Genomic DNA, 52,306 nt, shown 5'->3' on the forward strand with positions numbered 1-52,306 from the left:
GCCCCATGGGGATGCAAACGCGACCGCGTTTGCGTCACCCCAACCCGAAGGGCAAGCGCCTTCTCGGGCGGTCTGCGGCGTTGCGGCGCTTGCCCATAGCCCAAGCTATGGGCGGCGCACCGCGCCTTGCATCCCATCCCGAGAAGGTGCTTGCGCGGCCCCGTTTAGATCGTAAACAGGTTCTTAGCCCGACAGACCCAGCGCCGCCAGATCGCCACGGCCTTTGCGGACCACCACCGGTTCGCCGCCCTCGCCCATGGGCGTCAGGTCGATCACGGTGGTGGGCGCCTGGTGGCAGGCGCCCGCGTCGATCACGGCGGCCAGTTCATGCTCCAGCTGGTCGCGGATCTCACGCGCGTCGTTGAGCGGTTCGTGAGGCGGGCTGCCGGGTCCGGGAAGGATCAGCGTGGTGGCCAGCAGCGGCGCGCCGTGCAGCTCCAGCAAGGCCTGCAGCGTCTTGTGCCCGGGCACGCGCAGGCCGATGGTTTTGCGGGACGGGTGGCTGAGACGCCGTGGCACTTCCTTGCTGGCCTCCAGGATGAAGGTGTAGGGCCCGGGCGTGGCCGCCTTGAGCAGGCGGAACTGCTTGTTGTCGACCCGCGCATAGTTGGCCAGCTCGCTCAGGTCGCGGCACAGCAGCGTGAGGTGGTGCTTGTCATCCACCCCGCGAATACGGCGCAGGCTGTCGGCCGCGGCCTTGTCGTCCAGATGGCAGACCAGCGCGTAGCTGGAGTCGGTCGGTACGGCTGCGACGCCCCCGCGCGCAAGCAGGTTCACCGCCTGTTTGAGCAGCCGCGGCTGGGGATTGTCGGGATGAACTTCGAAAAACTGGGCCATGGCGGTGTTTCAGGATTCAGGGGGGGCAACGGGCAGCCGGGTCTCGCGCACAGACAGCCACGCGCCGGCTGCACCGCACACCGCAATCAGCGCTATGCCGAATATCGACCAGCGATCGGGCACATGTGAAAACGCCAGCCAGCCGCCTATCATGGCAAAGCCGATCTGGGTATAGAGAAAGGGTGTCAGGGTCGACGCCGGCGCCCGGCCATAGGCCAGGATCATCATGAAATGCCCAACGGTGCCCATGACCCCCATGAGCATCAGGCCAGCCCACAGCGTCCAGGAGTCCAGCCACGTCCAGGCAAACGGCAGCGCCAGCGATGCGATCAGTGTGCCCACCCAGCCGGTATAAAAATGCATGGTGACGGGGTCTTCAGTGCGGGCGAGGCGGCTGGTCAGGATCTGGAACCAGGCGTGGCAGGCCACCAGCGCCAGCGGCAGCAGCATCGTCCAGTCAAAGGTGTCGTCGCCCGGGCGGATGATGATCAGGGTGCCCATGAAGCCGCCGACCACCAGCGCCCAGCGCAGCACCGAGACCCGCTCGCCCAGCGTCAGCGAGGCGAGCAGGGTGATGATGAGCGGCGAGATCATCACGATGGCCGTGAATTCGCCTACCGGCATGTACTTGAGGCTGAAGAACGCCAGCATGCTCGAGGTCAGCAGCAGCACGCCACGCAGGCATTGAAAGCGGGGGTGAGCCGTGCGCAGCAGCGAGCGGCCGCGCGTCGGCAGCACGGCCACCGTGGTGGCAACCGCCTGGAAGGCATAGCGGAACCACAGGGCCATCAGCACCGGCACACTCGCGCTGATGAATTTGGTGGTGGTGTCCAGCAGGGCAAAGCAGGCCATCGCCGCCACCTGGAGCGCGATGCCGGTCAGAGCGTGGGGAGCGGTTCTTGCGGGGCCGGCCATTACTGGATCCGGTCCGCCAGCAGGTCCCATACCGGGGTGAGCTCACCCGGCAAAAAGGGCAGGGTGCCCAGGTCAGTGTGGCTCTCGTCGGGGCTGTGAAAGTCGCTGCCGCGCGAGGCCGCCAGGCCGAATTCCCGGGCGGTTTCGGCGTATTTCAGGTATTCCTGCGGGGTGTGGCTGCCCGTGACGACTTCAACCCCTTGCCCCCCATGCGCCTTGAATTCGGTGAAGAGCGCGTACTCTTCATTGGGTGTGAACTTGTAACGGCCCGGATGGGCGATCACCGCCACGCCCTGGGCCTTCGTGATCCAGCCCACAGCGTCACGCAGATTGGCCCAGCGGTGGGGCACATAACCGGGTTTGCCTTCGGTGAGGTATTTGCGAAAGACGTCGGCTGTTTCGCGGCACACGCCGGACTCCACCAGAAAGCGGGCAAAGTGCGTGCGCGAAATCAGCTCGGGGTTGCCGACAAACTTCAGGGCCCCTTCGTAAGCCCCTTTGATGCCTACCTTGGCCAGGCCGTCAGACATTTCCATGGCACGCTGCTCACGCCCGCCCCGCGTGTTGCGCAGACCTTGCTGCAAGTCTGCATCGTCGGCATCAAAACCCAGGCCCACAATGTGCACGGTCTCGCCGGCAAAGGTGACCGATATTTCCGTTCCGGTGAGGTAATACAGCCCCTGCGCACTGGCGGCGGCCGCGGCACGCTGCTGGCCGCCAATCTCGTCATGGTCTGTCAGGGCCCACAACTCCACGCCGTTGGTTTTGGCGCGCTCTGCCAGGGCCTCCGGGGTCAAGGTGCCGTCGGATACGACGGAATGGCAATGCAGGTCGGCATTGAGGATGTTTTTGAACGTCACAATCCCATTTTAGGCGCTATGACCTGCGGCTGCAGCGAATACGGCTGACCGGGCGCGGGTGGGGCCCAGTTTTTGCTATTGGAGGAAGAGGCCATTGCCTGCCATGGCTGCTCAATTTGACCTTTACCTTTGATTTGCCTTTGATTTGACCTTTGATCTCACCTGGGAATTGCCCATGATCACCCTTCACCACCTGAACAATTCCCGTTCACAGCGCATCGTCTGGCTGCTTGAAGAGCTGGGCCTGGCCTATGACATTCAGCGTTACGAGCGCGATCCCCAAACCATGCTGGCGCCGGCTTCGCTGCGCGCGGTGCACCCGCTGGGCAAGTCGCCCGTCATCACCGACGGCGATCTGACGCTGGCGGAGTCAGGAGCCATCATCGACTACCTCATCGAGCGTCATGGCGCGGGGCGCCTGGCCCCCGCTACCGGTACGCCGGCGCGTTTGCGCTACACCTGCTGGCTGCAGTACGCCGAGGGCTCGGCCATGCCACCGCTCTTGCTCAAGCTGGTGTTCGACAGGATTGAGACCGCGCCCATGCCGTTTTTGGTCAAGCCGATTGCCCGGGCGATTGCCGGCAAGGTCAAGGCATCCTTCATCGAGCCGCAGATCAGGCAGCACCTGGATTATCTGGAAGCCTCACTGGGCGAGAGCGGCTGGTTTGCCGGTGACGAATTCAGCGGCGCCGACATTCAGATGAGTTTCCCGCTGGAAGCCGCTGCCGCGCGGGGCGGGCTCAACGCCAGCCGGCCCCGGCTGATGGATTTTTTGCAACGCATTCATGCCAGGCCGGCTTACCAGCGTGCCCTGGAGCGTGGCGGAGACTACGCCATCGTCAGCTAGCCATCGCCAGCTGGCTATCGCAGCTCGCAAGGATGAGTTAGCGAAAACCGAAATACGACAGGATGACGCCGATGATCACGACGAGGCCTACGATGTAAATGATGGTGTTCATGATGTCCTTTGGGTAGTTGACGCGCCGATGCAGCGTAGCTATACGCCAATCATTGCCGCCGCTCCTGTGCCGGACTGTAGGCGGCTCCACCCAAGCACCGTCGGACAGGGCCCTCTACACGCAGGCAGACAACCAGCGCGGTGTTGCCGTCTCGCCCGCAAGCCCCCGCGACACACCCTACAAAACCACGCTAAAGCTCGGCGCCTTCCACCAAAAAGCGCACGCGCTTGACGCCCTGCCACTCATCGGCATCCAGCCTGAACGCGATCGTCACGCGTGCGGGCAGTGCCGTGGTGTGGCCGAACCAGATACCGTCCACCGGCTGGCCCTGATGTTTCAGTTTCAGGGCCAGGTGTTTTTCACCCACCAGCCGTTGCGACACCACCTCGACTTCCTCGCTGAAGGTGGGGGCCGCAAACCCCTGTCCCCAGACTTCCCGGTGCAAGGTGTCCACCACATCGGTGCGGCGGTACTCGGCCGGCAGCGGGCCGTCAGTGTCCATGCGCCGCGTCAGCGTGGCGGCGTCCAGCCACTCGTGGGCGACTTGTTGCAGCGCTTGTTCGAACTGCTCAAAGCGCTCTTCGGCAATGGTGCAGCCGGCCGCCATGGCGTGGCCACCAAAACGCAGCAGCACGCCGGGGTGGCGTTTGGCGACCAGGTCCAACGCGTCGCGCAGGTGAAAGCCGGCAATCGAGCGGCCCGAACCCTTGAGCTCGTGTTCCTTGCCCGGCGCCTGGCTGGCGGCGAAGACAAAGGTTGGGCGATGCAGTTTGTCCTTGATGCGCGAGGCCACGATGCCGACCACGCCTTCGTGAAACTCGGGGTCAAAAATCGCGATGGCCGGTGGCGGTTCTTCATCCTCATCAATCATGGCGTCAGCCGCCAGTTGGGCCTGCTCGCGCATGCCCGCTTCGATGTCCCGGCGTTCGCGGTTGATGCCGTCCAGCATGCGGGCCAGCTCGTCGGCCCGCGCCGCGTCGTCCGTGAGCAGGCATTCAATGCCCAGCGTCATGTCGGCGAGGCGGCCGGCCGCATTGATGCGCGGGCCGAGTGCAAAGCCGAAATCGAAGGTGGTGGCCAGCGCTGCGTGGCGGCCGGCCGCGGTGAACAGGCCTGCCAGGCCGGCCGGCAGCGCGCCCGCGCGAATGCGCTTGAGTCCCTGCGCCACCAGGCGGCGGTTGTTGGCGTCCAGCCTGACCACATCGGCCACCGTGCCGAGTGCGACCAGCGGCAGCAGTGTGTCCAGCTTCGGTTGAGGAATGGCCCCCACGCTTGCCACTTCGTGTGCTGTGCTGCCCCCCGAGGGGGCTGTCCCCCCTAGGGGCGGCCCGGCGGCGGGACGGCCGAACACGCCACGCTCGCGCAGCTCGGCGCGCAGCGCCAGCAGCACATAAAACATCACGCCCACACCGGCCATCGATTTGCTTTCAAAGCTGCAATCGGGCTGGTTCGGGTTGACGATCACGTCGGCGGCGGGCAGCACCACCTGGCCGTCATGCAGCGCCGGCAGGTGGTGGTCGGTCACCAGTACCTGCATGCCCAGCGCCTTGGCCCGTGCCACGCCCTCCAGGCTGGCAATGCCGTTGTCCACAGTGACCAGCACATCCGCGCCGGTGGCCTTGACGCGCTCGGCAATCGGCGGCGTGAGCCCGTAGCCGTCAATCACCCGGTCGGGCACCAGGTAGCCAACGTTCTGTGCACCCAGCAGGCGCAGGCCGCGCAGGGCTACGGCGCAGGCGGTGGCGCCGTCGCAGTCGTAGTCGGCCACCACGCAGATTTTCTTCCCGGCGGCCATGGCATCGGCCAGCAACTGTGCGGCTTCGCGGTTGCCGCGCAGCGAGGCCGGCGGCAGCAATTTGCCCAGGCCGTCGTCGAGTTCCTCCATCGAGTGAACACCCCGCGCCGCATAGAGCTGCGCCAGCAAGGGGTGAACGCCGCCCTGTTGCAGCGCCCAGACGCTGCGCGGCGGCACGTCGCGTACCTGAATTTTCATGGTGTGATTCTTACTGTCATTTTTAGAGCTATTTTTAGAGCTGCCTGATTGGAACTGCCTGCTTGGAGCTGTTTGATCAGAGTTGTTTGAGCACGTCCGCCGGTAGGGTGGGGGCTAAAAGGCTGGACACTCTGGCAAGCAGGCCGGGGCGGCTGCTTTCATAGGTTTGGGCGCTGCGCTCACCGCACAGGGTCAGGCGCACGGACTCGCCCATGCGCTGGCGCCTCAGCAGGCCGGCGATTTCACCCGCATCCAGTGCGGCCCAGGCTTGCGCGTAAGCGGCCCAGTCATCATGAAAGGCGGCCTGGGCCAGGCCGCGCGGCACGCTGACCTGACCATTCACCCCGGGCGCCGGCAAGGACGGCAATGCGCCGGTACCGCTGAGCCAGAAGGAGTTGACCGGCAACTGGCGTCGCGCGGCCCGCTCGTCATTCAAGGGGTGCGTGTAAAGCAGCATCTGCATTTCATTTTGCAAACGCCGCATGATTTTGGCCGCTGCGCTTTTCACCTCGTGTGCCTCCTGCGTGCGGTGGCTGGCGCTGCCGGCGTCGGGCAACCACGCATCCACGTTGCGCCCCAGCACCCGGTCCAGCGAGGCCGTGGGCAGGGTGCGAAACAGCTCGCCCTCGGCCAGCCAGCGCTCGGGTGACAGGTAATGCAGCGTGATGCCGTCGGTTTCAAAGTAGGGTTGCATGGCCGCCAGCAGGGCGCGCGATTCGTCTTCACGCAGGGCCAGCGCGGCCGGGTCGGTCAGTGTGGCGTGTTCGCGCCCCATGGCCCAGTGGCAGGGCGTGACCCAGGCCCAGGCTTTGTTGCCCGCGTCATGCCCCTGCCCGGCTGCATCCCCGGCCGCCCAGGGAATCAGTCCGTCCGGCGTGCCGGGCTGAACCAGGCCCAGCGCCCGGCCCAGAGCGCGTTCGTGCGGCGGCGACAGCGAATAGGCCTCGCCCGTATCCATGTGTGTCTGTTTCATGCCGCGCAGCAGCTCGCCGAGATGGCGCGTGCTGTCGCGTGGCAGCGCCTGCATGGCCGGCAGCCATGCCTCCGTGCTGCAGGCTGCAAATGGAATCAGCAGGTGAGGGGGTGGGGAAGCTGGCGGGGATGAGGACGGGGCTGGCATGGGGCTATTGTCCGGGATGCCACAATTGAACCTGGTAACGGTAGCTGGACGCGCCCTTGGCGTGTAGCGTGTTCGTTCAACGATATCGGTCGTGAAGGCAAGAAATGTCAATTTACAAATGTTCGTTCAGATCAATGACAAGCGGTCAGCTGCGGTTGCCAGGTTAAGAATGCAAATCCCCTACGAGTTGATTCTGGGCTGGCGCTACACCCGGGCTGGCCGGGCCACGCGGCGCAACGGCTTTATCTCTTTTATTTCGGGCGTGTCCATGCTGGGCATCGCGCTGGGTGTGGCCGCGCTGATCATCGTGTTGAGCGTGATGAACGGCTTCCAGAAGGAAGTGCGCGACCGCATGCTTGGCGTGATTTCGCACATCGAGGTGCTCGCGCCCAATGGCGCAGCCCTGCCCGACCCGCAGAAAACCCTGGCCGAGATCAAGGCCAACCCGCAGGTCGCAGGTGCTGCCACCTTCATTGCCGCGCAGGCCCTGCTCGCGCGCGGCGAAGACATGAAAGGCACGCTGGTGCGCGGCATCGATCCGGCGCTGGAAGGGCAGGTCACCGACCTGGCCGTGCAATTGAAAGACACCGCCTTTCCCAAGCTGGTCAGCGGCGGCTTTGGCGTGGTGCTGGGCGGCGAACTGGCGCGGTCCATGGGTGTGCGTGAAGGCGACACCGTCACCCTGATCGCGCCCAGCGGCCAGGTCACGCCGGCGGGCGTGGTGCCGCGCCTCAAGCAAATGACGGTGGTGGGCACCTTCGACTCGGGCCACTATGAATACGACTCCGCGCTCGTCATGCTGCACCAGGACGATGCCGCCAGGATTTTCAGGCTGGAGGGCCCTACCGGCATCCGCGTCAAGCTGAAAGATTTGCACCAGGCGCGCGAGGTGGCGCTGGAACTGTCCAGAAGCCTGACCGGGGACCTGCTGATTCGCGACTGGACGCGGCAGAACAAGACCTGGTTTGCGGCGGTGCAGCTCGAAAAACGCATGATGTTCATCATCCTGACGCTGATCGTGGCGGTGGCGGCCTTCAACCTCGTCAGCACGCTGGTGATGACGGTGACCGACAAGCGCGCCGACATTGCCATCCTGCGCACCCTGGGCGCCAGCCCCCAGAGCATCATGAAGATATTCATGGTGCAAGGCGCCCTGGTCGGCGTGATCGGCACCTTCTCGGGCCTGCTCCTGGGCCTGGGCATCGCCCTGAATATCGACATCATCGTGCCGGCGCTGGAGCGGCTGCTCAATGCGAGCTTCCTGCCCCGCGACATCTACCTGATCAGCCGCATGCCCAGCGAACCGCAGTACGCCGACATCATGCCGATTGTCGTCATCTCGCTGGTGCTGGCTTTTCTGGCGACCATTTACCCCAGCTGGCGCGCCAGCCAGGTGAACCCCGCCGAGGCCCTGCGTTATGAATAAAGACAACATGGATTCACTCCGCGAGGCTTCGCTCCCCAAGGCTTCACTCCCTCTCCCCCTGGGAGAGGGCAGGGGTGAGGGCTCCCCGCTCCAAAACAAAGTGGTGCTCAAGGCCAGCGGCCTCACCAAACGCTTTCACGAAGGCCCGATCGACCTGACCGTGCTGCACGGCGTAGACCTGCAGGTGCATGCCGGCGAAACGCTGGCCATCGTCGGCGCTTCGGGTTCGGGCAAAAGCACCTTGCTGCATTTGATGGGCGGGCTCGATGCGCCCACCAGCGGGCAGGTCGAGCTGATGGGCCAAACCCTGTCAACGCTGTCAGCGGCCGAGCAGGGCCGCTTGCGCAACCAGCACCTGGGCTTTGTCTACCAGTTCCACCACCTGCTGCCCGAGTTCAGTGCCCTGGACAACGTCGCCATGCCCTTATGGATCAGGCGCCAAACCCCAGTGGAATCTGCGCAAACCGCTACCAACATGCTGGCGAGCGTGGGCCTGAAAGACCGCATCCATCACCGCCCGTCCGAGCTCTCAGGCGGCGAGCGCCAGCGCGTGGCCATCGCACGTGCACTGGTCACGCAGCCCGCCTGCGTGCTGGCAGACGAGCCGACCGGCAACCTCGACAGGTCTACGGCCGACGGTGTGTTTGAGTTGATGCTGCAACTGGCGCGTGATTTCGGCACCGCGTTTGTGCTGGTCACGCATGATGAAACGCTGGCAACGCGGTGCGGGCGGAGGTTTGGGTTGGTGTCGGGGCGGTTGTCGGAATGGAGTTGATAAGTCTCGCTGAACCAGTAGGGTTAGGCGGCGACTCTGGCGGTCACATCGATCTCGACCAAGACTCCCAGCGTAATCGGGACACTTCGACGCATGCTCGAGCGGGAAAGACACTCGGAAAGTATCGCGTGTAGGGCGGTCTCAAGCCCTGAGGAGAGCGACAGCATGACGAGTAGGGCTTTGGCAAGGCGCACTACCGAGGCCCGGCCAAGAACCGACACGCGTCTTTACGACATTAGCGTTGGCCAGCATCTACCTCGGTCGGCAGCGGTTGATGGCAAAGGTGCGTCCATGAAGGCGGCGCACCCGTGACCAGCCTCTTCCCCAAGGCGACAGCACGCTCGAGCACGCTGACAGCACGCTCAATAGTGACGACCCGCTTTGTAGGAAGCGCTGGCGTTGGGCTTCAACGCCGTGGCTGCCGCCAAAATGGCCGTTGAACGCCCCGCATGGGCGTGGGTGATGGCCAGGCCCAGCGCGTCGGCGGCGTCCTTGCCGGGGAGGGCTGGCAGCTTGAGCAGCCGCATCACCATCTGCTGCACCTCGGCCTTGCCGGCCTTGCCATAGCCGGCCACCGCCTTCTTCATTTGCAGGGCCGTGTATTCGGCCACGGCGAGATCGCTGGAGACCAGCGCGGTGATGCAGGCACCGCGCGCCTGCCCCAGCAGCAGCGTGGCCTGCGGGTTGACGTTGGTAAAGACGATCTCCACCGAGGCCATGTCGGGCTGGTAGCGCTGCACCACTTCCCGTACCCCGTCAAACAGCACCTTCAGCCGGGCCGGCAGGTCGCCGCGCACCATGTGCGTGGTCTTGATGGTGCCGCTGGCCACATAGTGCAAGTGCGGGCCGTCGACTTCGACCACGCCGAATCCGGCGATCTGCAAGCCAGGGTCAATTCCAAGAATACGCATAGGCTATAAATTTGGTAGCTGCTTGCGCAGGATTTGAAATGAAAGTGAAATGAAAGGGCTAAAGGCCAAAATACCATCGAACCGAATGGAAAAATATCGGTGCGGCAAAACACAGGGCATCGACGCGGTCCAGCAAACCGCTGGCGCCGGTGACTGACTTTCCTTCCGAACCCCAGTTGGTAATCCCGCGGTCGCGTTTGAGGGCCTTCATCACCAGGTGCCCCATGGAGCCGGCCACGCAGGCGATCAGGGCCATCGCCACCGCCTGGGCCGGCTTGAAGGGCGTCAGGCCCGCCATCAGGCCGCCGACCAGGCTGGCCACGACCACAGCGGTCAGCCAGCTGGTCCATTCAAAGCTTTGGCTGACATTGGGCGCAATCGGCGCTCGCGCCAGCCGGCGGCTGGCCAGGTGCTGCACGATCATGCAGCTCTGCACGACAAACACCAGGAAAAACACGAGGAAGGCATTCTTGCCCTGGTAATTCGGAAACTTCAGCAGCAGCAGGGCCGGCACATGGCTGATGCCGTAGACGCAGACCATGATGCCCCACTGCAATTTGGCGTTGCGCTCCAAAAAGCGGTGCGGGTCGTCTGCCAACGCGCTGACCACCGGAATTGCCAGGAACACATACACCGGGATGAACACGGTGACGAGGTCGAAATGCCGGGTGATGACGAGGGCAAACTGCAGCGGCAGCACCACAAAAAAAGCCAGCACCAGGCTGCGGTGATCGCCCTGCCGGGTCGGCGAGAGGGTGATGAATTCGCGCAGCGCAAAAAATGCCACCAGGCCAAACAGCACCGTGGCCACGGTTTCACCCAGTGTCCAGCCGACCCAGAACACCGTGCACATCACCCACGAGGTTCTCAGCAGGCCATTGAAGTCCTTGAGCTTTTGGGTATGCAGGTCATCCTCATGCCGGTCCTGCAGGGACAAGACAAACGCGGCCGCACTGATGATGAGCAGCAGGCCAAAAACCACCACAAAAAGCAGGCCCACCTGCTGGCCGGGTGACAGGTTGCGCAAAAAGGTGTTCATCAGGGCGTCTGCGGTTGATCAGGTTTGCCGGAGGTCCATGACGGCCTGGCGCGCGCGGGCCAGAAAACTGCCCCGGTCCTCCCCGGCGCCCACCGCGATGGGGGCTCCAAACGTGACCGAGCACAGGATGGGCACGGGCACCACTTCTCCCTTGGGCATCACCCGCTGTACGTTGTTGATCCAGGCCGGCACCAGCACGACCTGGGGGAATTTCTGCGCCAGGTTGTACAGGCCGGACTTGAAATTCTGTGGCTCCTCGTGGTTGCCCCGGGTGCCCTCCGGAAACAGGATGATGGAGTCGCCGTTGGTGAGCGCCTCAATCAGGGGCTCCAGCGGATCCTGCTCGCCGGTTTTGACGCGGTCCACATAAATGGCGTTGAACACCGCCGTGGTGATCCATTTCTTGAACGGCGTTTTGGTCCAGTAATCCTTGGCCGCGATGGGCCGCGTGATGCTGCGCAGCTCTTCGGGCAGGGCGGCCCACATGAGCACCAGATCCACATGGCTCTGGTGGTTGGCAAAGTAAATCCGCTGCTCGGCCTTGGGCGGGCAGCCCTGCCAGCGCGCCTGGGCACCGGTCAGCAAGCGAATCAGTCCCAGCAAAAACATGCTCATGAGTTTGGCCAAAACCGGAGACACTTTATCGTTCATGGGCTGTCAAGGCAGTTCCACACCGCCCATGCGCGCCGCAATGGTGCTGGCGCGTGAGGCCAGGTAGCCCGAGCCCGGCCGGGTTTCAAAATACTTGGGCCGCGGCAGCATCACGGCCAGGCGCGCGGCTTCATAGGCGCTCAACCGGGCCGCCGGTTTGCGGTAGTAGTGCTGGGCGGCGGCTTCGGCGCCAAACACGCCTTCTCCCCACTCGACGCTGTTGAGGTAAATCTCCAGAATGCGCCGCTTGTCCAGGAGGGCTTCCAACAGCAGCGTCAGCAGCAGCTCCTGGCCCTTGCGCAGCAGTGTGCGCTCACCCGACAGGAACAGGTTTTTGGCCAGTTGCTGGGTGATGGTGGAGCCACCAATGATCTTCGCTGGTTTGGCCGCCCGGGTGGGGGCCAGGCGGCTGCCCAGCTGCGCGGCGCGCTGCTCCGCCCTGGCGTTTTTTTCCCAGGCTTTCTCCAGCGCCTCCATGTCCACGCCTTCGTGCTCGGCGAAACTGGCATCTTCCGATGCAATCACCGCGCGTTTGAGGTGGTCTGGCAGAGCCACGTAGGGCACCCACTGCTGGCGCCATTTCAGCGTTCCGGTATGCCGGGCGACGAGGTAAATTTCAGAGCGCTGAAAGGCGGTCGATTCGGGGTTGACCACGGTCATCAGCGCAATGCGGGCCACAAAATAAATCTGCAGGGCCAGACCCGCCAGCAGGGCCAGACCCAGCAGGCGCAGCAGCGCTTTCATGTACCTGGCGCTTGCATGTCCGCGCGCATTTCCCGCAGCACCTGCTGCGATGGCGGCCGCACGCCACGCCACAGCTCAAACGCCTCGGCGGCCTGTTCGACCAGCATGCCCAGGCCGTCACGCGGCGTGGCACCGTGTTCCCGGGCCCAGGTCATGAAACCGGCCGCCGCGGGGCCGTACATCATGTCGTAAGCCAGCGCGCCGGGCTTGAGCACGCGGCTGTCGACCGGTACGCCACCACCGGCAAGGCTGCTTGCGCTGGCGTTGATGACGACATCAAAACAGCCCTCCAGTCCTTGTAGATCCTCGGATGACAGCTCGGTTGTTTGCCGCACGTGCTGAAGCGAGGCATGTGCCCTGTGGCGCGCCACCAGTGCATCTGCCTTGGCCCGGGTGCGGTTCACCAGCACCAGCCGCCGGGGCCCGGCTGCCAGCAGCGGTGCCAGCGCACCGGCGCCCGCGCCGCCGGCGCCTATGAGCAGGACGTCGCGCCCGGCCAGCGAAACGCCGGCGTTGTTCTGGATGTCGTTGACGAGCCCTATGCCATCGGTGTTGTCGGCGTAAATGGTGTTGCCATCCAGCTTCAGGGTGTTGGCAGCCTGGGCCAGCTGCGCCCGGTCGCTCTGCGTGCCGGCTGCCTGAAAGGCCTCAAATTTGAACGGAACCGTGACGTTGCAGCCGCGCGCGCCGCTCTGCACCAGTTGGGCGAGCGTTGCGGCGAAACCGTCGAGCGGCGTCAGCAGCCGGTCGTATTCCAGCGCCTGGCCAGTCAGTTCGGCAAAGCGGGCATGGATCAGCGGCGATTTGCTGTGTTGAATCGGGTTGCCCAGAACGAAGTACTTATCCATGAATGCAATGCTTATGCATGATTGAAGTCGGGAGGCATTGGAGCGTTGTTAGCAGGGGTAGAGGGTCGGGAGGGTCGGACGGGGTCGGGCGATGGCTTAGCGGTTGGTCAGCCGGGTTTCCAGTGTGTCGTCGCGCGTGAACTTGAAACGGGACACCACCACGATCTGGTCCGCCTTGCGGCGCATGGCCTCGGTGAACCGGCCGAAGGGGCCGGTGCCGCGGACGATGCTTTGGGCCCTGCGGTCCAGTGTCAGGTTGCCGGAAGTTTCTGCCACTTCGGTGTCCAGGATGCGGCCATCAAAATTCACGGTCATGACCATGGTGAGCTCGCCATACAGTTTTTTTCCGGCCAGTTCGGGAAAGTTTACGGTTCCCTTGTCCTCGATCTTGCGGCGCAGCTCGTCGTAGTACACCGCATAAACCTCTTCGCGGGTCGCCGGACTGATGTAGCGCTTTTTGGGCCGGGCATTCTCTTCATTGATGCGCCGTTCAATTTCGGCCAGTATCTTCACGAGCTGCCGGCGCTTTTCCTCACGATCGGCGTGCGCAGGGTTGGTGGCCGCCTGCGTCATGTCGGGTGGCGGCATCGAGGCCAGCTGTTTCTTGATTTGCGTCAGCAGCTGGGTCTGCTGCTCATGCAGCGATTCGATCTGTCGCTGCGTCTCGTCGCTGGCATCACCCATTTCGGTCAGGGCCGAGGGCGGCAGGGGAGAGGTGGCGCGGCCTTTTTCAAGCTGGCCGCCACCTGCCAGCGAGGCTTGCGCAATGGCTTTGGCAAAGTCCGGTTTTTCACGGGATTTCGCGTTGACCAGAATCACTTCCAGCGGTGTGTCCTGGAACACGCGGTTAAAGCGCTCCGGATCGACAAAGCGCGCGGTCAGCAGCACCGCGTGGAGGGCGATGGAGACGCCCAGGGCAATTTGCAGTGTGCTTGGTGACTTCACAAGAGGGGATTATCGGGCTTATCGGTGTCAATCAGCCGCTGCAAGTGCAGGCGCAGGCGCAGGCGCGCCATCGGCTGCCGGCTCGTCGACATCGACCGCAATCGAGATCGGACCGGCGGCCAGGTCGGCCTCGCTGTCTTCTTCTTCCATCGGCGCCGCTGATTCATCCGCCACGGTATCCAGCCGCTCGGTCACGGTGCCTGAAATGTCCAGGGTGATTTCGTCAATCGCGCCCAGTTTCACGCGTACTTTGGCGCCGCGCGGCAGGCCCTGCGCGCCCATCGCAGGCAGCACCAGCGGCAGGTCGTCGGCACGCACCAGGTTGTCCTTGAAGGCGGTGGCCGTCAGTTCGGTGATGCCGTTTTGCTGAAGGTATTTGAGTGTCCAGTAGCGCTCGATGCCGGCCTGGAAGCCGTTGTAGGCGCTGTAGGCGGCGTCGAATCCCGAGATGATGGAAAACAGCTCGGCATCCTTGGGTTTGAAGGGCGCCGCCAGGGCCGCCGTTCGGCCGTGCCGTGCGCAGGCAATGATTTGCCACTGGTTGACCAGGTCGGTGTAGCGGCGCAGCGGCGAGGTGCTCCAGGCATAGCTTTTGACGCCAATCCCCGCATGCGGCAGGGCCTTGGTGCCCATGCGCACCTTCACGCCGGGCGCCAGGCTGGCCTGGCTGCGGTAAATGCCGGGCACGCCGTGCTCGGCCAGCCACTGGCCCCAGGTGCTGTTGGCCAGGATCATGGCCTCGGCCACGATCAGGTCGAGTGGCGCGCCGCGCTGGCGGATGCTGATGCTGACCGCCTCGTCGCCCTGCGGCTCCTGGCCGGACGGGTTGTCGAGCCGAAAGTTGTAGTCGGGCCGGTTGAAGTTTTCAGGCTTGCCGCGCACGACTTCACGCTGGGCCTTCAGGTGCCTGGCCAGGCGGTGCAGAAAGGACAGTTCCACACCCCACTGGACATCCACCGGCGGGCTGGCCTGGGCCGCTTCAAAAAACGCCTCGGTGAAGACGCTGTCCAGCACGTCGTGCCGCAGGTTGCTGACGATGGGCACCTGTTCCAGCCGCGTGGCGCTTGCCTTGATCTCGAAGGTGGCTTCGTCCAGCGTGAGATAGAGCGACAGCGCGGGGCAGTTGCGGCCCTCCAGCAGCGTATAGGTCTTGACGATCTCGTCGGGCAGCATGGTCAGCTTGTAGCCCGGCATGTACACCGTGGACAGCCGCGCGCGGCCCACGGCATCAATCGCGCTGCCGGGCAGCACGACCAGGCCGGGTGCCGCAATGTGAATGCCCAGCGTGACCGTGCCGCTGCCCAGGCCTTGCACCGACAGGGCATCGTCGATCTCGGTGGTGGCGGAGTCGTCGATGGAAAACGCTTTCACGTCCGCCAGCGGCAGTTCGTCCTTGATCTCGGGCGCCTGCAGGGCCGGGAAGGCCGTGCCCTTGGGGAAGTTTTCAAACAGAAAGCGCTTCCAGTGAAACTGGTAAGGCGAGGCAATGGCACCGGCTTTTTGCAGCAGGTCCAGCGGTGCGATGTGCGTGTGGCGCGAAGCCTCGACCACGGCCTTGTATTCGGCGCTGTTCTTGTCGGGCTTGAACAGGATTTTGTAAAGCTGCTCGCGCACCGGTGCAGGGCATTGCCCCTGGGCGAGCTCTTCTGCCCACGCGGTAATCTGCGCGGCGAGCTGCTTTTTCTTCTCGATGGCGACCAATGCCTGCTGCAGGATCTCTGCCGGCGCTTTCTTGAAGCGGCCCTTGCCCGCCCGCCGGAAATAATGCGGCGATTCGAACAGGCGGAACAGCGCCGCCGCCTGCTGCTCGAGAGAGGCGGGTTTGGACGCGTCGGAACTGAAATAGTCGCGCGCCAGGTCGGCAAAGCCGAATTCCTCTTCGCTGGCAAACTCCCAGGCCAGGTCCAGTTCGATGTCTGCGCTCAATTTTTGCCCGGCGGCCACCAACTCGGCGGGGGCGGGCTTTTCAAACTTCAGCAGCGCGTTGGCCGCCTTGACCTTCACGCGCTTGCCGGAGTCGAGCTCGACCTGCAGCGATGCATCGCTCTCCGACAAAATCCGGCCCGCCAGAAACTTGCCGGTCTCTTCAAACAATACGAACAAAACGTGATCCTTTGCGTGTCTTTAATGACTTGCGGTTAGTGTAATCAGCCCGACGCTGCGTGCCGTGTCAGGCCAGTTCCAGAAAATCCAGAATCGCCGGCACATGCAGGTCGAAATCGCTCAGGGCATGGTCGCCGCCTTCGAGCAGGCGTATCCGCGCGCCGGCATAACGGGCCGTCATTTCGCGCCAGTCCAGCACTTCGTCGCCTTTGGCGATCACGGCCAGGTAGTTTTCAGGCGTTTTCAGCGGGCCGGCATGCAGCGCGCGCAACTCGTCCACAAAGCGGGGTTCAAAGAAAAAGTGCTCTTCAGCGTTGTGCCAGGCGGTTTGCTCGCCGATGTAGCCGCTCAGGTCGCGCGCCGGCTCCACCGCGGGGTTAAGCAGCACCGCCTTGCAGCCGGTCCGTTCGGCCACTGCGGTGGCATAAAAACCGCCGAGCGAGGAGCCGACCACGGCCAGGCTTTCGAACCCGGCTTCCCGGGGCCAGCCGGCAATGCCGTCCATGATTGCCTGCAGGGCCTCGCGCGGGGAGGGTGGCAGTTGCGGGCACCACCACCGCACGGACGGATGGCGCAGCCGCACGATGGCGGCCATTTTTTTCGCCTTGGCGGACTGGGGGGAGGAGCGAAAACCGTGCAGGTAGAGCAGGTGGGTGGTGCGCATGGCGACATGGTACGTGGCTGAGCTGCAGCGGGGCCGGTGCGGGGGCTTGTACGGGTATCGGGTGGCCGGTGCGGCTGCAGTTGGATTGCTGGGGGAAATAGGGTCTTACCCAATATATGAGCGAGTGGATAGCTATTGTATTGATAGCAAAACAGGGTGGGCCCGATCGGCTTCCTGTGGTTGGCTGTATTGAAGCTGGCAGATAATCGGTGCATGGCCGCAGTTTTCGACAAACCCTCTTTTTTCCAGCGAACCGCCCCCCTGCTGCAGGGTTTTGACGGCCCCTTGGCCTTTGCGGTCTTTCTGCTGGCCTGTGCCGGCCTGCTGATCATGTATTCCTCCGGTTACGACCATGGCAGCCGCTTTGCTGACCATGGCCGCAACATGCTGATTGCCGGGGCCATCATGTTCGTCGTGGCGCAGATTCCGCCGCAGCGCCTGATGGCTTTCGCCGTTCCGCTTTATATCGTCGGCGTCAGCCTGCTGGTGGCCGTTGCCATCTTTGGCGTCACCAAAAAGGGTGCGCGTCGCTGGCTCAATGTCGGGGTGGTGATCCAGCCCAGCGAAATCCTGAAGATTGCCATGCCGCTGATGCTGGCCTGGTGGTTCCAGAAGCGCGAAGGGCAACTGCGGCCGCTGGATTTTCTGGCGGCCGGCCTGTTGCTGGCACTACCCGTCGGGTTGATCATGAAGCAGCCTGACCTGGGGACCTCCCTGCTGGTGCTGGCCGCGGGCCTGGCGGTGATTTTTTTCGCCGGCCTGAGCTGGAAACTCATTGTTCCTCCGGTGCTGCTGGGCCTGGTTGGCGTTTTCCTGGTGGTGTGGTTTGAGCCACAACTGTGCGCTGACGGGATGCGCTGGCCCATCCTGCATGACTACCAGCAGCAGCGCATCTGTACCCTGCTGGATCCGTCGCGCGATCCGCTGGGCAAGGGTTTTCACATCATCCAGGGCATGATCGCCATCGGCTCGGGCGGCATCACCGGCAAGGGCTTCATGGCCGGCACGCAGACCCACCTGGAGTTCATCCCCGAGCGCACGACCGACTTTATTTTTGCCGCCTACTCCGAAGAGTTCGGCCTTGTCGGCAATCTGCTGCTCATCGCCGGCTTTATCTTCCTGATCCTGCGCGGGCTGGCCATTGCCCTGGAGGCTTCCACGCTGTTTGCGCGCCTGTTGGCCGGTGCGCTGACCATGATTTTTTTCACCTACGCCTTCGTCAACATGGGCATGGTCAGCGGCATCCTGCCGGTCGTGGGGGTTCCGCTGCCCTTTATCAGTTATGGTGGCACCGCCATGGTGACGCTGGGCCTGGCCCTCGGCATATTGATGTCGATTGCCAAGGCCAAACGGCTGGTGCAGACCTGAATGCCTTGGAGGTAAAAAATGGCTGTGTCAAGTAACTATCAGGGCTTGCCTTAAAGCGACTTGCCGCGTACAAAGGCTCTGGTTAGCTGGATCCCTTCCTTATTTTTTCCAAGGAGTCATGTGATGGCCGGTAAATTCGAGCTCAAGAAGGCAAAAAACGACAAGTATTTCTTCTCCCTGCTGGCTGGCAATGGCCAGAAGATTCTCGCCAGCGAGATGTATGAGAGCAAAGCCAGCGCGGTCAGCGGCATTGAATCGGTGAAGAAAAACGCAGCAGAGGACGGCCGTTACGACCGTCTTTTGGGCAAGGACGGCTCACCCTATTTCACGCTGAAGGCGGGCAACGGGCAGGTCATCGGGGTCAGCGAGATGTACGCCAGCGCATCAGCGCGGGATGGCGGCATTGAATCCTGCAAGACGAATGGCCCTGGCGCCGCCACCACCGATCTGACCTGACCGGGCGCTGACCGGGCTGCCCCGCACGTTCCCCGGCTGCAAAACCCTCCTGCGCATGGCGCGGGCGCCGGGGCCGGGTGCAACAGGCCCAGACTGCCTACAATGGCTGCATGACCTCACTCAAATCTGCCGCCGTGTCCGCTCGTCAAACCAGCGTGGGGGCCGGTCCGCTGGCGCGTCCTACGCACGAGTCCACCTCGCAGAGGCTGGTGATTGCGCAAAAGCTCCTGCTTGAACCCTTCGGGTTGAACGATGCCGCGCTGAACCGCGCCCTGGGTGAAATCACATCCTACGGTGTGGATGATGCCGACCTGTACTTCCAGTACACCCGCAGCGAAGGCTGGAGCCTGGAAGAAGGCATTGTCAAAACCGGCTCTTTCAGCATCGACCAGGGTGTCGGCGTGCGCGCCGTGAGCGGCGAAAAGACGGCATTTGCCTATTCCGACGATATTTCCGAAGCCTCGCTGCTCGACGCAGCGCGCACGGTGCGCAGCATTTCTGCCGCCAGCAAGGCTGGCCGTGTGAAAACGCCACCGCGGAAAGTCGCCAGCAGCCGCTCGCTCTACCGGGACCTGGATCCCATTGCCACACTGGACAGCACCGCCAAGGTCAAGCTGCTGGAAAAAGTGGAAAAACTCGCCAAGGCCAAGGATCCGCGCATCGTGCAGGTGATGGCCGGGCTCGCCAGCGAGTATGACGTGGTGATGGTGGCACGCGCCGACGGCACACTGGCCGCCGATGTGCGGCCCCTGGTTCGCCTGAGCGTGACGGTCATTGCCGAGCAAAAGGGCCGCCGTGAGATGGGCTCGGGCGGTGGTGGCGGCCGTTTTGGCCTCGCCTATTTTGACGACGTGCAGATTGCGGAGTATGTAAATGATGCGGTGAAGGCAGCGCTGACCAACCTGGATGCGCGCCCCGCGCCTGCCGGTGAAATGACCGTGGTGCTCGGCCCCGGCTGGCCCGGCATTTTGCTGCATGAGGCGATTGGCCACGGGCTGGAAGGCGACTTCAACCGCAAGGGCTCCAGCGCGTTTTCAGGCCGCATTGGCCAGCGCGTTGCGGCCAAAGGCGTGACGGTACTGGACGACGGCACCATCGCCGACCGCCGCGGTTCGCTCAATGTGGATGATGAAGGCCATGCCAGCCAGCGCAACGTATTGATTGAAGATGGCATCCTGAAGGGCTACATCCAGGATTCGCTCAATGCCCGACTGATGAAAGTCAAGCCCACCGGCAATGGTCGACGCGAGAGTTACGCCCATGTACCCATGCCGCGCATGACGAACACCTACATGCTGGGCGGTGACAAGGCGCCTGAAGAGATCGTGGCCAGTATTAAAAAAGGCCTGTACGCCACCAATTTCGGCGGCGGCCAGGTCGACATCACCAGCGGCAAGTTCGTTTTCTCGGCCAGCGAGGCCTTCTGGGTTGAAAACGGCAAGATCCTGTACCCGGTGAAGGGCGCCACGATTGTGGGCAACGGCCCGGATGCGCTGACCCGCGTCACCATGATCGGCAATGACATGCAGCTGGACAGCGGCGTGGGCACCTGTGGCAAGGAGGGGCAGAGCGTGCCGGTGGGTGTGGGCCAGCCGACCTTGCGCATCGACGGGCTGACCGTGGGCGGGACCGCGTAAATTGCCGTCGGAAGCGGTATTTACGGGCTTTTTTCAGACCTGTGCTACATTCCAACTCATGACTTCAGCGAAATTTTATTTCGGTTACTTTTGGTTCTCAAGCGCCTCCGGCGGTAGAGAGATCTTCGCGTAACCCGAAAAAACGCAACAAATCTCCAAAAACCGCCGGATGCCCGGCGGTTTTTTTTTTGCCGTTTTTTATTTGAATATTTGAATGCTTGACTGATCCCCGAATTGCCTGAATTTTAAAAAGGAAGCCTGCGATGAATGCCAAAGCCACCTCTGCCAGCCCTGCCACCGAAAGCTGGTATGCGAACGTCGAAAAAACCAGCCAGACCGACGACGAACGCATCAAGGACATTACCGTGCTACCTCCTCCAGAGCATCTCATCCGCTTTTTCCCGATCCGTGGTACCGCTGTTGAATCGCTGATCACCCGCACGCGCCGGAGCATCCACAACATCATCGCGGGCAAGGATGACCGCCTGCTGGTGGTGATTGGCCCCTGTTCCATTCACGACCCGGCAGCGGCCCTGGAGTACGCACGCCGCCTCATGGAGCAGCGCAAGAAATACGCCGGCACGCTGGAAATCGTGATGCGCGTGTATTTCGAGAAACCACGCACCACCGTCGGCTGGAAAGGGTTGATCAACGACCCCTACCTGGATGAAACCTTCCGCATAGACGAAGGCCTGCGCATCGCGCGCCAGTTGCTGATTGAAATCAACCGGCTGGGTTTGCCGGCGGGCAGCGAGTTCCTGGATGTCATTTCACCCCAGTACATCGGTGACCTGATCTCCTGGGGCGCGATCGGCGCGCGCACCACCGAAAGCCAGGTACACCGTGAGCTGGCGTCCGGCCTGTCGGCGCCCATCGGCTTCAAGAACGGCACCGACGGCAACATCCGGATTGCCACCGACGCCATCCAGGCGGCTGCGCGCGGCCACCACTTTTTGTCGGTACATAAAAACGGCCAGGTCGCGATTGTGCAAACCAACGGCAACAAGGACTGCCATGTGATTTTGCGTGGCGGCAAGACCCCCAATTACGATGCGGCCAGCGTGGCGGCGGCGTGCAAGGAGCTTGAGGCCTCCAAATTGCCGGCTACCCTGATGGTCGACTGCAGCCACGCCAACAGCTCCAAGCAGCACGAGAAGCAGGTGGATGTGGCGCGTGACATTGCAGGGCAGGTGGCCGGCGGCTCGCACCATGTGTTCGGCCTGATGGTGGAAAGCCACCTGAATTCCGGTGCCCAAAAGTTCACGCCAGGCAAGGACGACGCGCAGGCGCTGGAGTACGGTAAAAGCATCACCGACGCCTGCCTGGGCTGGAACCATTCGCTTGAAGTGCTGGAGTCGCTGTCGGCCGCAGTGCTGGCTCGGCGGGCCAAAAAGTAGGCCAGACGGCCAAGAGTTGCGCCGGCACTTGCGGGTTTCCGCGAATTGCCGATGCACCTTGCTATAGCCAATATGAATCTTCCACCACCGGGAGCCAGCCATGCGCAGCGAAGTCAGGGTGACATTTAAAAACAGCCCGCCGGTGCGCGTGGACCTGCATGAAGTGCAGCCCATGCCGCACGAAGTGGCCAGGCAGTGGCTGGACGACCAGTTCACCCAGATGGGCTGCGAGCCGCTGCGGCCCACCGGCAAGCTGCTGCTTGCCGACAAGGTTGTGGTGGTAGCCCAGGCCGGTGGCCCGGCCAAATTTGCCGACCCGCAATGGGCCCAGGAATTTGCCCGCGCAGCCAGCGCGTCGCTGGCCAAGCCGGTGGTGCACATTGATGTGGCGGCGCTCAGCATCAGCTACTGATCCAGGCTTGGCCCCTCGGTTACCTGCTTGCTGCGCCCGACCTGAGTTCTCCCGGTGCGTCGCCCATCGTCGCCCATAAAGGGTCGCGCATCAGGATTTGAGCGCTTCCAGCAGCCTCGCGTGAATCCCGCCAAACCCGCCATTGCTCATGCACAGCAAATGGTCGCCCGGGCGGGCTGAGGCTTTGACCTGCGCCACCAACTGGTCGATGTTGTCAGCGACCTGGGCGCTTGCGCCCATCGGCATCAGCGCGGCGCGCGCATCCCACTCCAGCCCGCCAGCGTGGCAAAACGCCAGGTCGGCCTGCTCCAGGCTCCAGGGCAGTTGCGCTGTCATGCTGCCCAGCTTCATGGTGTTGCTGCGCGGCTCGAAGATGGCCAGGATGCGGTCGCCGTCTTTTCCGGCCCCTTTGAGCTGTCGGCGCAGGCCGTCCACGGTGGTGTGGATGGCCGTGGGGTGGTGGGCAAAATCGTCGTACACCGTGATATCGCCACCGTGCGCATGAACCACGCCACGCACTTCCATGCGGCGCTTGACGTTCTGGAACTCGGCCAGCGCCCGGGCGGCCACTTCGGGTGCCAGGCCCACGTGCTCTGCGGCGGCGATGGCGGCCAGGGCATTGAGCTGGTTGTGGACCCCGCTGATGCCCCACTGGACGTGGGCCACGGCCTGGCCGGCCTTGAGCACCTTGAAGTCGTTCGGTTCGCCCTGGGCGGTGAAGCCGCTTTGATTCAGCGGGCTGTTGCCAAAGAGTACCTGCTCACTCCAGCAGCCTTGGGCCAGCACGCGCTGCAGGCTTTCCTCGCCGGCATTCACCACGATGCGGCCCTGTGAGGGCACCGTGCGCACCAGATGGTGAAACTGCCGCTCGATGTCCGCCAGGTCATCAAAAATATCGGCGTGATCAAACTCCAGGTTGTTCAGCAGGGCGGTGCGCGGGCGGTAGTGCACGAACTTGCTGCGCTTGTCAAAAAACGCCGTGTCGTATTCGTCGGCTTCGATCACAAAGGTGTTGCCTTCGCCCAGCCGGGCCGAGACACCAAAATTCAGCGGAACGCCGCCGACGAGGAAGCCCGGTTGCAGCCCGGCCCGCTCCAGGATCCAGGCCAGCATGGCCGTGGTCGTGGTCTTGCCGTGGGTGCCCGCCACGGCCAGCACGTGGCGCGGCCCGGTCGGGTGGTGGGTAGGATGGTGCAGCACATGGCCCGAAAGCCATTGCGGGCCGCTGGTATAGGGCCGGCCGCTGTTCAGGATGGCTTCCATCAAAGGGTATTTGGGGCTGCCGTCGGGCCCGCGGGCACGCGAAACCACGTTGCCGATCACGAACACGTCGGGCTCAAAGGCGAGCTGGTCGGCGCCGTAACCCTCAATCAGCTCAATGCCCAGGCCGCGCAGCTGGTCGCTCATGGGCGGATAGACGCCGCTGTCGCAACCCGTCACCTTGTGCCCCGCCTCCCGCGCCAGGGCTGCGAGGCCGCCCATGAAGGTGCCGCAAATTCCCAGAATATGTATGTGCATGGGGCTGTATTCTAGGCAGGGCCCTTATGGGTTTTGTCACCACGGCGGTTTGCAGGGCCCCCATGTGGGAAAGAAAAATATTGCTCAACCCATGGTCAACCCACATTCAACCCATTCAATTTGGCCGGAATTCGCTCCTGATTTGATAGCGAAAGGGCGGACCGTGAACTTTTGATGCCCGCTCGAACCCAACAGGGGCACAATCACCGGGGCACCCATTTCGCGACTTTGGCGCCGCTCCCATCCCTGCGCGGGCCTTTCCTGCGGACTTTTCCTCTTTCGTGCTACTGACCCCGTGAAACTCAACACCCTCAAATCCGAAATCGCCGCCATGGCCGCTGCGCTGGTGGTGGAGGAGGGGCTGGAATACGGCCCCGCCAAACGCCGCGCCGTCAAGCAGATGGCGCTGCCCGTGCGCACCGAACTGCCGGGCAACGACGAACTGGAAGACGCCGTGCGTGAATACATAGCCCTCTTTTGCGCTGATACCCAGCCCGCCGAACTGGCTGCCCTGCGCGAACTGGCCCTGGTCTGGATGGAGCGTCTGGCCCAATTCCGGCCTCACCTGGGAGGCGCGGTCTGGCACGGGACAGCCACGCGGCTATCGGATATTTACATTCAGCTGTTTTGCGACGACCCGAAATCGGCCGAGATCGCCCTCATAGAGCACAACGTGGACTACGAGCCGCGTACCGTGAACGGCTTCACCGGCGACAGCGTGGAAGCCCTGAGTCTGCGAAGTGTGTGCAAGCCCCTCAATGAGACCGTCGGTGTGCACCTGATGGTCTACGATCACGACGATTTGCGTGGTGCCCTGAAGCCCGATGCCAAAGGCCGTACGCCCCGTGGCGATCTGCCTGCAGTGCAAAAATTGCTGGCCAGCGTGTAAGCGCGCCAGGACAACCTTTCCGGAGTTTTGAAGAAAATGAATCGCAGAAATATGCTTTATGGCAGCGTTGCCGCGGTGGCCGGCCTGGCTGGCGCCGGGGTGGCGTGGTGGAAATTCCAGCCCCATGCGGCGGCGCCGGCAGCAGGCGCGGGCGTGGCCGGCAAGGCAGAGGAAACGCAGGACGCTTTTTGGAGCCTGAGTTTTGACACGCCGGCGGGCGGGAATTTGCCCATGAGCAGCTTCAGGGGCAAGCCGCTGCTGGTGAATTTTTGGGCAACCTGGTGTCCTCCCTGCGTGGAAGAGCTTCCTTTGCTGGACTACTTTTATCAGGAAAACAAGGATAAGGGCTGGCAAACTGTGGGCTTGGCAGTGGACCAGCCCAGCGCGGTACGGAGCTGGTTGCAGGCGAGGCCGCTGAATTTTCCGGTCGGTCTGGCGGGTTTGACGGGCACCGAGTTGAGCAAGTCACTCGGTAATCTCGCAGGCGGTTTGCCTTTTTCCGTGATCTTCGGCGCTTCCGGTCAGCTGCTGCACCGCAAGATCGGCAAAATCCTGCCCGAAGAGCTGGCGCAATGGGCACAACTCAAGTAGCTTGACGCTCACACCGGCGAGTTTCGCCGGAATTTGTCCAAATGTTCTGAAAATGGCTGTATTTGCATGCAAATACGGCTTACAGTGGCGTTGGCGTCATTTGGAGTCTCAGGGATAACCTTGTGAAAGCTGGTTTTGAGCAGTGTTGGCTTGAGGTACACTCTGCGCTTTCCTCGGGCCAGTCCATTGACTGCCACGCACAATAATTGACTGATAGGCGTTTTAAAGCTTAAAAGCTGAGAGTAAGTGGAAAAAGAACGAAGATCGGCAATGCCGATTTTTCATGCTCATTCAAGCTGTGTGCTGACATCCCGGCGCCAGTATCTACCGTCGTTGGAGAATCTATGGATCTAAGAAAACTCAAGACACTGATCGATCTCGTCTCAGAGTCCAATGTGTCCGAACTTGAGATTACCGAAGCCGAAGGCAAGGTACGCATTGTCAAATCCAGTGGTGCTCCCGTCGTGATGCAGCAGGCCCCTGTTGCCATGGTAGCAGCTCCGGCGCCAGCTCCCGCAGGTGGCGCGCCCGCCGTGGAGGCGTCCGCACCGGCCGCTCCCGCTGGCCATGCCGTCAAGTCACCCATGGTTGGTACCTTTTACCGCTCCGCGAGCCCCGGAGCCAAGCCTTTTGTCGAGCTCGGCAGTGTGGTGAAAGAGGGCGAAACGATCTGCATCATTGAGGCCATGAAGATACTCAACGAAATTGAGGCCGACAAGTCCGGCACCATCACCAAGATACTTTCGGAAAACGGCCAGGCTGTGGAATACGGGCAGCCCCTCTTCATTATTGAGTAAGCGGGGCTGTTGCCCCCTTGCCGAACCAGGCCCATCGACGCATGTTCAAAAAAATACTGATCGCCAACAGGGGTGAGATTGCCCTCCGGATCCAGCGTGCCTGCCGGGAACTCGGCGTCAAGGCCGTGATGGTCTACTCCGAGGCCGACCGGGAAGCCAAATACATCAAGCTGGCCGATGAGTCGGTGTGTATCGGACCCGCCCCTTCCTCCCATAGCTACCTCAACATGCCCGCGATCATCTCGGCGGCCGAGGTCACTGACGCCGAGGCGATTCACCCGGGTTATGGTTTCCTGAGCGAAAACGCCGATTTCGCCGAACGGGTTGAAAAGAGCGGTTTCAAGTTCATTGGCCCCACACCCGAGTCGATTCGCATCATGGGCGACAAGGTGTCGGCCAAGCAGACCATGATCAAGGCGGGCGTTCCCTGCGTGCCCGGTTCCGAGGGTGCGCTGCCGGATGATCCCGTGATCATCAAGCGGATCGCCAAACAAGTCGGCTATCCGGTCATCATCAAGGCGGCGGGCGGTGGCGGTGGCCGCGGCATGCGCGTGGTGCATACCGAAGCGGCCCTGCTCCATGCGGTGCAGACCACCAAGGCGGAGGCCGGCGCGGCGTTCGGCAATCCCGAGGTCTACATGGAGAAATTCCTGCAGAACCCGCGGCACGTCGAAATCCAGATCCTGGCCGATCAGCACAGGAACGCGGTCTGGCTTGGCGAGCGTGACTGCTCCATGCAGCGGCGCCACCAGAAGGTCATTGAAGAGGCGCCGGCGCCGGGCATTCCGCGCAAGCTGATAGAAAAAATCGGCGAGCGCTGTGTGGCGGCCGTCAAGAAAATCAATTACCGCGGCGCCGGCACCTTCGAATTCCTCTACGAAAACGGCGAGTTCTATTTCATCGAAATGAACACCCGCGTGCAGGTGGAACACCCGGTGACGGAGTGGATCACGGGCGTTGACATCGTGAAAACCCAGATCATGGTGGCGGCCGGTGAAAGGCTGCCCTTCCTGCAGCGCGACATTCAATTCAAGGGCCATGCGATCGAATGCCGCATCAATGCGGAAGATCCCTACAAGTTCACTCCCTCACCGGGGCGTATCACGACCTGGCACACGCCGGGCGGCCCCGGGGTGCGGGTGGACTCCCATATTTATGCCAACTACTTTGTGCCGCCCAACTACGACTCCATGATCGGCAAGATCATCGTGCACGGCGATACGCGCGAGCAGGCCCTGGCGCGCATGCGCACGGCGCTGGCCGAGACCGTTGTGGAAGGCATCAACACCAATATTCCGCTGCACCGGGAACTCATGGTCGACGCCAAATTCATGGACGGCGGCACCAACATCCACTACCTCGAAGAGTGGCTGTCCAAGCGTGACAGGTAAAGTCCCCACGGTCGCGCACTGCGTGTCGCTCCCGAGGCCTTGCAGGCCGCGGCTCGCGAGACGCTTCGCCTCTGTCGCCTGTCCAAAGCTGCTCAAGCAGCTTTGGAGCCGCAGGCTCCAGCCCCTCGGGGGGCGCTGCGCCTGCGGCCCGGCAAAGCCGGTTCCGCGGCCCTGGCTTGAACGGACTGCCTGGTACCCCGGCGTACAGATCTACGGCAAAGGGATGCGCGATGTTTGAACTGATTCTGCTGGCGCCAGTCGACGAGGTGGAAACGCTCAGCGAAGCCCTGGATGCGCTGGATGCGCTTAGTGTGTCGGTGGAAGACGCCGACGCCCAGACACCGGCCGAGCAGGCGCTCTTTGGCGAGCCCGGCTTGCCGCCACCGAAGGCCGGCTGGGAGCGTTCGCGCGTGGTGTCGCTGTTTGCCAGCGAGGCCCTGGCGCGGGACGCCGCTTCCGTCCTCGCCGCCCAGGACTTTTTTGCGGGCTGCCAGTTGGTGGCGGTTCAGGCCGTGCCCGAGCAGGACTGGGTCCGGCTCACGCAGTCGCAGTTCACGCCGGTAGAAATCACACCCGAATTCTGGATCGTGCCGACCTGGCACGAACCGCCTGAACAGGCAAAACAGCTCATCCGTCTGGATCCAGGCCTGGCTTTTGGCACGGGCACCCATCCGACCACCCGCATGTGCCTGCGCTGGATTGCGGGCCAGGGCGCGGCGAACAAGGCGTTGGGCCGTGTCCTCGACTATGGCTGCGGCTCGGGCATTCTGGCCATTGGCGCTGCCAAGTTCGGGGCGGTGGATATTGATGCCGTCGATATCGACGAAGCCGCCGTCGAGTCCGCACGCGCCAATGCTGAAGCCAACCATGTCACCCTGAATGCCGGCCTGCCTGACAAGGCCGTCGGCGCCTACCAGACCGTGCTCGCGAATATTCTCGCCACACCGCTGAAAGTGCTGGCGCCGCTGCTGTGCTCGCATGTTCAAAAGGGCGGCAATCTGGTGCTCGCCGGCATTCTGGAGCGTCAGGCCGACGAACTCAAGGCGGCCTATCTGCCTTATTGCCAGCTCCAGGTGCTCGACCAGGAAGAAGGCTGGATCCTGATGGGCGCGCGGTTCTAGGCTCGCGGCAACCCGTTGCCCGCCCGGCCTGCCGGCCGGCAACGACTCCTACCCCCCTACAATACGGCGTTAGATGAGCCTGATTACCCGCTGCCCCGCGTGCGGCACGATGTTCAAGGTCGTGACCGATCAACTCAAAGTCTCTCAGGGCTGGGTACGGTGCGGGCATTGCGCCGAAGTGTTTGATGCCTCAACGCACCTGCTGCCGGGTGAAGCGGCCGGCCTGCCACCCTCGGTCTTCAACCCCGAACAGGAGCCGGTGTTTCGCGAGGCTGCCTCGGCGCCGGACATCCACGAGCCGGCGCAGGCGGAGGAATCGGCCGCCGAGTCTTCCTGGGCGCCCGCCCGGTCGTTTGCCGACAGGGTGCCGCTGACCCCTTTTCTTTCCGTGCTGGATGCGCAGGAGCACGACAGCGTCGCCGATTTTGATCCGGCCAGCTGGAAGCAGGCGCTCCACGAACGCAAGCAGCAGGACAGCGTGCCCGCTACGGCCAGTGCCGCCCCGGAGGACATGCCCCCGCGCACACCGGAACTGGTTCATGCGGCGACTGCGGATGAGGCCGAATTCGAATCGTCGGAGATGCCGGCTTCCGGGGTGTCGGACGATGTTTCCTTTGTGCGTACTGCACGGAACAGGGCCTTCTGGAAAAAGCCGCTGGTACGCTGGTCACTGGGTGCGCTGGCGCTTTTACTGGCGGCCACGCTGGTTTTTCAATGGCTGGTACAGCAAAAAGACAGTCTGGCTGCGCTGGATCCCCGGCTCGGCTCCCTGTTGCAGGCGGTGTGTGGGCAGCTGCGCTGTGAAATTCGCGCGCCACGCCATATCGACTCCCTGGTGATTGACAGCTCCAGCTTCAACAGAATCGGCCCCGATGCGTACCGGCTCAGTTTTGTGCTCAAGAATACCGGGACCATTGCGCTGGAAGTACCCTCTCTGGAAGTGACCCTCACGGATACCCAGGACCGGGCGGTGGTCCGCCGCGTTGTGACGCCCGTGCAGTTTGGTGTGACCACCACCACCTTGGCCGCCCGTTCGGAACTGGCCGGTGTCCTGAGCCTGAAAGTCTCGGGTGAAGGTGTTCGCAGCGCCTCGGTGGCGCCGTCATCCCCGGCAGCAGCGCCCTGGCGCGTGGCTGGGTACCGTGTCCTTGCTTTTTATCCTTGATTACCCCGTTCACCCCATTACCTCATTACCCCTGATTGAATCGAGAACTGAATGTCTGCTGTGATTTGTGGCTCCCTGGCGTTTGACACCATCATGACCTTTGAGGGTCGCTTTTCGGAGCAGATCCTGCCCGACCAGTTGCACATTCTCAACGTGTCCTTTCTGGTGCCGGCCCTGCGCCGGGAATTCGGCGGGTGTGCCGGCAACATTGCCTACAGCCTGCGGCAGCTCGGCGGTGCACCCTTGCCCATGGCCACCGTCGGCAGCGACGGGGCCGACTATGTGGCGCGCATGAACGCACTGGGTATCAGCACGGAGTTTGTGCGTCAGGTCGGCGATACCTACACCGCGCAGGCCATGATCATGACCGACCGCGACAACAACCAGATCACGGCCTTTCACCCGGGCGCGATGATGCAGGCCCACATCAGCCGCATCGATGCGCGCAGCGATATCAAGCTCGGCATCATTTCGCCGGACGGGCGTGATGCCATGCTGCAGCATGCCGAGCAATTCAAGTCGGCAGGCATCCCCTTTGTGTTTGACCCAGGCCAGGGCCTGCCCATGTTTGACGGCAAGGAACTGGCTCATTTTGTCGAGTTGGCGAGCTGGGTCACGGTGAACGATTACGAAGCCAGAATGCTGAGCGACCGCACGGGCCTGTCTTGCGCCGAGATGTCCCGGCAGGTGCAGGGTGTGGTCGTGACCTTGGGCGCGGAGGGCTGCGAGATATGGATTGACGGCGAGAAGACGCTGGTGCCTCCGGTCAAGGCCGAGACGGTGGTCGATCCGACCGGCTGTGGCGACGCCTTTCGCGGCGCGCTGCTGTACGGGTTGGAGCAGGGCTGGTCGCTGGCCCGCTGTGCGGCGCTGGGCAACCGGATCGGCGCGCACAAGATCGCAACGCGTGGCGGCCAGAATTACACGCTGAGCGCCGCTCAAATAAACGGTTAGTCCAGCGGGGCAGTTCGACGGGAACGCGCCTTAACGGGTCTTCCAGGCGCATGAAAGCATGGCAGTCGATCGGCTGCCTCATCTGCAAGGTTTGCCAGGTCTGCCGGGGTGAAATTTCAGGATGATGGGATGGCTGTCACCCGGTCGTTCCAGGTGGCCTGGCTTGCCGCGGTGCGGCATTTGCCTGCAATTGCTTGCGCCTCGAGGATGAGCCAGCCATTTGACCCGCGTTGATGGGCTTGGCCGTCTACCGGCGGCGCCTGCAGCCGCAGGCAGGTAATGGGCATTAAAAAAGCCCGATATCTTGCGACATCGGGCTTTGAGCAGAAATACCTTACTGCTTAGGGCTTGCTGGCGGTTGGAAACGGCCAGGCAGCTTGCGGGTTCAGAGTCGTCTGAGCCGCAGGGGCAGCCGCTACAGCGGGTGCTTTGGCAGCAGGTTTCTTCGCGGCTTTCTTCGCAGCGGGTTTTTTCGCTGCTTTCTTGGCGGCGGGTTTTTTCGCAGCGGGCTTCTTGGCTACCTTTTTCGCTACCTTCTTGGCAGCAGGCTTTTTCGCAGCAGCTTTTTTCGCAGCCGGCTTTTTGGCCGCTACTTTCTTCGCTGGGGCCTTTTTCGCTGGCGCTTTTTTCGCAGCCGGCTTTTTGGCCGCTACTTTTTTCGCTGGCGCTTTTTTGGCCGGAGCTTTTTTGGCTGCTACTTTCTTAGCAGGTGCTTTTTTTGCCGCTACTTTTTTAGCCGGCGCTTTCTTCGGAGCAGCTTTTTTAGCCGCAGGTTTTTTCGCAGTTGCCATAGTTTTCTCCTTGATCACATTGCAAAGAGCACTTCACGTCTGGAGTACGCGAAGCGATTCACGGCGTTGGGTCTTCGGATAACCGGCCCAGCGCCGCGAACACAGGAGCAAAGCCCAACGCGCACTCTGCGGCAGCGTCATTGGTCATTGCAATTCTAAAAATCATTATTTTTTTACGTGTCTTGCGTCATTCAATCCAGGATCAATCCCACGACAGGGCGCCGCCTGACTGGTACTCGATCACACGGGTCTCAAAGAAATTGCGTTCTTTTTTCAGGTCGATCATTTCGCTCATCCATGGAAACGGATTCTCCTCGTTGGGGAAGAGAGTTTCAAGTCCGATTTGCGTGGCACGGCGATTGGCGATGTAGCGCAGGTAGCCTTTGAACATGGAGGCATTGAGTCCGAGCACGCCGCGGGGCATGGTGTCTTCGGCATAGCGGTACTCCAGCTCCACGGCCTTGAGGAACAAGGCCTTGATCTCGGCCTTGAAGTCCGCGGTCCAGAGGTGGGGGTTTTCGAGCTTGAGCTGGTTGATCAGATCGATGCCGAAATTGCAGTGCATGGACTCGTCGCGCAGGATGTACTGGTACTGCTCGGCCGCACCCGTCATCTTGTTCTGGCGGCCCAGCGCCAGAATCTGTGTGAAGCCGACATAGAAGAACAGGCCTTCCATCAGGCAGGCAAACACGATCAGGGACTTGAGCAGGGTCTGGTCAGCCTCGGTGGTGCCGGTCTTGAAGTGGGGGTCGGAAATGACTTCAATGAACGGGATCAGGAACTGATCCTTGTCCTTGATGGATTGCACTTCGTTGTAGGCATTGAAGATTTCAGCCTCGTCCAGGCCCAGTGACTCGGTGATGTACTGGTAGGCGTGGGTGTGAATGGCTTCCTCGAAGGCCTGGCGCAGCAGGAACTGGCGGCACTCGGGCGCCGTGATGTGGCGGTAGGTGCCCAGCACGATGTTGTTGGCGGCCAGTGAGTCGGCAGTGACAAAGAAACCCAGGTTGCGCTTGACCAGGCGGCGCTCGTCTTCGGTCAATCCGTTCGGGTCTTTCCACAGTGCAATGTCGCGCGTCATGTTGACTTCCTGCGGCATCCAGTGGTTGGCGCAGGTCGCGAGGTACTTCTCCCAGGCCCATTTGTATTTGAACGGCACCAGCTGATTGACGTCGGTCTGGCCGTTGATGATGCGTTTGTCCGACGCCTTGACGCGTAGTGCGATTGGCGGTGTGCCGCTCACAGCAGGTGCAGCTTGAGCCGCTGGCGCAGCCGGAGCGTAAGCGCCATCGTGCAGCATGCGCACCTGGGCTTGAGGCTCATCAGAAGAAAGAGGCGGAAGTTCCATCGAGCGGCTGTCGGTCGAGCCGCTGGCATGAGGTTTTTGCAGCGATGGTTTGACTTCTTCGTCCCAGGTCAACATAAAGGTTTCCAATACTTTGGGATTATGAAAGCAGCGATACAAAATGAAAAGTGTTCATTCACATCGCTGTAAATTAGTGTTGCTCAATTACATCGAATCACACCATCAAATCGTGCGGAGAATTTCACCGCACGACTCGATGTTTTTTATTGGCAGGCTTCGCAACCGGGGTCGTCAATCGCGCAGAACTTGATGTCGGTTGCAGGCGATGCATTCATCTGCACTTGCGCTGCAGCGGCTGCCATCTCAAGCGCGCTCTTGCCGCCGCCTGATGCTTCGGAGCCCGAGGAAACCGAGTTCATCTTGCCGGCCTTCACAGTCGATTTCTCGGCGTGGGTGGCACCCATGGTGCGCAGGTAGTAGGTGGTTTTCAATCCTCGCAACCAGGCCAGCTTGTAGGTGTCATCGAGCTTTTTGCCTGAGGCTCCCGCCATGTAGATATTGAGCGACTGCGCCTGGTCAATCCATTTCTGGCGGCGGGCTGCGGCTTCAACAATCCACGACGTTTCCACTTCAAATGCGGTGGCGTAAAGCGCCTTGATTTCCTGCGGCACCCGGTCAACCGGGCGGAGCGAGCCATCGAAGTGCTTGAGGTCGACAACCATCACATCGTCCCACAGGCCGAGTCGCTTCAGGTCACGCACCAGGTAGTGGTTGATGACGGTGAACTCGCCGGACAGGTTGGACTTGACCGAGAGGTTGCCAAAGCAGGGTTCGATGCAGGCGTCCACCCCGATGATGTTGGAGATGGTGGCCGTCGGGGCAATGGCGACGCAGTTGGAGTTGCGCATGCCGTCCCGCGCAATCTTTTGGCGCAGGGCATCCCAGTCCAGGGTGGCGGAACGGTCGACTTCCACATAACCACCGCGCTCCTCGGCCAGCATGTCCAGCGTGTCGAGCGGCAGGATGCCTTTGTCCCAGAGCGATCCCTTGTAGCTGGCGTACTTGCCGCGCTCCTTGGCCAGCTCGGTAGAAGCCCAGTAGGCGTGGTAGCAGACCGCCTCCATGGACTTGTCGGCAAACTCGACCGCTTCCTGGGAGGCGTAGGGCACGCGCAGTTCGTACAGGCAGTCCTGGAAGCCCATGATTCCCAAGCCCACAGGGCGGTGGCGCATGTTGGAGTCGCGTGCTTTCTTGACCGCGTAGTAGTTGATGTCGATCACGTTGTCCAGCATGCGCATGGCCGTGGTGATGGTCTTTTTCAGCTTGTCATGGTCAATCGCGCCGTCCTTCAGGTGCTGGACCAGGTTGACGGAGCCGAGGTTGCAGACTGCGGTTTCGGTGTCGCTGGTATTGAGCGTGATCTCGGTGCACAGGTTGGAGGAGTGCACCACGCCGGCATGCTGCTGCGGGGAGCGCACATTGCAGGCATCCTTGAAAGTGATCCAGGGATGGCCGGTTTCGAACAGCATCGACAGCATCTTGCGCCACATGTCGGTGGCCTGCAGCTTGCGGGCAGGCTTGATCTCGCCGCGCTCGGCCCTGGCTTCGTAGGCGGTATAAATTTTTTCGAACTCTTTGCCGAACTTGTCGTGCAGGTCGGGTGTGTCCGATGGCGAGAACAGCGTCCAAGTGCCCTTTTCCATCACGCGGCGCATGAAGAGGTCGGGAATCCAGTTGGCTGTGTTCATGTCATGCGTGCGCCGGCGGTCGTCGCCGGTGTTTTTGCGCAGTTCCAGGAACTCTTCAATATCCAGGTGCCAGGTCTCCAGGTAGGCGCAGACCGCGCCCTTGCGCTTGCCGCCCTGGTTGACCGCGACAGCCGTGTCGTTGACGACTTTCAGGAAAGGCACGACGCCCTGGGACTCGCCGTTGGTGCCCTTGATGTGGGCGCCCAGGGCGCGCACAGGCGTCCAGTCGTTGCCCAGCCCGCCGGCAAACTTGGAGAGCAGGGCGTTTTCCTTGATGGCGTCGTAAATGCCGCCCAGGTCATCGGCCACCGTGGTGAGGTAGCAGGACGACAGCTGCGAACGCAGGGTGCCGGCATTGAACAGGGTGGGCGTGCTCGACATGAAGTCGAACGACGAAAGGATTTCGTAAAACTCGATGGCGCGCGCTTCGCGGTCGATTTCGTTGAGCGACAGGCCCATGGCCACGCGCATGAAGAACGCCTGCGGCAGTTCGATGCGCTGTTTGCGCACATGCAGGAAATAGCGGTCAAACAGGGTCTGCAGGCCGAGGTAGTCAAACTTCAGGTCGCGCTCCGGCTTGAGCGCCGCGCCCAGCCGGGCCAGGTCAAACTGCTGCAGTTTTTCGTCAAGCAGTTCGTTCTGCACGCCTTTGGCGATGAACTTCGGGAAATACTCTGCATAGCGGGTGTGCATTTCTTCCTGGCTGACTTCTTCGCCCAGGACTTCCCGGCGGATGGTGTGCATCAGCAGGCGTGCAGTGGCGTAGGTGTAGTCAGGGTCTTTTTCGATCAGGGTGCGGGCCGCGAGGATGGACGCCTTGTAGACCTCGTCGATGGGCACGCCGTCGTAGAGGTTGCGCATGGTCTCGGCAACAATCGGGTCGGGTTTGACATCGGTGCCCAGGTTGGCGCAGGACGCTTCAATCAGGGCCTGCAAATTGCGCACGTCCAGTGCGACCCGCTGGCCCCTGTCCGTCACATGCAGCATGGGGGCTTCGGGCGCCGGGGTCTGCGGCTGGCGGGCGCGTTCCTGGCTGCGCTTTTCGCGGTACAGCACGTAGGCGCGGGCAATTTCGTGGTGGCCTCCGCGCATCAGGCCCAGCTCGACCTGGTCCTGTACATCCTCAATATGAAAGGTCCCGCCGCCGGGGCGGGAGCGCATCAGGGCCCGAATGACGGCTTGGGTCAGGCCGTCGACGGTTTCGCGGACACTGGCCGAAGCGGCTCCCTGCGTGCCATGCACGGCCAGGAAGGCTTTCATCATGGCCACGGCAATTTTGTTGGGCTCGAACGGCACCACGGAACCATTGCGGCGAATGATCTGGTAATGGGCGAGTGGGTTGGTTGGCGCGTTGCTGTCGTTGTTGACCGGATTGCCGGTCAGACTAATTGGCGTAATGGGCACTGCGTGTTGTGCTGTTTGCATGACTTCCTCTTTGCTTTGTTTGTTTTGTGACTGGGTTTGATGTGGTGTTCAGGGTGATCTTGGTTCGCTGAAGGCTGGTCAGATCCGCAAGCTGATTTCTTGGCGATATCCCTCGTGATATTCCTCGTCCTGATCCGCCCGAATTACATCAAACTGAATCAGGGCTAAGACACTATACCTAGGGTCCAAGTGGAATACAAGCCACTACCGGTAGTGTATCGCCGACTGAATTCGCTTTTGCGTCCTGAGGCCTTTTTCACGCTGTTTTTTGCGTGCCGGATGGCGCCGGATTGGTGTGGCGAATAGCCGTGAAAGCCTTGTCAGATCAGGCTTTGGCGAGACAAACGAAGTGCCGGTGGGCTTTTGCGCGGACTTCCTTCTGTCAAGGCCGACGAATACTTGATGGGTAAAAATACCGTTTATTTTCTAGCCACTCGATGTATTTTCATCGGCGGGCTGCCGACTTCGCATCAGTTCAGTCGATTGCGGGAAAATACCTATCGGGCGCGGCCAGTGAGCGTTGCAACAAGGGCCAGTCAAAACCCGGGCCGGGGTCCTGCTTGCGTCCGGCCGCGATGTGCTCGTGCCCCGCAATGTGGGCAATGGGATAGGCCTGAAGCAGCGCTGCACACAGTCCCGCCAGGGTCTCGTACTGGCGCGCTTCAAAGGTGCTGCCCTCCAGCCCTTCCAGCTCAATGCCAATCGAGTCGTCGTTGCAGTTGCCGCGTCCCCGGTAACGGGACTCGCCGGCATGCCATGCACGGTCGTCGCAGCCGACAAATTGCCACAACGCACCGGTGCGGGTGATGAAAAAGTGCGACGACACCTGCAGGCCCCGAATGCTCTGGAAGTAAGGGTGCGCTTCCCAGTCGAGCTGATTGGTAAAGAGGCGCTGCACGTTGCCGTTGCCAAACTCGCCGGGTGGCAGGCTGATGGAGTGAATGACGATCAGGTCGATGTGCGCGCCGCACGGACGTGGGCCGAAATTCGGTGATGCCAGCGTGCGTGCAAAGCGGTACCAGCCGTCCCGCCACAAGGCCGAACTGACAGCCGGCGTGCCATCGGGCTCAGGCAGGTTCATCGGATGTGTCATCGCCGCCGGGTGTCTCGATGTTCAGGCGGGCAATGCGGTAGCGGATCTGGCGCAGGCTCAGCCCCAGTTTGGAGGCGGCAGCGGTGCGGTTAAACCCGGTCTCCTGCAACACCTTGGAGAGGATGTTTTTCTCCTGCTGGTCGAGAAACGCCTGCAGATTTTCCGGAACCGCCACGAAATCCTGGGGGGGCGCCTCGAAATGCAGGTCATTGCCTTCGCCGAGTGCCACCGCGCGGTGCAGGATATTCTCCAGTTCCCTGACATTGCCGTCAAAGGGATGCGAGCGCAGCTGCTCCGTCACCGCGCCGGTGAGCTCAGGCACGGCGAGCCCCGACTCCTTGCAGATTCTTGACAGCAGGGCCTGGCAAAGTGCCGGCAGGTCTTCGCGCCGCTCGCGCAGCGGCGGCACACCGATTTCGATCACGTTGAGCCGGTAATACAGATCCTGCCGGAAGGCGCCTGCCTGAACCTGCGCGCCCAGCTCTTTGTGCGTGGCGCTGACGATGCGGACATCCACCGTGTCTTCCTGGGGGGAGCCCAGCGGCCGCACCGAGCGTTCCTGGATCGCCCGCAGCAGCTTTGATTGCATGGCCAGCGGCAGATCGCCGATCTCATCGAGAAACAGGGTTCCCCCCTTGGCGGCCTGAAAGTAGCCTTGCCGGTCCTGGGTCGAGCCGGTGTAGGCGCCTTTGCGCGCGCCAAAAAACTCTGCTTCGAGCAGGTTTTCCGGAATGGCGCCGCAGTTGACCGCCACGAAGGGGCCGGCCGCGCGGTGGCTGCAGGCATGCACCGCGTGCGCCACCAGCTCTTTGCCCGTGCCCGATTCGCCCTGAATCAGGACCGGCGCCATGCTGCCGGCTACCTTGACAATGCGCGACTTGACCGCCCGCATCACCGCCGATTCGCCCACCAGCTTTTGCAGGATGGCAGACGACTTGTCCGATTTGTCCGATTTGGCTGAGGTGGCAACGGTCGGTCCCGGGCCCAGCTCGCCGGGGCTGGTATCGCCAGCGGCTGGCCGCGCCAGATTCTGCGTGCCCTGGATGGCCGACGCCACGACGTTGCGGAACTGCTTCAGATCAACGGGTTTGGTGAGATAGTCGAACGCGCCGGCCTTGAGGGCTTCCACCGCATTTTCGGCTGAGCCGTGCGCCGTGATGATCACGCAGCGTTCCGCGCGCTGCTGGGCCACCAGCTCACGCAGCAGCTCCAGCCCCAAGCCATCGGGCAGGCGCATGTCGGTGATGACCGCATCGAAGCGTTTGCTCTCAAGCTGCTCGCGCGCCTGCAATAAATCGCCGGCCGCTTCCACCCGATAGCCTTCGCGAAGCAGCGTCAGCTCGTACAGGGTGCGCAGATCCGGCTCATCGTCGACGACAAGAATATGGGCTGGTGTGGTGGGGGGTACTTGCATGCGTAGGGTATGCGTAGGGTCTCAGGCAGGCATTGTGTCAAAAGAAAGCTGGGAATTGCCCGGGGATTGTGGCACCGGCTTGAAGATGACAAAAAACTCATTGCCTTCGGCGGCATCACGCGCCACCCGCTGATAGCCAATCAGGGCGCCGTAGCGCTCACACAATTCCCGGCAGATGTAGAGGCCCAGCCCGCTGGAGCGGCTTTCGGAGGAGAAAAAAGGTTCGAATAAATGGGTCTCGACCGTTGCCTCCAGCGGTTGGCCATCACTCCATACCGCCAGCCGCACCTCGCCTCCCGCCATCACCCGGGTCACTACTTCCATCGAATGCGCGGAGGTGCTGGCGTAACGCAGGGCGTTATCCAGCAGGTTGACCATCAGGCGCCGCAGATGCTCGGCCTCGAACCGGACCGCGGCCTGGGCCGCGCCCATGGTCAGGCGCAGGCGCTGTGATGCCCCGGTCTGCCTGGCCCAATCGGTGGCGATGTGAACGACGGTGTCATCCAGCATCAGCGAAGTCGTCTGCAGCGCCGGTGCCTGCTCCTGAGCCCGCGAGATGTTCAGGACCTCATCGACAATTTTGGCCAGGCGCTGGGCGTTTTGCCTGACCATGGCGGTGAGTTGCCGGTGGCCGGCATCCTGCAGGTCTTCTTCAAGCAGGGCGTTGGCCTGTGAAATGGCGGCAAGCGGGTTCCTGATTTCGTGGGCCACCGCGGCAGACATGCGCCCCATGGCGGCCATTTTTTCGGTGCGCACACGCGCTTCCATTTCGCGCAGGTCCTCGAGAAACATCACGCAGAGGTTTTCGTGCGTGCCGTTCTGCGAGGCCGCCAGGCGCGTGCGGACATGCAGCCGCCTTGTGTTGCGTGCCGGGTATTCAAGCCGGATGTCCGCTTCCTGGGGGGACTGCGTCAGGAAGGTGTGATGCATCAGATCGGCCAGCGGTTGCCAGGCGTTCTCCGTGGCCAGCATGAAGGGCGCGTTGCGGATGGCCTTGCGCATGAATAGCAAGCGCCTGGAAGCCGGGTTCGCAGAACGCACAACGCCATTGACGTCAACCACCAGCACGCCATCGGCCAATGCTTCAATGACCAGTTCATTGACCTGCGTCTGCATGCGGGCCGCAGACTGGCTGGCCTTGGCCCGTTGTTCCTCCCGCGCCAACCGCAGCGCCAGCTGGTTGGCCAGCAGTGCCACCAGGAAGAATCCCGAGCCGCTCAGGCCGGCCTGGAGAAAGCGCGCGTTGAAATCCCCCAACGTCTGCAGGGAAGTCCACCAGGCATCGGCGAGCAACAAAAGCGTGACGCTGGCAGCCGTGCCAAAAGCCAGCAAAATCGGCCCGAGAATCGACGATAAAAGCACCGGCAGGGCAAACAGCGGGGCGTAATTGATGCCGCCCGATTGCAGGAATTCCAGCAGGGAGAAGGTGATCACGTCCACCCCGATGGTGGCCAGCCAGTGTGCGTCAAACGTGCGGCCCGGTGGCCGTGGCCGGGCCCAGAGCCGTACGGCCAGCGTCGCACACAAGTAGGCGATGCACACGGCGACGGGCCAGCGATTGCTGCTGCTGCCCAAGGCATGGATGACGGCTTGCAGGACCACCAGCACGCCGGCAGTCGCGACGCGCGCCGTCATGAAAACGCGCCAGAGGCGCCCGAACGAACCGAGTTCGGGTTCAGTCTCCCAGGCTCCGGGGATCTTTTCCGCCGTCTCAAACCATTGGGATGGCGTGGTCATCTAGTCTCCGGCCTGACGGCGATGCGCATCGCTGCAGTAGATGCCGCCCCTGGACCCGATCAGGGCTTCGGACCGGGGAAGATGCACGTGGCAAACCTCGCAGGCCACCATCTCCGTGACCTCTGTGGCCGGGCGCGGCGGGCTGGGCGGACGAGCCGCGGCGGCTTCATCTCTTTCGGCCTGCCGGTTGTGGCGCCAGAGCCAGAAAACCATCAGCACAAGAGCCGCGACCAGCAGGTATTTCATGCGCGCCTCAGGATGACTTCAAGCACAAAGCTCGAACCTGCATAGCCCAGCAGCAGCAGGCCCGCGCCCAGGTACAGCACGTGAACCGCCTTGCGGCCGCGCCAGCCGAGGCGGGCACGCCCGGCCAGCAGCCCCGCAAAGGTCAGCCAGGACAGCACGGAAAAAATCGTTTTGTGGTTCCACATCCGGACCAGGCCCGGGCCGTAAAGCGTTTCGGCAAACAGCCAGCCCACCAGCAGGGTCGCTGACAGCAGCACGAAACCTGCTTCCACGAAGCGAAAGGTGAGGCGCTCCAGTGTGAGCAGCGGCACGCCGGCATCGGTTTGCGCGGCCTGCCGGATGGACCGCTCCGAGCGCGTCATCAGCCAGCCGTGCACCACCGCCGCGGCAAACAGCCCATAGGAGGCAATGCCCAGCGCCCAGTGCAGCGGCAGCCAGGGCGAGGCGATCCGGTGGTAGCTGGTGCCGGGAAAGAGCAGCGTCAAAATGACTGCGGCGCTGCCCAGCCCCGCCAGTGCCCAATGGGCCTGGAGCTGTGGAAACAGGCTGCTTTCAATCGCGTAGACGGTCAGCACCAGCCAGACGGTCATGGAAAGGGCGGGCGCAAAACCAAAACGCGGCGGCTCTCCAAGCAGCCCGTTGGCCAGTGCCAACGCGTGCAGCAGCCATGCCGCCAGCAAAATTCCGCGGATGGTGGACGAACTCAGGCGAGGGGTGGCCAGCGCCAGGGTGGCGTAGGCTAAAGCGGCGCCCACTGCCGCCCCAAGACCCCACCACGCACTGAAAGCTAAAATCATGGCTACAGTTTAGCCCGTAGTGCTTTCTTTCCTCTCTTCTTTCCTTTCCTAATTGCTCCATGTTTGTGGAGCCTGCTCATGGCCTCAGCCCTTACCGACAAACTCTCCCGCCTCGTCAAGGAAATGCGAGGCCAGGCCCGCATCACCGAATCCAACGTGCAGGACATGCTGCGCGAGGTGCGCATGGCGCTGCTCGAAGCCGACGTGGCCCTGCCGGTGGTGCGCGACTTCATCGCCCGCGTCAAGGACAAGGCCCTCGGCCAGGAGGTGATGGGTTCGCTTTCTCCCGGCCAGGCCCTGGTGGGCATCGTCAACCGCGAGCTGGCGGCGACCATGGGCGAGGGCGTCAGCGACATCAACCTGGCGGCGCAACCACCCGCGGTGATCCTCATGGCCGGCCTGCAGGGCGCGGGCAAGACCACCACCACGGCCAAGCTGGCCAAGCACCTGATTGAAAAGCGCAAGAAAAAAGTCCTGACGGTGTCAGGTGACGTCTACCGGCCTGCCGCCATTGAGCAGCTCAAGACCGTGACGGCGCAGGCCGGCGCCGAATGGTTTCCGAGCACGCCCGACCAGAAGCCCGTCGACATTGCCAAAGCCGCGATCGACTACGCACGCAGGCATTTCTTTGACGTGCTGCTCGTCGACACCGCCGGCCGCCTGGCCATTGACGAAGCCCTGATGAAGGAAATCAGGGAGTTGCACGCCGTGCTCAACCCGGTTGAAACGCTGTTCGTCGTCGATGCCATGCAGGGACAGGACGCGGTCAACACCGCCAAGGCCTTCAAGGAGGCGTTGCCGCTGACTGGCATCATCCYGACCAAGACCGACGGCGACTCGCGCGGCGGTGCGGCACTGAGCGTGCGGCAGATCACCGGCGCACCGATCAAGTTCTCCGGCACCAGCGAAAAGATCGACGGCCTGGAGGTGTTTGATGCCGAGCGGCATGCCGGCCGCATCCTGGGCATGGGCGACATTGTCGCCCTGGTCGAGCAGGTCGCGGCAGGCGTGGATGTGGCCGCGGCGCAAAAGCTCGCCGCCAAGATCAAGTCGGGTGACGGCTTTGACCTCAACGATTTTTTAAGCCAGCTTCAGCAGATGAAGAACATGGGCGGCTTGTCCAGCCTGCTCGAAAAGCTGCCGGCGCAGATGGCGGCCAAGGCCGGCCAGGTCGACATGGACAAAGCCGAAAAAGACATCAAGCGCAAGGAAGGCATCATCCAGAGCATGACCCCGCTGGAGCGTCGCAAGCCCGAGCTCATCAAGGCCACCCGCAAGCGCCGCATTGCGGCCGGCTCGGGTGTGCAGGTTCAGGAAGTCAACCGCCTGCTCAACGAGTTTGAGCAGATGCAGGGCATGATGAAAAAGATGAAGGGCAGCGGCATGATGAAGATGATGAAGCGCATGGGCGGCATGAAAGGCATGCCCAAATTCTGATTCCATTTCTACTTCAAAGCGATAGGTCGTTGCGCCGCCTTGCCGTGCTGTAGCACTGTCTGCGGCGGCGCGCCTACTCTCGCATTGAATTAGAAATGGAATCGGGGCCATCTGCCCACAATAAAAGCCGGTTGAAGCGGCTTTTATTGTGGGCTTCAAAGCGTCAGGCCGCCTTCAGCCACGGCTGGGCCCGCCGGCTGGCATGTAGCCAGGCGCGGCGCAGCACGGCCGGTGACCGGGTTTCTTCTGGAATCAGCAGGTAGCTTTGCGCGCGCAGGGCCGCGCCCACCCCCACCTGGCTGGTGAGCACGGTCATCGGAATCGCCAGCAGCAGGGGCAAGCCCACAGGCAGCAGCCAGACCAGGGCGCCTGCGTCAATCATCGCAATGCCGGCTGCCAGCAAGGCGATCACGCCGCTCATCGGGGCGAGCTGCGCCAACGCGTGCCGCCAGAGCACGGCTGCGGCCTCGCGCGGGGGCGATTTCCATTCCAGCTTCAGGCCCGTCAGGGCAACCACGACAAACAGCGAATGCGCCAGCATGCGAATCGGCGCCTGCAGCAGGGCAATGAGGGTTTCCAGCAGCGCGCTGCGCAGCAGGCTGGCCGTGCCGCCGTACGCCTGTTGCTGGCGGTTGATCAGCACGGCCGCAAGGCCGAGGATACGCGGCAAAAACAGCATGCACAGCGTCCAGGCCCAGAGCGACACGAGTTCGCCGGGCAGCAGGGCCCAGTCGCTCATCATGGGCGAGCCCGACAGCCACAGCGCCGTTCCCAGTGTCAGGAAGCACAACCACAGCGGCGCCGACAGGTAGGCCATGGCACCGGTGGCAAACATGGAGCGGTGCACCGGATGAATGCCCGGCTCTGCAATCAGGCGCGAGTTTTGCAAATTACCCTGGCACCAGCGGCGGTCCCGCTGCAATTCTGCGAGCAAGTCGGGCGGCTGCTGTTCATAACTGCCCACCAGGTCGGCCACCAGCCAGACGTGGTAACCGGCGCGGCGCATCAGGGCGGCTTCCACGAAGTCATGCGACATGATGCTGCCCGCCATGCCGCCCGTGCCCTTGATGTGCGCCAGTGCGCAGTGCTGCATGAAGGGCTCGATGCGGAGAATGGCGTTGTGACCCCAGTAGTGCGACTCGCCCATTTGCCAAAACTGCATGCCGAGCGTGAAGAGCCGGCCCGTCACGCGCGAGGCGAACTGCTGCGCACGCGCATGCAGCGTCACATGGCCGATGGCCTGGGTCGCTGTCTGGATGATGCCGGCCCTGGGGTTGGCTTCCATCAGCTTGACCATTGAGACCAGGCAATCGCCGCTCATCACGCTGTCGGCATCCAGCACCACCATGTAGCGGTAGTCCTTGCCCCAGCGGCGGCAGAAGTCGGCCACGTTGCCGGCCTTGCGGTCGGTGCGGCGTTTGCGCAGGCGGTAATACACCTCGATCTGCGGCTGCTCTGGGTGGGCGGCCAGCTGGGTGCGCAGGTCTTCCCATGCGGCCCGCTCGGCCTTGATGATGGCCGGATTGCTGCTGTCCGACAGCACAAACACGTCGAAGTTTTTCACATGGCCGGTCATCGCCACCGACTCGCAGGTGGCGCGCAGGCCGGCGAACACGGTGCGCACATCTTCATTGCAGATCGGCATGATGATGGCCGTGCGGGTCGACTCATTCAGCGGGTAGTGCTGCACCTTTTTGGCCGACAGGGCCCGGGCATCTCCGAACAGCGTCACATAAAACCCCATCACGGCCGTCATGAAACCTGTGACCACCCAGGCCGACAGCAGCGCAAACAGGCTGATCTGGCCGTACTCCAGCCAGGCGTTGTCATAGTCGGGCTGCATGTCGGCAAAAATGCAGGTGGCCAGTACCGTGCTGACCAGGGTCAGCACCACGAAGATGGCCCGGCGGCACTGGGCCGCGTGCTGCCAGGGCTCCAGCCTCTCGCGCGGCAACACGCGGGCCGGCCTCGGGGTGGTCAGCCTCACCAGGGGCATCAGCGCGGCCGTTCCCAGGCCGTTCCAGAAGCCGCGCCATGGACGCGGCACCATGGCGCCGCGATGGATGGGCGGTGCGGTGACCGAGTTCGGGTGACGCTCCTCCCGCAGGGGGCTGCGGCTACCGGGCTGGATCAAGGTGTGATGAGGTTGGTCCATGTTTCACTCAAGGTGTTGCTGTTGTGTTGAAGGAAGGCGCGCAGTTCGACCGGCTGGGCCGGGTTGAGTCGCTGCACGCGCAAGGTCATGCGCCAGGTGCCCGTGGCAGGGTTGCGGTAAGCCAGGCTTTCGAGCACGCGGCCGTTGGCATTGGCGGTGGCAATGGCCCGCACGGCGGCGTCTTCGGGCAAGGCCTCGAGTGCCGGACCCGCAAAATCGATGACGAACTGGATCTGCTGGTTCAGCGCCTTGGTATCGAGCTTGGAATAGCCGGTGCCGCGGCGCGATTGGGTGACCCAGCCGTTGGGCGGCAGTTGCTGGTTTTTGCCTTGCCAGGCGATCTGCCAGGACAGGTCCAGGGACTCCCCGGGGGCCGGCATCCTGTCGGGTACCCAGTAGGCCGCCACGTTGTCATGGGTCTCGTCCGGCGTGGCAAATTGCAAAAGCTCCACGCGACCGGCGCCCCAGTCGCCGACCGGTGTCACCCAGGCACTGGGCCGGAGTTCGTAACGTGCTTCGGTGTCCTCATAGCTGTTGAATGCGCGGTCGCGCTGCATCAGGCCGAAGCCCTTGAGGCTTTTCATGCGAAACGAGGTGACCAGTGGTGAGGCAGGGTTCTGCAGTGGACGCCACAGCCATTCCCCCTCTCCGGTCGCAATCATCAAGCCGTCCGAGTCGTGTACCTCGGGCCGAAAGTCGCCGGGGCGGGGCTGGTTTTCCCCAAAGAAAAACATGCTGGTCAGCGGTGCCAGCCCCAGCGTCTTGACCGGCGTTTGGGCGCCCGGCTGCTTGTTGTCCCGCATGAAGATGCGTGCCTGCACCGTGGTGGTGGTCTGTTCACCCGGCGTGATGTCAAAACGGTAGGCGCCCGTCATGCGCTGCGAGTCCATCAGCGCGTAAACCGTGAGCCGCTTCGCATCGGCTGCGGGTTTTTCCAGCCAGAAGTCCGTGAAGCGCGGAAACTCTTCCTTGCCACCGCCCACGGTGTCGACTGCCAGGCCGCGGGCTGACAAGCCGTAACGCTGGCCTGTGCCCAGCGCCCTGAAGTAGCTGGCGCCCTGGAATACTGCCAGTTCGTCCTTGTAAGTGGCCGAGTTTAGGTTGTTGAAAACGCGCAGCCCGCCGTGGCCGAGGTCGCCCCACTTTTCTGGCGACAAGCTGTTTTTTCCGTAATTGAATTCGGCGGGGCGGTAGGGGACCGGCTTGACGCCTTCGGGCGTGATCTCATGGATGCGAACCGAGGCCACCTCCCTGCCGATATGGAAGAAGTTCACTTCATAGGGGAGCTTGTCGGCCCGCCACACCGTGCTGGCCGGGTTGAAGCGGATGTCGCGGTAACCGTCGTAGTCGAGGTTGGCGAGTTCTGCCGGCATGGCTTGTGCGGCGGGTTTGAAGGGTGTCTGGGCACGCTCGCGGGCCAGGCCGGCGACGTCTTCCAGGCTCCAAGCGCGGGCTTGGCTCGTGCCCAAGGCCATCAGCCCCAGCAGGCCCAAGCATGCCAGGGCGGCCAGCCGGGCCTGCCAGCGGGGGCCACCGCTGCCTAAGACAACGGGGACAACAGGGGCTCGGGAACCGGCGAAAACTTTGTCGCGAAACGGGCTGAAAAAGGTTTCCATCGCTTGACTAGGGCAAACCCTGTGCCAGTTCTGAAAACCCCTTTCAAATCAACCACTTGGCCAGGATGTTTCGGAAGTGGCGGCCACACATCCGTAAAAACAGGTCCAAAGTCGCCTTTTTGTCGCCTGAGAGCGACAGCCTTCTGCGTCTGCAGAAAAAATCCCTTTGAAATCAGGGGCTCAAGGCTGTCGCCAGCCAGCGACTGCCTGGCGGCGGGGCCCCACCGTCCGTCAGGGCCCGTCAGGCGGTGGAGGCGCTGTCGGCCTTGAAATGCCCGGGCGTCAAGCCATGTTTTTGCATCAGGCGGTAAAACTCGGTGCGGTTCCGGTCGGCCAGGCGCGCGGCGTCGGCCACATTGCCATCGGTCAGCTTGAGCAGGCCGACCAGGTAGTCGCGCTCAAAACGTTGCCTGGCTTCGGCAAAAGTGAGTACCTGCACACTTGGTGAGCGAAGGGCGCGCTGCACCAGGGCCAGCGGCACGAGCGGCGTGGTCGACAGCGCACAGACCTGCTCCACCACGTTGTAGAGCTGCCGCACATTGCCCGGCCAGGCGGCCGTGGTCAGGGCCTTGATGGCTTCGGGGGCGAAGCCGCTCAGGCGCTTGTCGTACTTGCTGGCCAGCTTGATGAGGAAATGGTTGGCCAGCAGGGGAATGTCCTCGCGGCGCTCCGACAGCGGCGGCAGCGTCAGTGTCACCACATTGAGGCGGTAATACAGGTCGGCGCGGAACTGGCCTTCGGCCATGGCGGCGTCCAGGTCGCGGTGGGTGGCCGAGATGATGCGCACGTCCACCGGGATGGACTGGCTTGAGCCCAGGGGCCGCACCACCCGCTCCTGCAGCACGCGCAGCAGCTTGACCTGGAGGGCCGGTGGCATGTCGCCAATTTCGTCGAGCAGCAGTGTGCCGCCGTCGGCTGCCTGGAACAAGCCCTTGTGACTGGCCACCGCGTCGGTGAAGGCGCCCTTGACGTGGCCGAACAGTTCCGACTCCAGCAGGGCCTCGGGGATGGCGCCGCAGTTGACGGCGATAAAGGGTTTGCCGGCGCGCGGGCTGGCCTGGTGGATGGCCTGTGCCAGCAGTTCCTTGCCGGTGCCGCTTTCACCGCGCAGCAGCACACTGGCGTCCGATTGCGAGATCATGCGCGCTTCCGCTAGCGCTTCGGCCATGCGGCTGGAGCGGCTGATGATCTGGTGTTGCCATGCCTCGGGGCTGCCCCGCCTGGCCGGATGCGAAGGCGCGCTCAGCGCCAGGGCCTGCGCGATCTTGTCGAGCAGGCCCTTGCCATCAAAAGGTTTGGTCAGGTAGGTGAACACGCCCCGCTCGGTCGCCTCCACCGCATCGGGAATCGTGCCATGCGCCGTCAGCAGGATCACGGGCAGCGAAGGATGCTGGGCGCGGATGTCGTCAAACAGGGCCAGGCCGTCCCGGCCGGGAAGCTGCACGTCGCTCAGCACCAGCTGCGGCCGCTCGATATGGATCTGGGTCATGGCCGCCTCCGCAGAGGTGACTGCGGTCACGCGGTACCCCGCCGCGGTGAGCCGGATCGTCAGCAGGCGCAGCATGTCCGGGTCGTCGTCAACGACCAGCAGATGGGCCGACTGTGAGACCGGCGCTGCGGATGGCGTGGAGGAGTCGGTCATGAGGTCATGGCGCCGGGGGCCGGCCACGGTTGGTTGGTACCGGGGCCGATGCGGGCGCAGCAGGGGGACGGCTCGCCAGGCTGCGTTCAATGGCCTTGAGCGCTTCCAGCCTTTCATTGGTCTGGTCCAGCCTGCGCTGCACATCGCGCATCTGCTGGTTCTGTTTTTCAAGCTGCTCTTCAAGGCGGCGCTGCTCGGCAAAACGCGAGGCCAGCAGGCGGGCCAGCGGCTGCAGCGCCTGGGCTTCCGCGTCTGCATTGCCGAGTACCCGGGCGAGCAACTCCTGCGCCCGTATCAGGTCTGGCAATTGATGAAGCTGGCTCAGGACCAGGGACAGCCGCAGCTGGTCGGCGGGAGCGGACGCGTCGCCCAACCGTGCGAGCTCCTGGCCCAGTTCGGCGGGCGGCATTACGCGTACCCGCTCGGCATAGGCCAGCATGCGGACCACGGCGTCCGGCTCGGCCGGTGGGGCAGGCTTCGCTGCGCCAGCCGGCTGGCCGGCATTGGCACGTGCAGCGCGCTCGGCTGCGGTAGCCGGTTGTGCGGCTGTCTTGCCCGCCGCGTCGCCGACGCCCTGGCTGGAAGGGCCGGCACTGCAGGCCGCCAGCGCAGCCGCAGCCACCAGGGCCAGCAGGCCCGCGTGGGTGCGGCGATTAAAAAAGTCAGGGTTTGGAAACATGGGGAAGCTCAATCCGGAAGTGTGCACCAGGTTGGTCTGGCAGCAGTTCGAGGCGCCCGCCGTGCGCAGCAATATATTCGTGCACGATGGACAAACCAATGCCGCTGCCGCGTACCACGTCGGCGGGTTGCCGCTCGCCACGGTAGAAGGGCTCGAAAATCCGCTCTCGGTCGGCTGCAGCCACGCCGATGCCCTGGTCGTGAATATCAATGCGTACCCGGCCCGGCAGCGCAGCCAGCTCCAGGCGGACCATGCCCCTGGGCGGTGAGTAGCGGATGGCGTTGGACAGGAGGTTGGCCAGCGCAGTCCCGATTTTCTCGGCGTCCAGCTCCATCCTGAGCGGCTCACCCACGACGGCGACTGACAATTCCCGTGCACGCCATTGCAGGCGCTGCGCGTCGACCTGATCCTCCATGAGCTGCAGCAGGTCCACCGTCTGCCTGCGCAACTGGCGCGCTTCGAACGCCGCTGTATTGAAGCGCAGCAAATCCTCAATCTGCCCCTGCAGCACGCCGGTGTTGTGCTTCAGGATTTGCGCAATCTCGCGCTGGTCATCGCTCAAGGGTCCGGCCACGCCGTCTTCCAGCAGTGACACCCCTTCTCGCAGGGACGCCAGTGGCGTCTTGAGCTCATGCGAGATATGGCGCAAAAAGCGGGACTTGTCGGCATCGAGCTCCACCAGGCGCAACCGCAGCCAGTTCAACCGCTGCCCGACCAGAGCCAGATCGGCCGGTCCCTGGATCGCAATCACCTGGTCCAGCCGGTTTTCACCGAGGCCCACAATGGCATGTTCCAGCCGCTTCAGGGGCAGGGTGAACCAGATGCCGAACGCCAGCGCCATGACCACCGCCAGTGCAATGGCCCAGCCCACCTGCTGCGCCAGGCGCTGGCGGCTGGCTTCCAGCCGGCCTTCCAGCGATTTGTTGCGTTGCTGAATGGCTTGCTGAACCTGCACCGCGATGGCCGCATTGACCCCCTCCAGTTCGCGAAACTCCTGCGCCAGCTGGCGTTCCCGGTCCAGCGCGGTTGCCGGCGGGCCGGGCATCAGGCTGACAACGGTTTGCAGGTGCGCGCGCCATTGCCGCGCTTTCGCGTTCGGGATGCCTTCCTTGACCAGGCTGTCCAGGATGGCCGTCGACTCGCGGACTTCGTCGCCAAAGCGCTCACGCAGCACCCGGTCGTCGAGGACAACCGACTGCCTTGAGGTGCGTTCCATCGAGACGCTGCGCTCGCCCAGCGACTGGGCCGCGCTGCCCAGTTCAAGCGCGCGGGCCGCGTTGTCACGGCTTTGCAGTGTCAGGTCTTCGAGGGTGAACAGCGCGCGCAGCGAAGCGGCGCCCAGCAAGGCGGCGATCAGCAGGAACGCAATGACCAGCAGTTGCCGGAACGAAAACCGTTGCAGCATGTGCTTGGCGTACTGGCGCAACGAGCCGCCTCAGGCCGGCATGGCGATGTCCCGGGTCAGGACTTCGCCGCGCAGTGAGCGCTGTGTGGCCGCCGTGATGGTGATGTCGATCATCTGGCCGATCAGCCGCGGTTGGCCCTTGAAATTGACCACGCGGTTGCACTCGGTGCGGCCCATCAGTTCGGTCGGGTCCTTGCGCGACGCGCCTTCCACGAGAATGCGCTGCACGGTACCCAGGCGGCTGGCGCTGATGGCGCGCACGCTGTCGTCGATCGTGGCCTGCAAATGCTGCAGGCGCCTGAGCTTGACCTCGTGCGGCGTATCGTCGTGCAGCGCGGCGGCAGGTGTACCGGGCCGCGGGCTGTAGATGAAACTGAAGGAGGTGTCGTAGCCGATCTCGTCAATCAGCTTCATCATCTTGCCAAAATCTTCTTCGGTTTCGCCCGGAAAGCCGACGATGAAATCGCTGCTCATGGCGAGGTCGGGGCGGATGGCGCGCAATTTGCGAATGGTGCTTTTGTATTCCATGGCGGTGTAGCCGCGCTTCATGGCCATCAGGATGCGGTCCGAGCCGTGCTGCACCGGCAGATGCAGGTGGTTGACCAGCTTGGGCAGCCGGGCATAGGCGTCGATCAGGTTTTGCGTGAACTCGTTGGGGTGGCTGGTGACATAGCGGATGCGTTCGATGCCGGGAATATCGGACACATATTCCAGCAGGGTGGCAAAGTCGGCGATCTCGGCCGTGCCGCCCATGGGGCCACGGTAGGCATTGACGTTTTGTCCCAGCAGCGTGACTTCCTTGACGCCCTGGTCGGCCAGACCCGCCACTTCGACCAGTACGTCTTCAAAGGGGCGCGAGACTTCCTCTCCGCGCGTGTAGGGCACCACGCAGTAACTGCAGTATTTTGAACAGCCTTCCATGATGCTGACAAAGGCGCTGGCGCCTTCCACACGGGCCGGCGGCAGGTGGTCGAATTTTTCAATTTCAGGAAAGCTGATGTCGACCTGCGGTTTGCCCAGTCGCTGGCGTTGCGACAGCAGGTCGGGCAGGCGATGCAGCGTCTGGGGGCCGAACACCACGTCGACATACGGTGCGCGCTGGATGATGGCCGCGCCTTCCTGGCTGGCGACGCAGCCGCCCACGCCAATCAGCACGCCTTTTTCCTTCAGGTGCTTGACGCGGCCCAGGTCACTGAAGACTTTTTCCTGCGCCTTTTCGCGCACCGAGCAGGTGTTGAACAGGATCAGGTCGGCTTCGTCCACGTTCTGGGTGGGCTCGTAACCTTCCGCCGCATGCAGCACGTCGGACATCTTGTCCGAGTCGTACTCGTTCATCTGGCACCCGAAGGTTTTGATAAAAACTTTTTTGCTCATGATGTGCTATGTAAATGATAGCTATGGTCGCCCTTGAATGAAGGGCAAAAGGGGCGGGAGGCTTGCTTGGCGGTGGATGACGCCAGATTACTGCTTGTAGGCTGGCAGCTGCGTGTAGGGCGTCTTGCCGTCGTCCGCGGGAGCCGCAGCCGTGCCGGTGATGAAGTTGAAAACGGTGCCGGCGGAACCGGCCCGCTTTTCCCTGGCTTCTTCTGCGTTGAGGATCCAGACCTGCTGCACCTGGCCGATGTTGTCGCGCAGGTAGTTGACCACCAGCGTCTGGTTGGTCAGCGGACCCGGCAGGACAAAGTGGTTGTTGGCATCACGTATGCGTGCACCGACCGAGAGACGGTCAGCTTTGCCGTTCAGGGAAATTTCCGGAGGCGCCAGCACCGTCATTTCGCCGCGCAGGGCGGCTTTGGGAAATTCCCGGATCTTGAGCGGAGCTTCGTCTGTCTGGGCGGCAATCGGCGTCGTGATCAGGCCGGCAGCGGCGGCTGTCAGGACCAGGACGGCGATCAGGCGGTGGGTGCAGCGGTTCATGGTATGTGTCCAGAGGCTGTGAAAATTAAAGAGAGGTCGGCGGGCGCCTCGGCGGTTGCGGCCGATTCATCGGCATGTCCCGGTTTGCGAGGCTTTCGCAGGCGTCTGTGCTCGGCTTGGCAATTCTACCGCACTGCCCGAAAAACTTTATGAATCAACGGTTTAAAGCTTCGACCTGAAGTCAATACCCCGGATCAATGGCTCAGAACCTGTTTACGATCTAAACGGGGCCGCGCAAGCACCTTCTCGGGATGGGATGCAAGGCGCGGTGCGCCGCCCATAGCTTGGGCTATGGGCAAGCGCCGCAACGCCGCAGACCGCCCGAGAAGGCGCTTGCCCTTCGGGTTGGGGTGAAATCGGGCGATTGAGCCACCCGGGCCCTTGCATGGGCATGAGCCCATGCGGCGGACCC

Annotated in this window: 46 protein-coding genes and 1 pseudogene; 17 read left to right on the forward strand and 30 right to left on the reverse strand. The window is 62.8% G+C overall.

What is annotated here, in order from left to right:
• Window positions 1–183 precede the first annotated feature (183 nt).
• From AC1DUB_RS23695 to AC1DUB_RS23705, 3 genes are read right to left on the reverse strand one after another with little or no spacing between them, the layout of a single operon-like run.
• Entirely contained in the window at window positions 184–837 is a 654-nt protein-coding gene (locus tag AC1DUB_RS23695) for an L-threonylcarbamoyladenylate synthase (protein ID WP_477731614.1), read from the reverse strand.
• Window positions 838–846: 9 nt separating this feature from the next.
• The gene (locus AC1DUB_RS23700) at window positions 847–1,752 is read right to left on the reverse strand and encodes a DMT family transporter (RefSeq protein WP_477731615.1); all 906 of its coding nucleotides are present in this window, start codon (window positions 1,750–1,752) and stop codon (window positions 847–849) included.
• Window positions 1,752–2,612 carry a 3',5'-nucleoside bisphosphate phosphatase gene (locus AC1DUB_RS23705; RefSeq protein WP_477731616.1) on the reverse strand — a complete coding sequence of 287 codons (861 nt, stop codon included), beginning with the start codon at window positions 2,610–2,612 and terminating at the stop codon, window positions 1,752–1,754. The genes AC1DUB_RS23700 and AC1DUB_RS23705 overlap by 1 nt, the downstream gene beginning before the upstream one ends.
• Before the next feature lie 175 nt (window positions 2,613–2,787).
• On the opposite strand from AC1DUB_RS23705, the gene AC1DUB_RS23710 reads away from it, so the two are divergent.
• Complete coding sequence (locus tag AC1DUB_RS23710) at window positions 2,788–3,459, forward strand: glutathione S-transferase family protein (RefSeq protein WP_477731617.1); 672 nt, start codon at window positions 2,788–2,790, stop codon at window positions 3,457–3,459.
• Window positions 3,460–3,761: 302 nt separating this feature from the next.
• On the opposite strand, the gene recJ is transcribed toward AC1DUB_RS23710, so the two are convergent.
• On the reverse strand, window positions 3,762–5,564 hold the full coding sequence (gene recJ / locus AC1DUB_RS23715; RefSeq protein ID WP_477731618.1) for a single-stranded-DNA-specific exonuclease RecJ: 1,803 nt from the start codon (window positions 5,562–5,564) through the stop codon (window positions 3,762–3,764).
• Between the two features lie 76 nt (window positions 5,565–5,640).
• Complete coding sequence (locus AC1DUB_RS23720; protein ID WP_477731619.1) at window positions 5,641–6,684, reverse strand: hypothetical protein; 1,044 nt, start codon at window positions 6,682–6,684, stop codon at window positions 5,641–5,643.
• Window positions 6,685–6,853: 169 nt separating this feature from the next.
• Between AC1DUB_RS23720 and AC1DUB_RS23725 the strand changes: the two genes are divergently transcribed.
• From AC1DUB_RS23725 to AC1DUB_RS23735, 3 genes and pseudogenes are all read left to right on the forward strand, one after another.
• A complete protein-coding gene (locus tag AC1DUB_RS23725; RefSeq protein ID WP_477731620.1) occupies window positions 6,854–8,110 on the forward strand; it encodes a lipoprotein-releasing ABC transporter permease subunit in 1,257 nt (418 codons plus the stop codon).
• 100 nt (window positions 8,111–8,210) lie between these two features.
• Window positions 8,211–8,885, forward strand: a complete 675-nt coding sequence (gene lolD / locus AC1DUB_RS23730; RefSeq protein WP_477731652.1) for a lipoprotein-releasing ABC transporter ATP-binding protein LolD — start codon at window positions 8,211–8,213, stop codon at window positions 8,883–8,885.
• 176 nt (window positions 8,886–9,061) lie between these two features.
• A pseudogene (locus tag AC1DUB_RS23735) lies at window positions 9,062–9,180 on the forward strand (IS5/IS1182 family transposase); the annotation flags it as partial.
• Between the two features lie 67 nt (window positions 9,181–9,247).
• On the opposite strand, the gene ruvC reads toward AC1DUB_RS23735, so the two are convergent.
• The 8 genes from ruvC to AC1DUB_RS23775 all read right to left on the reverse strand — a co-directional run bounded on the left by ruvC (window position 9,248) and on the right by AC1DUB_RS23775 (window position 16,790).
• Window positions 9,248–9,796 (reverse strand): crossover junction endodeoxyribonuclease RuvC, encoded by a 549-nt coding sequence (ruvC, locus tag AC1DUB_RS23740; protein ID WP_477731621.1) that lies wholly within the window; start codon window positions 9,794–9,796, stop codon window positions 9,248–9,250.
• Window positions 9,797–9,854: 58 nt separating this feature from the next.
• The gene (locus tag AC1DUB_RS23745; RefSeq protein WP_477731622.1) at window positions 9,855–10,835 is read right to left on the reverse strand and encodes a phosphatidate cytidylyltransferase; all 981 of its coding nucleotides are present in this window, start codon (window positions 10,833–10,835) and stop codon (window positions 9,855–9,857) included.
• 18 nt (window positions 10,836–10,853) lie between these two features.
• Entirely contained in the window at window positions 10,854–11,486 is a 633-nt protein-coding gene (locus tag AC1DUB_RS23750; protein ID WP_477720579.1) for a lysophospholipid acyltransferase family protein, read from the reverse strand.
• Between the two features lie 6 nt (window positions 11,487–11,492).
• Window positions 11,493–12,230, reverse strand: a complete 738-nt coding sequence (gene mtgA, locus AC1DUB_RS23755; RefSeq protein WP_477731623.1) for a monofunctional biosynthetic peptidoglycan transglycosylase — start codon at window positions 12,228–12,230, stop codon at window positions 11,493–11,495.
• Window positions 12,227–13,078, reverse strand: a complete 852-nt coding sequence (gene aroE, locus AC1DUB_RS23760) for a shikimate dehydrogenase (RefSeq protein ID WP_477731624.1) — start codon at window positions 13,076–13,078, stop codon at window positions 12,227–12,229. Before aroE ends, mtgA begins: the two co-directional genes overlap by 4 nt.
• A gap of 96 nt (window positions 13,079–13,174) precedes the next feature.
• Window positions 13,175–14,023, reverse strand: a complete 849-nt coding sequence (locus tag AC1DUB_RS23765; protein WP_477731625.1) for an energy transducer TonB — start codon at window positions 14,021–14,023, stop codon at window positions 13,175–13,177.
• A 27-nt stretch (window positions 14,024–14,050) separates the two neighbouring features.
• The gene (locus tag AC1DUB_RS23770; RefSeq protein ID WP_477731626.1) at window positions 14,051–16,126 is read right to left on the reverse strand and encodes a ribonuclease catalytic domain-containing protein; all 2,076 of its coding nucleotides are present in this window, start codon (window positions 16,124–16,126) and stop codon (window positions 14,051–14,053) included.
• A gap of 67 nt (window positions 16,127–16,193) precedes the next feature.
• Window positions 16,194–16,790 (reverse strand): YqiA/YcfP family alpha/beta fold hydrolase, encoded by a 597-nt coding sequence (locus AC1DUB_RS23775; protein WP_477731627.1) that lies wholly within the window; start codon window positions 16,788–16,790, stop codon window positions 16,194–16,196.
• A 213-nt stretch (window positions 16,791–17,003) separates the two neighbouring features.
• On the opposite strand from AC1DUB_RS23775, the gene rodA reads away from it, so the two are divergent.
• The 3 genes from rodA to tldD all read left to right on the forward strand — a co-directional run bounded on the left by rodA (window position 17,004) and on the right by tldD (window position 20,251).
• Window positions 17,004–18,158 carry a rod shape-determining protein RodA gene (gene rodA, locus AC1DUB_RS23780; protein WP_477731628.1) on the forward strand — a complete coding sequence of 385 codons (1,155 nt, stop codon included), beginning with the start codon at window positions 17,004–17,006 and terminating at the stop codon, window positions 18,156–18,158.
• A gap of 123 nt (window positions 18,159–18,281) precedes the next feature.
• Window positions 18,282–18,614, forward strand: a complete 333-nt coding sequence (locus tag AC1DUB_RS23785; protein ID WP_477720586.1) for a YegP family protein — start codon at window positions 18,282–18,284, stop codon at window positions 18,612–18,614.
• Between the two features lie 110 nt (window positions 18,615–18,724).
• Complete coding sequence (tldD, locus tag AC1DUB_RS23790; protein WP_477731629.1) at window positions 18,725–20,251, forward strand: metalloprotease TldD; 1,527 nt, start codon at window positions 18,725–18,727, stop codon at window positions 20,249–20,251.
• 97 nt (window positions 20,252–20,348) lie between these two features.
• Here tldD and AC1DUB_RS23795 read toward each other — a convergent pair whose 3' ends face one another.
• Window positions 20,349–20,525 carry a hypothetical protein gene (locus AC1DUB_RS23795; RefSeq protein ID WP_477731630.1) on the reverse strand — a complete coding sequence of 59 codons (177 nt, stop codon included), beginning with the start codon at window positions 20,523–20,525 and terminating at the stop codon, window positions 20,349–20,351.
• On the opposite strand from AC1DUB_RS23795, the gene AC1DUB_RS23800 reads away from it, so the two are divergent.
• Together AC1DUB_RS23800 and AC1DUB_RS23805 are read left to right on the forward strand one after the other, a co-directional pair.
• Entirely contained in the window at window positions 20,515–21,648 is a 1,134-nt protein-coding gene (locus AC1DUB_RS23800; protein ID WP_477731631.1) for a 3-deoxy-7-phosphoheptulonate synthase, read from the forward strand. The two genes, AC1DUB_RS23795 and AC1DUB_RS23800, sit on opposite strands and share 11 nt — an antisense overlap.
• A 100-nt stretch (window positions 21,649–21,748) precedes the next feature.
• On the forward strand, window positions 21,749–22,060 hold the full coding sequence (locus AC1DUB_RS23805) for a hypothetical protein (RefSeq protein WP_477720589.1): 312 nt from the start codon (window positions 21,749–21,751) through the stop codon (window positions 22,058–22,060).
• 90 nt (window positions 22,061–22,150) lie between these two features.
• On the opposite strand, the gene mpl is transcribed toward AC1DUB_RS23805, so the two are convergent.
• Window positions 22,151–23,578: a UDP-N-acetylmuramate:L-alanyl-gamma-D-glutamyl-meso-diaminopimelate ligase gene (gene mpl / locus AC1DUB_RS23810; protein ID WP_477731632.1), complete on the reverse strand. Its 1,428-nt coding sequence runs from the start codon at window positions 23,576–23,578 to the stop codon at window positions 22,151–22,153.
• Between the two features lie 331 nt (window positions 23,579–23,909).
• On the opposite strand from mpl, the gene AC1DUB_RS23815 reads away from it, so the two are divergent.
• From AC1DUB_RS23815 to AC1DUB_RS23845, 7 genes are all read left to right on the forward strand, one after another.
• Complete coding sequence (locus tag AC1DUB_RS23815) at window positions 23,910–24,467, forward strand: hypothetical protein (protein WP_477720599.1); 558 nt, start codon at window positions 23,910–23,912, stop codon at window positions 24,465–24,467.
• A gap of 36 nt (window positions 24,468–24,503) precedes the next feature.
• Window positions 24,504–25,058 carry a TlpA disulfide reductase family protein gene (locus AC1DUB_RS23820; protein WP_477731633.1) on the forward strand — a complete coding sequence of 185 codons (555 nt, stop codon included), beginning with the start codon at window positions 24,504–24,506 and terminating at the stop codon, window positions 25,056–25,058.
• A gap of 344 nt (window positions 25,059–25,402) precedes the next feature.
• Window positions 25,403–25,855 carry an acetyl-CoA carboxylase biotin carboxyl carrier protein gene (gene accB, locus AC1DUB_RS23825; RefSeq protein ID WP_477720592.1) on the forward strand — a complete coding sequence of 151 codons (453 nt, stop codon included), beginning with the start codon at window positions 25,403–25,405 and terminating at the stop codon, window positions 25,853–25,855.
• A 41-nt stretch (window positions 25,856–25,896) separates the two neighbouring features.
• A complete protein-coding gene (gene accC / locus AC1DUB_RS23830) occupies window positions 25,897–27,246 on the forward strand; it encodes an acetyl-CoA carboxylase biotin carboxylase subunit (protein WP_477720593.1) in 1,350 nt (449 codons plus the stop codon).
• 230 nt (window positions 27,247–27,476) lie between these two features.
• On the forward strand, window positions 27,477–28,367 hold the full coding sequence (gene prmA / locus AC1DUB_RS23835; RefSeq protein ID WP_477731634.1) for a 50S ribosomal protein L11 methyltransferase: 891 nt from the start codon (window positions 27,477–27,479) through the stop codon (window positions 28,365–28,367).
• Between the two features lie 73 nt (window positions 28,368–28,440).
• Complete coding sequence (locus tag AC1DUB_RS23840; protein ID WP_477731635.1) at window positions 28,441–29,532, forward strand: DUF3426 domain-containing protein; 1,092 nt, start codon at window positions 28,441–28,443, stop codon at window positions 29,530–29,532.
• Between the two features lie 51 nt (window positions 29,533–29,583).
• Window positions 29,584–30,486 (forward strand): carbohydrate kinase family protein, encoded by a 903-nt coding sequence (locus AC1DUB_RS23845; RefSeq protein ID WP_477731636.1) that lies wholly within the window; start codon window positions 29,584–29,586, stop codon window positions 30,484–30,486.
• 341 nt (window positions 30,487–30,827) lie between these two features.
• Here the strand turns inward: AC1DUB_RS23845 and AC1DUB_RS23850 are convergent, their stop codons facing one another.
• The 8 genes from AC1DUB_RS23850 to AC1DUB_RS23885 form a co-directional block, all read right to left on the reverse strand.
• Window positions 30,828–31,277: a histone H1-like DNA-binding protein gene (locus tag AC1DUB_RS23850; protein WP_477720663.1), complete on the reverse strand. Its 450-nt coding sequence runs from the start codon at window positions 31,275–31,277 to the stop codon at window positions 30,828–30,830.
• Window positions 31,278–31,479: 202 nt separating this feature from the next.
• Entirely contained in the window at window positions 31,480–32,700 is a 1,221-nt protein-coding gene (locus AC1DUB_RS23855) for a ribonucleotide-diphosphate reductase subunit beta (RefSeq protein ID WP_477731637.1), read from the reverse strand.
• Window positions 32,701–32,846: 146 nt separating this feature from the next.
• Window positions 32,847–35,756 carry a ribonucleoside-diphosphate reductase subunit alpha gene (locus AC1DUB_RS23860; RefSeq protein WP_477731638.1) on the reverse strand — a complete coding sequence of 970 codons (2,910 nt, stop codon included), beginning with the start codon at window positions 35,754–35,756 and terminating at the stop codon, window positions 32,847–32,849.
• 475 nt (window positions 35,757–36,231) lie between these two features.
• Window positions 36,232–36,837 (reverse strand): 1,6-anhydro-N-acetylmuramyl-L-alanine amidase AmpD, encoded by a 606-nt coding sequence (gene ampD, locus AC1DUB_RS23865; protein WP_477731639.1) that lies wholly within the window; start codon window positions 36,835–36,837, stop codon window positions 36,232–36,234.
• Window positions 36,824–38,263, reverse strand: a complete 1,440-nt coding sequence (locus tag AC1DUB_RS23870) for a sigma-54-dependent transcriptional regulator (RefSeq protein ID WP_477731640.1) — start codon at window positions 38,261–38,263, stop codon at window positions 36,824–36,826. Before AC1DUB_RS23870 ends, ampD begins: the two co-directional genes overlap by 14 nt.
• 21 nt (window positions 38,264–38,284) lie before the next feature.
• Window positions 38,285–40,000, reverse strand: coding sequence for a sensor histidine kinase (locus AC1DUB_RS23875; protein WP_477731641.1), 1,716 nt, complete (start codon window positions 39,998–40,000; stop codon window positions 38,285–38,287).
• Window positions 40,001–40,246: a PP0621 family protein gene (locus AC1DUB_RS23880; protein WP_477731642.1), complete on the reverse strand. Its 246-nt coding sequence runs from the start codon at window positions 40,244–40,246 to the stop codon at window positions 40,001–40,003.
• Entirely contained in the window at window positions 40,243–41,043 is an 801-nt protein-coding gene (locus AC1DUB_RS23885) for a cytochrome C assembly family protein (protein WP_477731643.1), read from the reverse strand. The genes AC1DUB_RS23880 and AC1DUB_RS23885 overlap by 4 nt, the downstream gene beginning before the upstream one ends.
• Window positions 41,044–41,121: 78 nt before the next feature.
• Here AC1DUB_RS23885 and ffh point away from each other — a divergent pair, with 78 nt between their 5' ends.
• On the forward strand, window positions 41,122–42,480 hold the full coding sequence (gene ffh, locus AC1DUB_RS23890) for a signal recognition particle protein (RefSeq protein WP_477731644.1): 1,359 nt from the start codon (window positions 41,122–41,124) through the stop codon (window positions 42,478–42,480).
• Window positions 42,481–42,643: 163 nt separating this feature from the next.
• On the opposite strand, the gene mdoH is transcribed toward ffh, so the two are convergent.
• From mdoH to AC1DUB_RS23925, 7 genes are all read right to left on the reverse strand, one after another.
• Window positions 42,644–44,635 carry a glucans biosynthesis glucosyltransferase MdoH gene (gene mdoH / locus AC1DUB_RS23895; protein WP_477731645.1) on the reverse strand — a complete coding sequence of 664 codons (1,992 nt, stop codon included), beginning with the start codon at window positions 44,633–44,635 and terminating at the stop codon, window positions 42,644–42,646.
• Window positions 44,611–46,251 (reverse strand): glucan biosynthesis protein G, encoded by a 1,641-nt coding sequence (locus AC1DUB_RS23900; protein ID WP_477731646.1) that lies wholly within the window; start codon window positions 46,249–46,251, stop codon window positions 44,611–44,613. Before AC1DUB_RS23900 ends, mdoH begins: the two co-directional genes overlap by 25 nt.
• A 241-nt stretch (window positions 46,252–46,492) precedes the next feature.
• Window positions 46,493–47,893 carry a sigma 54-interacting transcriptional regulator gene (locus tag AC1DUB_RS23905; RefSeq protein WP_477731647.1) on the reverse strand — a complete coding sequence of 467 codons (1,401 nt, stop codon included), beginning with the start codon at window positions 47,891–47,893 and terminating at the stop codon, window positions 46,493–46,495.
• A 4-nt stretch (window positions 47,894–47,897) separates the two neighbouring features.
• Window positions 47,898–48,572 (reverse strand): hypothetical protein, encoded by a 675-nt coding sequence (locus tag AC1DUB_RS23910; RefSeq protein ID WP_477731648.1) that lies wholly within the window; start codon window positions 48,570–48,572, stop codon window positions 47,898–47,900.
• Window positions 48,556–49,977 (reverse strand): sensor histidine kinase, encoded by a 1,422-nt coding sequence (locus tag AC1DUB_RS23915; protein ID WP_477731649.1) that lies wholly within the window; start codon window positions 49,975–49,977, stop codon window positions 48,556–48,558. The genes AC1DUB_RS23910 and AC1DUB_RS23915 overlap by 17 nt, the downstream gene beginning before the upstream one ends.
• 30 nt (window positions 49,978–50,007) lie before the next feature.
• Window positions 50,008–51,351 (reverse strand): tRNA (N6-isopentenyl adenosine(37)-C2)-methylthiotransferase MiaB, encoded by a 1,344-nt coding sequence (miaB, locus tag AC1DUB_RS23920; RefSeq protein ID WP_477731650.1) that lies wholly within the window; start codon window positions 51,349–51,351, stop codon window positions 50,008–50,010.
• 87 nt (window positions 51,352–51,438) lie between these two features.
• Window positions 51,439–51,894: a hypothetical protein gene (locus AC1DUB_RS23925; RefSeq protein ID WP_477731651.1), complete on the reverse strand. Its 456-nt coding sequence runs from the start codon at window positions 51,892–51,894 to the stop codon at window positions 51,439–51,441.
• Between the last annotated feature and the right edge of the window lie 412 nt (window positions 51,895–52,306).

The sequence above is a fragment of the Polaromonas sp. P4_F9 genome, assembly GCF_056401235.1.

Excerpts from the sequence above, each read along its gene's own strand:
- aroE (WP_477731624.1), bottom strand. The coding sequence starts at position 13,078 with ATGGATAAGTACTTCGTTCTGGGCAACCCGATTCAACACAGCAAATCG.
- AC1DUB_RS23915 (WP_477731649.1), bottom strand. The coding sequence starts at position 49,977 with ATGCTGCAACGGTTTTCGTTCCGGCAACTGCTGGTCATTGCGTTCCTG.
- AC1DUB_RS23700 (WP_477731615.1), bottom strand. The coding sequence starts at position 1,752 with ATGGCCGGCCCCGCAAGAACCGCTCCCCACGCTCTGACCGGCATCGCG.
- miaB (WP_477731650.1), bottom strand. The coding sequence starts at position 51,351 with ATGAGCAAAAAAGTTTTTATCAAAACCTTCGGGTGCCAGATGAACGAG.
- rodA (WP_477731628.1), top strand. The coding sequence starts at position 17,004 with ATGGCCGCAGTTTTCGACAAACCCTCTTTTTTCCAGCGAACCGCCCCC.
- mdoH (WP_477731645.1), bottom strand. The coding sequence starts at position 44,635 with ATGGACCAACCTCATCACACCTTGATCCAGCCCGGTAGCCGCAGCCCC.
- AC1DUB_RS23870 (WP_477731640.1), bottom strand. The coding sequence starts at position 38,263 with ATGCAAGTACCCCCCACCACACCAGCCCATATTCTTGTCGTCGACGAT.
- AC1DUB_RS23845 (WP_477731636.1), top strand. The coding sequence starts at position 29,584 with ATGTCTGCTGTGATTTGTGGCTCCCTGGCGTTTGACACCATCATGACC.
- AC1DUB_RS23885 (WP_477731643.1), bottom strand. The coding sequence starts at position 41,043 with ATGATTTTAGCTTTCAGTGCGTGGTGGGGTCTTGGGGCGGCAGTGGGC.
- AC1DUB_RS23720 (WP_477731619.1), bottom strand. The coding sequence starts at position 6,684 with ATGCCAGCCCCGTCCTCATCCCCGCCAGCTTCCCCACCCCCTCACCTG.
- tldD (WP_477731629.1), top strand. The coding sequence starts at position 18,725 with ATGACCTCACTCAAATCTGCCGCCGTGTCCGCTCGTCAAACCAGCGTG.
- AC1DUB_RS23860 (WP_477731638.1), bottom strand. The coding sequence starts at position 35,756 with ATGCAAACAGCACAACACGCAGTGCCCATTACGCCAATTAGTCTGACC.
- AC1DUB_RS23910 (WP_477731648.1), bottom strand. The coding sequence starts at position 48,572 with ATGTTTCCAAACCCTGACTTTTTTAATCGCCGCACCCACGCGGGCCTG.
- AC1DUB_RS23880 (WP_477731642.1), bottom strand. The coding sequence starts at position 40,246 with ATGAAATACCTGCTGGTCGCGGCTCTTGTGCTGATGGTTTTCTGGCTC.
- mpl (WP_477731632.1), bottom strand. The coding sequence starts at position 23,578 with ATGCACATACATATTCTGGGAATTTGCGGCACCTTCATGGGCGGCCTC.
- AC1DUB_RS23695 (WP_477731614.1), bottom strand. The coding sequence starts at position 837 with ATGGCCCAGTTTTTCGAAGTTCATCCCGACAATCCCCAGCCGCGGCTG.
- AC1DUB_RS23820 (WP_477731633.1), top strand. The coding sequence starts at position 24,504 with ATGAATCGCAGAAATATGCTTTATGGCAGCGTTGCCGCGGTGGCCGGC.
- AC1DUB_RS23745 (WP_477731622.1), bottom strand. The coding sequence starts at position 10,835 with ATGAACACCTTTTTGCGCAACCTGTCACCCGGCCAGCAGGTGGGCCTG.
- ampD (WP_477731639.1), bottom strand. The coding sequence starts at position 36,837 with ATGAACCTGCCTGAGCCCGATGGCACGCCGGCTGTCAGTTCGGCCTTG.
- AC1DUB_RS23850 (WP_477720663.1), bottom strand. The coding sequence starts at position 31,277 with ATGGCAACTGCGAAAAAACCTGCGGCTAAAAAAGCTGCTCCGAAGAAA.
- AC1DUB_RS23815 (WP_477720599.1), top strand. The coding sequence starts at position 23,910 with ATGGCCGCTGCGCTGGTGGTGGAGGAGGGGCTGGAATACGGCCCCGCC.
- AC1DUB_RS23875 (WP_477731641.1), bottom strand. The coding sequence starts at position 40,000 with ATGACCACGCCATCCCAATGGTTTGAGACGGCGGAAAAGATCCCCGGA.
- AC1DUB_RS23785 (WP_477720586.1), top strand. The coding sequence starts at position 18,282 with ATGGCCGGTAAATTCGAGCTCAAGAAGGCAAAAAACGACAAGTATTTC.
- AC1DUB_RS23775 (WP_477731627.1), bottom strand. The coding sequence starts at position 16,790 with ATGCGCACCACCCACCTGCTCTACCTGCACGGTTTTCGCTCCTCCCCC.
- AC1DUB_RS23840 (WP_477731635.1), top strand. The coding sequence starts at position 28,441 with ATGAGCCTGATTACCCGCTGCCCCGCGTGCGGCACGATGTTCAAGGTC.
- AC1DUB_RS23900 (WP_477731646.1), bottom strand. The coding sequence starts at position 46,251 with ATGGAAACCTTTTTCAGCCCGTTTCGCGACAAAGTTTTCGCCGGTTCC.
- mtgA (WP_477731623.1), bottom strand. The coding sequence starts at position 12,230 with ATGAAAGCGCTGCTGCGCCTGCTGGGTCTGGCCCTGCTGGCGGGTCTG.
- AC1DUB_RS23750 (WP_477720579.1), bottom strand. The coding sequence starts at position 11,486 with ATGAACGATAAAGTGTCTCCGGTTTTGGCCAAACTCATGAGCATGTTT.
- AC1DUB_RS23905 (WP_477731647.1), bottom strand. The coding sequence starts at position 47,893 with ATGACCGACTCCTCCACGCCATCCGCAGCGCCGGTCTCACAGTCGGCC.
- AC1DUB_RS23800 (WP_477731631.1), top strand. The coding sequence starts at position 20,515 with ATGAATGCCAAAGCCACCTCTGCCAGCCCTGCCACCGAAAGCTGGTAT.
- AC1DUB_RS23855 (WP_477731637.1), bottom strand. The coding sequence starts at position 32,700 with ATGTTGACCTGGGACGAAGAAGTCAAACCATCGCTGCAAAAACCTCAT.
- ruvC (WP_477731621.1), bottom strand. The coding sequence starts at position 9,796 with ATGCGTATTCTTGGAATTGACCCTGGCTTGCAGATCGCCGGATTCGGC.
- AC1DUB_RS23710 (WP_477731617.1), top strand. The coding sequence starts at position 2,788 with ATGATCACCCTTCACCACCTGAACAATTCCCGTTCACAGCGCATCGTC.
- prmA (WP_477731634.1), top strand. The coding sequence starts at position 27,477 with ATGTTTGAACTGATTCTGCTGGCGCCAGTCGACGAGGTGGAAACGCTC.
- AC1DUB_RS23725 (WP_477731620.1), top strand. The coding sequence starts at position 6,854 with ATGCAAATCCCCTACGAGTTGATTCTGGGCTGGCGCTACACCCGGGCT.
- AC1DUB_RS23925 (WP_477731651.1), bottom strand. The coding sequence starts at position 51,894 with ATGAACCGCTGCACCCACCGCCTGATCGCCGTCCTGGTCCTGACAGCC.
- accC (WP_477720593.1), top strand. The coding sequence starts at position 25,897 with ATGTTCAAAAAAATACTGATCGCCAACAGGGGTGAGATTGCCCTCCGG.
- accB (WP_477720592.1), top strand. The coding sequence starts at position 25,403 with ATGGATCTAAGAAAACTCAAGACACTGATCGATCTCGTCTCAGAGTCC.
- AC1DUB_RS23805 (WP_477720589.1), top strand. The coding sequence starts at position 21,749 with ATGCGCAGCGAAGTCAGGGTGACATTTAAAAACAGCCCGCCGGTGCGC.
- recJ (WP_477731618.1), bottom strand. The coding sequence starts at position 5,564 with ATGAAAATTCAGGTACGCGACGTGCCGCCGCGCAGCGTCTGGGCGCTG.